The following is a 57,671-nucleotide window of genomic DNA, read 5'->3' as shown; positions in this document are numbered from 1 at the left end:
TCGCCGCCTCCCCGGGCATCGAGCTGAAAAACGCGCCGGAAGGCTACGTGAAGATCCACGAGAACCATCACCTGTGGAGCAAGTCGCGCATCGGTGAAGTGCAGCCAAACGGGCAGTTCAAGGTGATCTACGAGTCGGATCTGATCGAGCCGAATCCGTTCCCGAAAGGCTACCAATAAGCCTGGATCTGGCGCTGATCTAAAGGTGGGAGCGGGCTTGCTCGCGAAAGCGGAGTGTCATTCACAGATGTATTGACTGATGCACTGCATTCGCGAGCAAGCCCGCTCCCACATAAATCAAAAGCAGACCTTGGTTTTCATCATTACCTCCCGCTCAGGAGACCATCATCATGGAATGGCTATCGGAATTTGGAGCCATCGCGGCGATGCAGGGGTTCAACGGCTTGTCCGTGTTCTGCGTGCTGTTGCTGATGGCATTGGGACTGGCAATCATCTTCGGCCAGATGGGCGTGATCAACATGGCCCACGGTGAGTTCCTGACCATTGGCGCCTACACCACTTACGTCTGTTCCAGCCTCACCGCGCACTTCGCGCCGAGCTTTCAGCCGTATTACTTTTTCATTGCCATTGCCCTGTCTTTCCTCGTCGCCGGTGCCGTCGGCTGGCTGGTGGAATGGGCGATGATCAGCCGTTTGTACAAGCGCCCACTGGACACCTTGCTCGCCACCTGGGGTTTGTCCCTGGTCATGCAGCAAACCTTCCGCTCGGTGTTCGGCGCCCGTGAAGTCAGCGCCGAACCGCCGGCCTGGCTGATGGGTTCGGTGAACCTCACCGACGCTATCGAAATCCCGCGCAACGGCCTGTTCATGATGGGCCTGACCCTGCTGCTGACCGGGGCGATTTTCGTCATGCTCTACCGCTCGCGCTGGGGCCTGCAAGTGCGCGCCACCGTGCAAAACCGCTTGATGAGCCGCGCTGTAGGTATCAATACACGCAAGGTCGACCGCATGACCTTCGCCCTCGGTTGCGGCGTGGCGGGCGTGGCCGGTGCGGCCTTCACCACCATCGGTTCCACCGGGCCGACAGCCGGTTCGCAGTACATCGTCGACACCTTCCTGGTGGTCGTATTCGGCGGCGCGCAAAGCCTGTTCGGCACCATTGCCTCGGCATTCGTGATTGCCCAGACCCAATCGCTGTCGGAGTTTTTCCTCAGTGGCTCGATGGCCAAGGTGCTGACGTTGTCGTCGGTGATCCTGATCCTGATGCTGCGCCCGCAAGGGTTGTTCTCCATCAAAGTGCGCAAGTAGAGGCGAACCGATGAAGGCTCTAGACAAACTGCTGGCCGGCCAGCAAAACCTGATCGGCATCGTGCTGCTGGCGGTGTTGATCCTCGTGGTGTTTCCGCTGACCCTGGATGCGTTTCGCCTGAACATGGTCGGCAAGTACCTGACCTACGCGTTCGTCGCCGTGGGCCTGGTGCTGTGCTGGGGCTATGGCGGGATTCTCAGCCTCGGGCAGGGTGTGTTTTTCGGCGTCGGCGGCTACTGCATGGCGATGTTTCTGAAGCTTGAGGCCTCGGACCCGATCAGCACCAAGATCCAGTCGACGCCGGGCATCCCGGACTTTATGGACTGGAACCAGATCACCGAACTGCCGTGGCTGTGGCAGCCATTCCACAGCTTCACCTTCACCCTGTTCGCGGTGATTGCGGTGCCGGTGTTGCTGGCATTCATCATCGGCATGGCGCTGTTCAAGCGGCGGGTGGGCGATGTGTATTTCTCCATCGTCACCCAGGCGATTGCGCTGATTCTCACGGTGCTGATCGTCGGCCAGCAAGGCCTCACCGGTGGCGTCAACGGCATCACCGACCTCAAGACCCTGCTGGGCTGGGACCTGCGCGGTGACGGCGCGAAGATGATCCTGTATTTCATCAACGCCGGGCTGCTGTTTGGCTGCATCTTCATTGGCCGCTTCATCCTCGCCTCGAAGCTGGGCCGGTTGTTGATGGCCATGCGTGACAAGGAAGAGCGGGTGCGGTTTTCCGGGTATGACGTGGCCAGTTTCAAGATCTTCGTGTTCTGCGTGGCGGCCGCGTTCTCGGCGATTGGCGGGGCAATGTTTGCCTTGCAGGTGGGCTTTATGTCGCCGTCTTTCGTGGGGATCGTGCCTTCCATCGAAATGGTGATCTTCGCGGCGGTGGGCGGGCGCATGTCGCTGCTGGGCGCGGTATATGGCGCGTTGCTGGTGAACTACGGGAAGACCTACTTTTCCGAATCCTTCCCCGAGCTGTGGCTATACCTGATGGGCGGGTTGTTTATTGCGGTGGTCATGTACTTCCCCAACGGCTTGGCCGGGTTGTGGGACAGCCATGGTCGCCAGGCCCTGGCCCGACTGTTGCGGCGCAAGCCGGTGGTCAAGGCCGAACCCGCGAAGATCAAGCCCAAGGCTGAAGCCAAGATCCTGGAGACACAACCATGACCGCCGTCGGTTTTGAAATGAAAAAGCCCGTGTTGGCCATTGAAGGGCTGACCGTGTCATTCGACGGCTTCAAGGCGGTCGACAACCTCAACCTGTACATCGACCGCAATGAAGTGCGGGTGGTGATCGGCCCCAACGGTGCCGGCAAAACCACGGTGCTGGATTTGATCTGCGGCAAGACCCGCGCCACCAGCGGCAGCATCCAGTTCGACGGCCAGGAACTGACCAAAATGCGCGAATACAACATCGTGCGGGCCGGGGTAGGGCGCAAGTTCCAGAACCCGTCGATCTACGAAAACCTCACGGTGTTTGAAAACCTTGAAATGTCGTATCCGGCTGGGCGCAAGGTTTGGGGGGCGCTGTTTTTCAAGCGTAATGCCCAGGTGGTCGCGCGGGTCGAGGAAGTGGCGCGGGAGATCTTCCTCGGTGATTTGTTGCAGCAGCAGGCGGACCTGCTGTCCCACGGGCAAAAGCAGTGGCTGGAGATTGGCATGCTGCTGATGCAAGACCCTGAATTGTTGATGCTCGATGAGCCGGTGGCCGGGATGAGCGTCAACGAGCGGGCGCAAACTGCCGAGTTGCTCAAGCGCATCAGCCAGGGGCGCTCGGTGTTGGTGATCGAGCATGACATGGAGTTCGTCAAGAGCATCGCTCACAAGGTCACGGTTTTGCATCAGGGCAAGGTGCTGGCCGAGGGCAGCATGGAGTCGGTGCAGAGCAATCCGAAAGTCATTGAAGTGTATTTGGGCCACTGAGGAGTCGGGCATGTTCAAGATCGACAAACTGTCGTGTGGGTACGGGCAGAGCCAGATTCTTCACGACCTGGAACTGGATGTGGCGAAGCGTGAGATCGTCGCGGTGATGGGGCGTAACGGGATGGGCAAGACCACGCTGTTCAAGAGCCTGATGGGGATTCTGCCGCAGTGGCAGGGGCAGGTGAGTGTGGATGGGCATGATGTGTCTGGGCTTGAAACCCATGAGCGGGTGGAGCGGGGGATTGCCTATGTGCCGCAGGGGCGGATGATTTTTCCCAGCATGAGTGTATTGGAGAATATTCAGACCGGGTTGCCGGCGGCGGCACGGGGCAGGGTGCCGGAAGATTTGTATGCGCTGTTTCCGGTGTTGTATGACATGCGTTCGCGCAAGGGTGGGAATTTGTCTGGGGGGCAGCAACAGCAATTGGCGATTGCCCGGGCGTTGGCGACGAATCCTAAGGTGTTGTTGTTGGATGAGCCGACTGAGGGGATTCAGCCTTCGATCATCAAGGACATTGCTCGTACGCTTAAGGAGATTCGCAATTTGCGGGATTTGACTATTGTTGTTTCTGAGCAGGTGTTGTCGTTTACGCTGGAGATTGCTGATCGGTTTTTGGTGATTGAGAAGGGGAGGTTTGTGATTGAGGAAACCCGGGATCGGGTGGATGAGGCGACCATTAGTCGGTATTTGTCGGTGTGACTTGGTTGTGTACATATCCGTTATTTAGGTAACGGCGGCTTATGGTTCCGCTCTTACAGCGGGTCACTTTTGGCAAACGCCCGGAATGCCGGCCCAGCCAAAAGTAACCAAAAGGTCTTTGCCCCACCACTCGGTGCCTCGCCTAGGCTCGGCATGCCCGCACTCCGGCCCGATTCCGCGGGCCGCCGCGACGGGCCATTCATGGCCCGGCGCGGCTAAATCGGCTTCCCTGCCGATTTACCCGCTCCACCGTGCCTGCTTGCGGCCATCGTGGTTGACGGGGCCCGCAGATCAAGATCACAAGCAGATCAAAAGCGAGAGCACAGCGGCCTACCGGCCGGCTTGAGTGTGGTGAAGCAAAGGCAACAGCAAAATCAGAAGCTAAAGCGGGCACGGTCCAAATGTGGGAGCGGGCTTGCTCGCGAAGGTCGTTAACGATGACGCTGGCATTCTGGATGAACGCGGCGGTCTCAGGTTTTTCGCGAGCAAGCTCGCTCCTACATAAAACAGAAAAGCAGCTTTGCTTTCGCTCTTAACACTCAAGCCGGCCTGTAGGCCGCTGTGCCCTTGATCTGCTTTTGATCTTGATCTGCGGGCCCCGTTAAACCACGCTCCAAAGCCGGAGTGCGGGCACACCGAGCCCAAGCGAGGTGCCGAGTGGTGGGGCAAGAGCGTTTTGCTTACTTTTGCGCTGTTCAAAAGTGAGCCGCTGTAAGAGCGGAACCCATAGTCGCCGTTACCTAAATAACGGATATACACGCAACCCAGCTCAGCCCATACCCAGTCACAGCGCCAGCCGAACCTCGGCACACAATCCACCCCCATCCCGATTGCTCAAGGTCAACTCCCCACCAATCGCCACCGCCAGTTGCTGGGCAATCGCCAGCCCCAGCCCTGTACCACCGGTGCCGCGATTACGCGAACTCTCCACCCGATAAAACGGCTGCATCACCTGCACCAGCTCATCCGCCGCAATCCCCGGTCCCCGGTCCAGCACCTTGATCGAAAGCTCACCCGCCGCCGTCGACCCCACCTGCAACTGCGCCGCCCCGGCGAACTTCAGCGCATTGTCCACCAGGTTTACCAGCACCCGACGCAACGCATGGGGCCGCGTATCCAAAACCACCGCGCTTTTACCGGTCAGGCTCACCTGCTTGTTCATGTCCTGGTAATCAAACACCAGGCTGTCGAGAAACGCATCCAGGTCGATCCGGCAACTGGCCTCGGTGGACCCATGCACACTGCGGGCATAAGCCACACCCTCGCGTACCAGATGCTCCATTTCCCCCAGATCACTCCAGAGCTTTTCCCGGTCCACCGAGTCCTCCATGAACTCGGCGCGCAATTTCATGCGGGTGATCGGCGTCTGCAAATCATGGGAAATCGCCGCCAGAATCTGCATGCGCTCCTTGAGGTACTCGGCAATCCGCTTCTGCATCTCGTTGAACGCCGCCGCCGCATGCGCCACCTCGGTGGGGCCGGTTTCGTCCAGCGGTGTCGGGCGCGCATTCGGGTCGAGGGTTTCCACCGCCCGTGCCAGGCGTGTCAGCGGGCGGATGGCGATGCGTACGGCGACCCAGGTGCATATCAGCAACACCACCAGTTGCAGCACCAGCACCACCGGCAGCCAGAAGGCAAACGGGATGGGCTTGGGGTGTACATCAATGGTGATCGGGCTGCCATCGGCCAGGGTCAGGTGCGCCTGGAAATGTTTTTGCAGGCCCGGGATGTCGCGAAAGGTCAGCGGGTAATGCTCGCCCAGGGCATCGGCAATCGAAGTGGCGGCCATGGGCACGTCGTCGCTGGCCATCGGCTCGCCGGGTTCGCCGGCATTCAGCAGGTAGCGGTAGGCGTTGCGGTCGAGGCGCGGCAGCCAGCTGGCGCGCTCGGCGGCGGGCAGGCGGTCGAGGATTGCGATCGACGTCGACACGTCGTTCTCCAGGTTACCCAGCATCACGCTCCGGGCACTCACGTAGCGCTCATAGAACTGCGCGCTGAACGACAGGGCGTTGGCGCACAGCAGGCTGACGATGAAAATCACCGACAGTTGCGCCGCCAGGGTGCGCGGCCAGCGGAACGTTAGGGTCATGCCGAGTCCCCAAGGATTTCCACCGCCAGGGAGAACACATAGCCTTCGCTGCGCACGGTCTTGATGTAGGCCGGTTCGCGGGCGTCGTCCAGCAGGCGCTGGCGCAGGCGGCTGACCAGCAGGTCGATGGAACGGTCGAACAGGTCCGCGTCCCGGCCCTGGGTCAGGTTCAGCAACTGGTCACGGTTGAGCACCCGTTGCGGATGGTCGAGGAAGACACGTAACAGGCGGTATTCAGCGCCGCTCAGGGCCACCAGGGTGTTGTCTTCGTCCAGCAGATGGCGGGCGGTGGTGTCCAGGCGCCAGCGGCCAAAGCGGATCAGCCGGCCGCTTTCGGTCACCACCAGGTTCGGCGGCAGCATCCGGGTGCGGCGCAGCACGGCGTTGATGCGGGCCAGCAGCTCGCGGGCGGCGAAGGGCTTGACCAGGTAATCGTCGGCGCCCATTTCCAGGCCGATGATGCGGTCGGTTTCATCGTTGCGCGCGGTGAGCATCAGGATCGGCGTGGCCTTGTGTTTGCCCACCCGAAGTTCGCGGCACAGCTGCAAGCCGTCGTCGCCCGGCATCATGATGTCCAGCACGATCAGGTCCACGGGGGTGGTGTCGAGAAAGCTGCGCATCTGCCGGCCGTCAGCCACCACGGTGGTGCGCAGGCCATTCTTTTTCAGGTAGTTGCCCACCAGTTCGCGGATCTCCCGATCGTCATCGACAATCAGAATGTGATCGACGTGATCCATGCTGCCTTCCTCGTTGAATAGTCATTGATGCGCAGTCTAGCCACTGTCGGTGGGCTTGCCTTGTGCCCTTTGTATTGCAGTGTATCTGGCAGTGACCAGATACACATCGACGCAAAAATCCGGGCTTGGCCGACACAATCCGGATACCTCGCAAGGTTCAAATGAGCTCATCGAGGTAATCCGCCTCGGCCCACTTGAACCCCCGGGGAACCACCCATGACTATCAAAGCTACCTATGCCAGTTGCCTGTTTGCCTTACTCACTGGCCTGAGTGTTGCCGCCCATGCCGAAACCACCGCCAGCCAGCCGGATATCCACCAGGTGGTGTCGATCTCCGAAGAGTCCGGTGGCGCGCTGTGCGGCATCGTCAATTCGCACCTGACCTACCTCGATTCCCAAGGCCAGCGCCACGTCCTCGACTACCGCAAATTTTCCAGCAACTGCCTTGAAGGCAGCTGAGGAGACTGCCATGACCCGACTCAACAGCTTTCTCAGCGCCCTGGCATTTTCCATGGCGGGCGTGGCGGCGGATGTGAACGCCGCTACCGCGAAAAAACTCACCGGCAGTGAAACCTGCTTCCAGAACACGCCGTTGGCGCAAAACGGCGCGGGTCGCAAACGCGCCGAAACACCCCCGGCCACGAGGTGACACCCATGAATTTCATCCAATACCTGCGCCGCTCAAAAAGCCTGATGCTGTTGGCACTGGTGGTTGCCTTGGTCGGCGTGCCCAAGGCGGTGAACTACCTGATCAATAACGTCGATGCCGAAAGTTTCAACCAGTCCGATGAGCGCATGCCGTCCCTCGACGGCGCGGTGGCCTGGCTCAACTCGCCGCCGCTGACGGCCGAGGGCCTGAAGGGCAAGGTGGTACTGGTGGATTTCTGGACCTACGACTGCGTCAACTGCCAGCGCAGCCTGCCGTACGTCAATCAGTGGGCGAAGAAGTACGCCAAGGACGGGTTGGTGGTGATCGGAGTGCACACGCCGGAAAACGCCTACGAGAAAGTCCTGGATAACGTACGCAGCCAGGTCAAGAAGCTGGACATCCATTACCCGGTGGCCATCGACAATGACTATCGGATCTGGCGCGCCTTCGATAACCAGTACTGGCCGGGCCATTACTTCTTCGATGCCACCGGTAAAGTGCGCTACAGCCATTTTGGCGAGGGCCGCTACGACAATCAGGAAAAAGTCATCCAGGCCTTGCTGGAAGAAGCCCGGGCGGCTAACGCGCCAACCTAAGCTAATGCCAAAAAGGTATTTATTGCGAGGTTTTTAGATCGTTTAGCTTCACCACTCCACGTACCTGTTCATGGAGTGAGCACCCAATGTCGCACCCGCTGGCAATCAACACCTTGCCCCTGCTGGACCTGGCGCTGCTCGACGGCAGCCCGGCCCAGCGTGGGCAGTTTCTCGATGACCTGCGCCACGCTGCGCGGCATATCGGTTTTTTCTACCTCACCGGCCACGGCATCGACGCCGGGTTGCTCACCCAGGTGCAGCAGCAGGCGCGCCAGTTTTTCGCCTTGCCGGAGGCCGACAAACTTGCTGTCGGCATGATCAACTCCCCGCATTTTCGCGGCTATAACCGCACCGCGTCGGAGATCACCCGGGGGCAGCCGGACCTGCGTGAACAGTTCGACCTCGGCGCCGAGCGCGAGCCGTTGCAGCAAGGCCCGGATTCACCGGCCTGGTCGCGCCTGCAAGGTCCCAACCAGTGGCCTGCCGCGTTGCCTGAACTCAAGCCCTTGTTACTGGCCTGGCAGCAGGCGATGACTCAGATGTCCCTGCGCTTGTTGCGCGCCTTTGCCCAGGCCTTGTCGCTGCCGGAAAACGCTTTCGACCCGCTGTATGGCGACAAGCCCAACGAACACATCAAGCTGATCCGCTACCCCGGCCGCCACGCCCAGCAGAGTCGCCAGGGCGTCGGTGCCCACAAGGATTCCGGCTTTCTCAGCTTCCTCCTGCAAGACCAGCAGGCCGGCCTGCAAGTGGAAGTGGAGGAGGGCCGCTGGATCGACGCCTCGCCGCGCCCGGACACCCTGGTGGTGAACATCGGCGAGTTGCTGGAGCTGGCCACCAACGGCTACCTGCGTGCCACGGTGCACCGGGTCGAATCGCCGCCCCTGGGCAGCGAACGTTTGTCCCTGGCGTTTTTCCTCGGTGCGCAACTGGACGCGGTGGTGCCGGTGTATCAGTTGCCGCCCGAGTTGCTGCGCGATGCCCACGGCCCCACCAGTGACCCGCGTAACCCGCTGCTGCGGGACGTCGGCTGGAACTACCTCAAGGGTCGCCTGCGTTCCCATCCGGATGTCGCTCAACGCTTTTACGCCGACGCCACGATTCCCCAAGCCCTGTCCGCCTGATAAGGAACATCACCATGCTCAAGAAAACAGCCCTGGCCCTGGCCGTCCTGATTGCCTCCTTCGACGCCCAGGCCGCCGAGGCCCTGCGTGTGGCGGCGGACCCGATTCCCCACGCGCAAATCCTCGAATACGTGCAGAAGCTCGACCCGCAGCTGCAGCTGAAAATCATCGAAATTCCCAACGGCGTGAACTCCAATGAACTGCTGGCCCACGGTGATGTGGACGCCAACTACTTCCAGCACTTGCCGTACCTGCACTCCCAGGAACAGGCTCTCGGCCAGAAATTCACAGTGGCAGCCACAGTACATATCGAGCCGCTGGGTATCTATTCCCATCGCCACACCAGCTTTGCCCAGGTGCCGGATAAAGGCACCGTGGCCGTGCCCAACAACGTCACCAACCTGAGCCGTGCGCTGTACCTGCTGCAAGCCAACGGCCTGATCACGCTCAAGCCCGGTTTCAACGACCCGGCCAAGGACCAGGCAACGCCCAAGGACATTGCCGAGAATCCCAGGCACCTGAAGATCCTCGAGATCGAATCACCACAGATTCCTCGCGCCCTGGATGACGTCGACCTCGCTGTGATCAACGGCAACTACGCCCTCGAGGCCGGCCTGTCACCGGCCAAGGACGCCCTTGGGCTGGAAAAAGCCCAGGGCAATCCCTACGCGAATATCCTCGTGACCACCCCGAAATTGCAGGACGACCCACGGATCAAACAGCTGGCCAAGGACCTGAATTCGCCGGAGGTGGCCAAGTTCATCACCGAGAAATACTCAGGCTCGGTGATCCCGGTAGCTGTCGAATGATCGTCGTTGAGCAGGTCAGCAAAACCTACGCCGATGGCCAGCCGCCGGCGCTGGATAACGTGTCGTTGCAGATTGCAGACGGTTCGATCTTCGGGATCGTGGGGCGGAGCGGGGCGGGCAAGAGTACTTTGCTGCGTTGCCTGAACCTGCTGGAACGCCCGACTTCCGGGCGCATCCTCATGGACGGCCAGGACCTGACACTGCTCAGTGACAAGCAACTGCGCCAGCAACGCCAGCGCATCGGCATGATCTTCCAGGGTTTCAACCTGCTGCATTCACGCAACGTCGCCGACAATGTGGCGGTGCCCCTGGAAATCGCCGGCCAGCCGAAGGCCGAACGCGTTGCCCGGGTCGAGGAATTGCTGGAGCTGGTCGGCCTGAGTGACAAGGCACTGGCGTTTCCGTCGCAACTGTCCGGCGGCCAGAAGCAGCGCGTCGGCATCGCCCGGGCACTGGCGGCGCGCCCGGATTATTTGCTGTCGGACGAAGCCACCAGCGCCCTCGACCCGGAAACCACCGCGTCGATCCTGGAACTGCTGCGCAGTATCAATCGGCAACTGGGGGTGACCATCGTGTTGATCACCCACGAGCTGGATGTGGTCAAGGCTATCTGCGACAGCGCGGTGTCCCTGGCCAATGGGCGCGTGGTGGAAAGCGGCAGCCTGATTCAATTGCAGGCGGACCCCGCCTCAAGCCTGGGTCGGTCACTGGCACCCAACCTGTCAGCGGTGAGGGCGGTATGAAAACGGACTGGAACGACGTCCTGCAACTGCTGCTCACGGCCACCGGCGAAACTCTGTACATGGTGCTGCTGGCGGCGGTCTTTACCTTGCTGATCGGCCTACCCCTGGGGGTGCTGCTGTTTGTCAGCCGCCGCGGCGGGCTGTTCCCGCTGCCAAGGGTGAACCGTGTGCTGGGTGCGGTGATCAACCTGGGCCGCTCATTGCCCTTTGTGGTGATGCTGATTGCCTTGATTCCACTGACCCGGCTGATCGTCGGTACCACATTGGGCAGCACTGCCGCCGTGGTGCCGATCACCATTGGCGCCTTTCCGTTTTTTGCGCGGATTGTCGAGAACGCGCTGGACGAAGTGGACAAGGGTCGCATCGAAGCCATCGTCGCCATGGGCGGGGATATTCGGCATGTGATCTTCAAGGTGCTGCTGCCGGAGGCGCTGCCTGCGTTGCTTGCGGGGTTGACCCTGACCCTGGTGATGCTGATCGGCTTTTCGTCCATGGCCGGGGTGATTGGTGGTGGCGGCCTGGGCGACCTGGCGATTCGTTATGGGTATCAACGTTTCAACAATCAGATCATGGTGGTGACGGTGATCGTGTTGGTGGTGCTGGTTCAGGGCGTGCAAAGCCTGGGGGATCGTTGCGTGAGGTCGCTGGCGCGTCGTAGATAAACAGTTATGTACTAATGAATTTTTAATATTTCTAGTTATATACATGACTGAGTAAAGTTCTCCTTCGTACCTCCACCTCGTCGCCGGGAAATACTCTTCATGAACCGTCCCCACGGGCATCCCACGCCGATCCTGACTTTGCCCCAGGGCGAAAAAGACCCGTTGTCGATTCGCGCCAAGGCACTGGTCTTTGCCGACCCGCGTTCCCTGCAACTGCTCGAATATTTGCAGCGTGTCGGCCCCAGTGAAGCGCCGGTGTTGATCAATGGCGAGACCGGCACCGGCAAGGAGCTGGTGGCGCGCTATATCCACAGCGCCAGCGGCCGCACCGGTGCGTTTGTGCCGGTGAACTGTGGGGCCATCAGCGAGAACCTTGCGGAAAGCGAATTTTTTGGGCATGAGGCCGGCTCGTTTTCCGGGGCCTCGGGGCGGCGGATCGGCTGGTTTGAAGAGGCCGATGGCGGGACCCTGTTCCTCGATGAGATCGGTGATTTGCCGCTGCCGTTGCAGGTGAAGCTGCTGCGGGTATTGCAAGAGCAGGAAGTGGTGCGGGTGGGGTCTCGCAAGCCGATCAAGATCAATATCCGGCTGGTGACGGCCACCAACATCGACCTGGAGCAGGCGGTGGAGGCGGGCAACTTTCGGCTTGACCTGTTCTATCGCATCAACGTGGCGCAGGTGCAGGTGTTGCCGTTGCGTGAGCGGCCGCTGGATATCCTGCCGCTGGTTGAGCATTTTCGGCGGCTCTACAGTGCCAGGCTGAAAATCGCCGAGCCGATGTTGTCGGAGTCGGCGACCCAGGCGTTGCTGGATTATCCGTGGCCGGGGAATATTCGTGAGCTGGAGAATGTGGTGCACCTGGCGCTTTTGGTGGCTGGGGACAGGCCGATCATGCCGTCGCATTTGAAGTTTTCTGCGGGGCTGAGTGCGATGCATGCCAGCGTTAACAGCGGGGCGCCGAGGATTCCGCAGGAAGTGGTGCGGGAGCAGTTGCTGCGGTTGTTCGAGGTGCCGGGGGATTCGTTGTTGCACGATATCGAGGATTTGATCGTGCGGGAGGCGTTTGGGTTTTGTGGGTTTAATCAGTTGCGTACGGCGGAGTTGTTGGGGGTTACGCGCAATGCCATGCGGACGCTTTTGGTGAATCATGGGATGCTCAAGGGGCGGGTGAAGTCCTGATTTTTTGGTGTGTATATCCGTTATTCAGGTAACGGCCGCTTAGGGTTCCGCTCTTACAGCGGGTCACTTTTGAAAAGCGCAAAAGTAACCAAAACGCTCTGCCCCGCCTGTCGGCGCCTCGCTAGGGCTCGGCGTTCCCTCACTCCGGCATTGCTACGCGGGCCGCCGCGACGGGCCATCCATGGCCCGGCGCGGGTAAACCGGCGTCCTGCCGGTTTACCCGCTCCGCAATACCTGCGTTCGGCCTCGGGCTGAATGGGGCAGTCAGATCAAGATCAAAGGCAAGAGCACAGCGGCCTACAGGCCGGCTTGAGTGTTAAAAGCCAGATCAAAAGCCAGAGCGAATGCAGAGCTGCTTTTCTGTGGGAGCGGGCTTGCTCGCGAAAAACCAGAGGGCGCCGCGTTGAATCAGGATACCCACGTCATCGTTAACGACCTTCGCGAGCAAGCCCGCTCCCACATTTGGACTGTGCCCGCTCTTGATTTCGGTGTTGCTGTTGCTTCACCACACTCAAGCCGGCCGGGCTGGCCGGAGTGGGCACACCGAGCCCAAGCGAGGTGCCGAGTGGTGAGGCAAGAGCCTTTTGGTGGACTTTTGGCTGGGCCGGCATTCCGGGTCTTTTAAAAAGTGACCCGCTGTAAGAGCGGAACCATAAGCAGCCACTATTAAAATAACGGATATGCCCACCGCCCAGCTCAAGCCCGACCCACCTCAACAACCCTCCCCGAAGCCCCAATCCTGCGCAACAAAGGCAACACCTCCGCCCCCACATGAATCGACTCTTCCAGATGCGGAAACCCCGAGAGAATAAAGCTGTCCACCCCGAGCTGGTGATACTCCTCGATCCGCTCCGCCACCCGCTCATAACTCCCCACCAACGCCGTCCCGGCCCCGCCCCGTACCAGGCCCACACCGGCCCAGAGGTTGGCCGAGACCTCCAGCTCCCGCGCCCCACGCCCACGGCCTTTCATCAACTCGGTCTGGCGACTCTGACCCACCGATTCATACTTGGCCATCTGCCGCTGCGCCTGGTCAATGGCGTCCTTGGGTATCTCCTCCAACAGCCGCTCCACATGCGCCCAGGCCGCCTCGTCAGTGCGATCGGCAAAGATGTGCAAGCGCAACCCAAAGCGCAACGTCCGGCCCTGCATCGCGGCCAACTCACGCATCCGCACCACCCGCTCGGCAATCATTGCCGGCGGCTCACACCACATCAGGTACGTCTGCCCATGGGCAGCCCCCACCTGCTCGGCAGCCTCGGAGGCACCCCCAAAATAGATCGCCGGCACCTCGGCCCCAGGCGCCACCGGCGTGCTGATCCCACTGCGGTAGTAGCGTCCCGGATGCGCCGGCTGCTTGCCAGCCCACACCGCCTGGAACACCTGCAAAAACTCCGCAGTACGCGCATAACGCTCATCGTGTTCGAGAAAATCCCCCAACGAACGCTGCTCAAAACGGCTGGACCCCGTCACCACATGCAACGCCAGGCGATTCTCGCTCAGCAACTGCAAGGTCGCCGCACGGTGGGCGGTATAGGCTGGCAGCTCCATGCCTGGTCGCAACGTCAGGAGGAATTTAAGCCGTCGCACTTCCTGGGCCAGCACCGCGGTAATCAGCCACGGATCCTCGAAACCGCTGGCGGTGGGCACCATGATCCCGTCGAATCCGGCCTGTTCGGTAGCCCGCACAATCTGGCGCAGGTAATCGAGGGTGGGGGCACGTTCGCCTTGCTGGAACAGCCCGACCTTGGGCAGGCCACTGCTGGTGAGGTGGCGACCGTCGCCATTGGTGGGCAGGAACCAGTCGAGCTGGATCGGGGGGCGAACCTCAGTGTTCATGGTGCAGTCGCTCCTTGTGCAGGCCGTGTTGAAAAAGCAGCGGCAGGATCTGTTCACCAAAGCGCAGCACTTCGCCGACCGCCGGGCCGCCTTGCAGGATGATGTGGCCAAGGCCCAGGCCGTGCAGTTCCTGCAGGCGCGTGGCGATTTGGCGGGGCGTGCCCACCAGGATCAGCGGTTGGCCAGGGTGCAGTTGCAGCAGGTTCGGGTGGATCTCCCACTGGCGCAACGGGTGTCGGTCGCGGGGCACGGTGGCGATGCGGTGGTTGGGCAGGTCCTGGGTCGGCAGCCGGGCGGCGGCGGTTTCCCAGGCCAGGTCCTCGCTGTCGCCGATGACCAGGCCGAAGGTGCAGGCAAAGGCCAGGCCCGGCTGAAGCTGGCGCCAGCGTTGTATCTCCTGGGCCAGCCACTGCGGATGCCCAGGCCGCARCAGGCACACCTGGGCGTGGCCGGCCACCAGCGCGTGGCTTTGGCTGTCGTCCAGCACCAGTGGCGGCGCGGGCAGTTCGCGGCGGGCGACGCCGGCGTTTTCCAGTTGGAAATAGCGGCCTTGATAATCCAGGCCGCCGTCATTCGGTGCCAGCAGTTGTTGGAGAATCTCCAGGTATTCGCCGATGCGTTCGCTGCGCTGGTCGCGGTTCAGCCATTCGCCAAACGCACTGCGCAGGCTGCCTTGTTCGCCGTCGGGCAAGTGCAGGCGCACCCGGTGGCTGCTGATCGATTGCAGGCTTTGCAGGGTGGTGGCCAGTGCCGCCGGCAGCATGACTTCCGGCGGTACGCTCACCGACAATTGCACTCGTCGGGTGTGGGCGCACAACGCCGCCGCCACCCCGAGGCTGTCGGCACACAGCGCGCCGCCGGGGATCCACAGGCCGTCGATGCCGGCGTATTCCACCGCCTGGGCCAGCTGGATCCATTGCCCCGGCCGCGCCGCCCAGTCGGGGGTACAGAGGGGCATCAACCAACTGAATTCAAGGGGCATACACGGGCTCCATAGTTTGGCATCAGCATCACGCGTCGTCGTAGCAGCTGTCGAGCCCCGGCGAGGCTGCGTTCGCGGTGTATCTGACACACCGCTACGCAGCCTCGTTTCACTCGACAGCTGCTACGGGAGCTGACGCTTTCAGGGCGTTTGATCATCCTACTCTCGTCCTCGCCATCCGAGGGCCGGGGCGATGTCCCGGGCGATGATTTCCAGGCGCTTGAGGATCTGCGCCTGGGTCGAGCTTTCAGCCTGGACCACGGCGATCACGTAGTCAGCATAGGGCAGCAGGGATGGGTCCTGTTGCAGGCTGGCGATCACTTCGTCGGGATGGCCGTGGTGCACGTTCATCAGGCGCAGGTGCTCCTGCAGGTCCACGGCTTGATCAATCAGGCCCTCGCGTTGCAGGCGCGGGATGTGGCGCTCGATATCCACCGCCAGTTCCGCTTGGGCACTGGCGCGATCCGCTGCCGGGAAAATTGCGCGCACCACGCCGATTCTCGGTGGGCGATCGGTGCGGTTCCAGGCGTTCAGGTAAGCATCGGCCAGGGGTTTCTGCACCGTCAGCGGATCGTGGGTGGCGGTGCCCAGCAGCAGGCCGTTGCCCTGGCTGGCGGTGTATGCCGCGCCTTCGAGGCTGCCGTGGGAGTGCCACAAGCGGCTGCTCAAGCCGGTTGCTGGCGGTTGCAGGGTCAGCGGGCTATGGGGCGTCAACGGCTCGCCGTCGAGTAACTGCTGGGCCTGCTGCTGGTGGTCGCTGAAGTCGACCTGGCGTTGCACGGCATCACGGCCAAACGCGCTGAAATTGTCGAGGTTGGCGCCGCCGCTGCCCAGGCCCAGTTGCACCCGGCCGCCGCTCAGGGCATCGAGCACACTGGCGTCTTCCGCCAGGCGGATCGGGTCTTCGAAAGGCAGCACGATCACTCCGGTGCCCAGTTCGATATGCCGGGTTCGCTCGGCCACCGCCGCCAGCAATACCAGCGGCGACGGCAGCCGGCCAAAGCCATTGCTCAGGTGGTGCTGGGCAATCCAGCCACCGTCGAAACCCAGGGCCTCGGCGACTTCGAATTGTTCGATCAGGTCGCGGTAGACCTGCTGTGGATCGTCACCAAAGGCGTGGCTGAGAAAGCCCAGTTTGAAGCTCATGTCAGGGTTCCTTGGGGCAGTGTCGGTTGCCAGCCGAGGGCCGGGGCGATCTGTTCGCGGATGATTTCCAGGGCGCGGATCGCCTCCCGCAGCGGGGTGCTGGCGGTCTGTACTTGCAGCGCCAGGTGGTCGTTGGCCGTCAGGCTCGGGCCTTGCTGCAACTGCTCGATGATCTGCTCGACCGGACCGTGCAGGATGCCGAGGCGCCTGAGGGTGGTGTCGAAATCATCATCCACCGGCGCCTTGTACACGCCGATGCTCTGTTGGCGTTGCACGTAGGCCTGGATATCGTTGCGCGTGGCGGCGTCCGGGTTCGGGATCAGCGCCTGTACCCGGGTGACGCGGGGCGGGGTGCCGTTGTCACCGGTCCAGGCGTTGCGATAGCGGTTGACCAGTTCTACCCCGGCTTCAGGCGGCAGGTGCGGGTTGGGCGCCATGATCAGGCCGTGGCCGCGCTCGGCCACCAGTTCCACCCGTGAGGTGGCTTCCCAGATTCGCTGCCCAAGGCCGGCTGCCCGTGGCAACAGGCGCGAGCCGCTGTCGGTCAGTGGTGCGTTGCCCAAGGCATGGATTAACTGTTGCAGGTGCTGCTCATAGTCGCGGTGGCGCGCCTCAGGCTCACGGCCGAATGCCGTGAACGTGTCGGGATCAAAACCCGCACCCAGGCCCAGCTCCAGCCGGCCATTGCTCAACAGGTCCAGCACTGAGGCGTCTTCCGCCAGGCGCAGCGGCGCTTCCTGGGGCAGCACGATTATCCCGGTGCCCAGGCTGATCCTGCGGGTGCGCTGGGCGATGGCGGCGAGCAATACCAGGGGCGAGGGCAGGCGGCCGTTCTCGCTGGCGAAGTGGTGCTGCGCCACCCAGCCACTGTCAAAGCCCAGCTCTTCGGCGACCTTGAACAACTCCACGGTGTCGCGGTAGACCTTGGGCTCGAAGCCGGGGCTGTAGACCCGGCTGAGAAACCCCAGGGAAAAACTCGAACTCATGGCAGCACCTCGCGGGCCAGTTGTGTTTGCAGCGCGGGACCGGCATTGATCGACTCCGGCAGGCCGCTGAACGGGCTGATGGTCAGGTAACCCTTGTTGAGCCATACCGCCTCATCCTGCTTCTGCTGCTCGGCGGTGGCGGCGGGGCTGTACTGGAAGCCGATGCCCGGCTTGCCCCGCAGCTTGAATTGCTTGAGGTCGTCGGTGTACACCGCTTCAAAACCCACATAGCTGCCGATGCGGGTGAGTTTCACGCCCTTGATCTGTGGGGCTTTTGGCAGGTTGATATTCAGGCCCAGGCCCTTGGGCAAGAGCGCGCCGTCGGGCTGGCGATGCTGGTCCAGGGCATTGACCAGCTTCGCCACCAGCAGTGCCGCGCGTTGTGGGTCTGTCTCTTTCAAATCGGTGCTGACCGCCAACGCCGGAATGCCCGCCTGCACCGCGACACTGGCGACGTTGAAGGTGCCGGAAGCGCTGTTGATCGCCCCCAGGTTATTCCCGGGGTTAGGGCCGACGATCACCAGGTCGGGGTGGGGTATGACTTTTTTCAGGCCCATCAGCAAGGCCATCACCGGCGTGCCGCTGATTTCGATCTGCACGTCTTTGCCGGCGCATTCGGGGCTTTGGCACACGCCGTTTTCAGTGGTGCTGATGTAGTAACTGTCGGGGTAGGCCGGGTCGTCGTCATGGCCAACGGTGACTTCGCGACCAAAGAAAAACGCACCGCCCCGTGCGCTCTGGTCGGCCTGCGGTGCGGCAATCCGCACTGTATGCCCCTGGGCCTTGAGCTCGGTGTACAGGGCGCGAATATTGGGGTGCTGATAACCGTCGTCGTTGCTCAGCAAAATGTTCAGGGCAAAGGCCTTCGAGACGAACAGGCTGCCGACGGCCAGCATCCATGCGCTGTGCTTCATGGTGTGACTCCCTGGGTAAAGCGATTGGCCGGGCGCGGCAGGCCGAGGTTTTCCCGCAGGGTGGTGCCTTCGTATTCGGTGCGGAACAGCCCGCGTTGCTGCAGCAGTGGGATCACCTGCTCGACGAACAGGTCGATACCGCCCGGGAAGTACGGGAAGAACACATTAAACCCGTCACAGGCACGGGCTTCGAACCACTGCTCGAAGAAGTCGGCGATGTCTTCGGCGGTGCCGATCACCGGGTTGCCGGCGGTCAGGTGCAGGTACAACTGGCGGATGCTCAGGTTCTGGCTGCGGGCCAGTTCCAGTAGTTTGTCGCGACGGCTGCCGCGCTGGCCTACCGGGGTTTCCGGCAGCGGGCCGTCGAGGTCGTGGCCCGACAGGTCGATGTCATCGCCCAGGGTGTCGGCCAGGAAACGCAGGCCCAGCACCGGGTCCACCAGGGCCTGGAATTCTTCGAACAGCGCCTGGGCCTGTTCGCGGGTTTCGCCAATAAACGGGGTGACACCGGGCAGGATCTTGATGTGGTCGGGGTCACGGCCAAAGGCGGCGGCGCGTTGCTTGATGTCTTGATAGAAAGCCTGGGCGCCCGTGAGGTCATGGTTGACCGCAAAAATCAGCTCGGCGACGCGGGCGGCGAGGGCCTTGCCGGGTTCCGACGCACCGGCCTGTACCAACACCGGATGGCCCTGTGGGGGGCGCGCGACGTTGAGTGGGCCACGTACGGAAAAATGTTCGCCGCGATGATTCAGGGTGTGCAGTTTGGCCGGGTCGAAATACTCCCCGCTGGCCTTGTCGCGGGTGAAGGCGTCGTCGTCCCAACTGTCCCAGAGGCCCTTGACCACGTCGTGGAATTCTTCGGCGCGCTGGTAGCGGTCGCCATGGTCGATATGGGTTTCGCGGCCGAAGTTCCAGGCCTCATCCGAGACCACCGAGGTCACCAGGTTCCAGGCGGCGCGCCCCTTGGACAGGTGATCGAGGGAGGCGAACTTGCGGGCGATATGGTACGGCTCGTTGTAGCTGGTGGTGGCGGTGGCGATCAGGCCGATGTTGCTCGTGACGGCTGCCAAAGCGGCCATCAGGGTCAAGGGTTCGAAGTGTTCGGCACGGGCAGTGCGGCTGAGGGCGTCGTGATGATGGCCCCATAAGGCGACCACGTCGGCGACGAACAAGGCGTCGAATTTGCCGCGTTCGGCGGTTTGCGCGATGTGTTTGAAGTGCTCGAAATCCAGGCTGGCATCCGCCTGGGCCAGGGGGTGGCGCCAGGCCGATACATGGTGGCCGCTGTTGGCCAGGAAGGCCCCCAGCTTGAGTTGATCGGTACGTCGGGTCATGGACAGGCTCCCGCAAAAGGTCAGGCGCAGGGCCGGCGAACCGGCCCCGCGGGCTGGGTCAAAAGGCGTACGTCACGCCGGTGTACCAATAGCCACCGGTGGTGCCGTAAGGCGAAAAGGTACCGTACGGGAAGCCGCCGGAGCTGCTTACCAGGTCGGTGCGTTTCGGGTATTTGTTGAACAGATTGTTGGCCCCCGCATTCAGGGTCACGGCTTTGGTCAGGTGGTAGTCGATGTTCAGGTCGGTGATCCAGGTCGGCGCGAAGTTGCGGTCGTAGATCTCGGCGGTGCCGTACTCGGTGTACGAGCCGTAGCGGGTCAGGTTGAGGCTGGTTTCGACTTTGTCGTAGGTCCAGGTGGTGCCCAGCAGCAGCTTGGATTGCGGCAAGCCGTACTTGAGGTTGCCCTGGCGCTGGCGGCCATAACCACCGTCCGGGCCGAGGGCCTGTGTGGCCACGGTCGAGGCGTGGATCGAGTCAATCTGGGTGGTGTTCCAGTTGAAGCCGGCGCTATATTTCAGGCTGCCATAGGCACCGATGTCCTGGCGGTAGTCACCCACCAGGTCGACGCCACGGGTCGTGGTGTCGAGGGCGTTGGTGAAGTAGGTCACCGCCTGGTTCGGGTTGAGCCCGGCTGCGGCGAGGATCGCGCTGATCTGCGGCGTACCGCCCAGGTAACCGGTCTGGGCGATGCGGTCCTTGATCACGATCTGGTAGGCATCCAGGGTGATGTTGGTGTTGTCAGTGGGTTGCAGGGTCAGACCGATGCTGTAGTTGGTCGACTTTTCAGGCTTGAGGGTGGTCGCGCCCAAGGCCTTGGCCACATCGGAGTTCACCGCCACGTTGCGGTAGTCGAACAGTTGCCCGTTGACGCTGGTTTGCGAGGTGGAGCTGTAGATCTGCTGGGCCAGGGACGGTGCGCGGAACCCGGTGCTGACGGTGCCGCGCAAGGCCAGGATCGGGGTCAACTGGTAGCGGGTGGAGAACTTGCCGTTGGTGGTGGTGCCCGAGCCGTCGTTGTAGTGCTCGTAGCGCCCGGCCAGGTCCACATGCCATTTGTCGGTGAGGTCCTGGCCGATCTCGCCGTAGCCCGCGAGGCTGATGCGGCTTTTTTCGGCGGCGTCGGCCGGGGTGGTACCGGCACCGGAAATGGTCCCGGGTGGAATGATCGCGCCGTTGGCACCGGTGTCGAACGGCCCGCTGGCGTAGGAGGCGAGGTCTCCCTTGCCGATCTTGTAGTCTTCGTAGCGCTGTTCCAGGCCCCAGGAAATCTGCGTCGGCTTGTACAGGCCGAGGTCGAAGGCGCGAGTCAGGTCGAGGTTGTTGGTCCACTGGCTGAAAGTTTTTACGCCGGTGTCGACCGAGGTCGGTGAGTTCGGGCCGTAGCTCAGGTTGTAGGTGTCGGTGAGGGTGGCCCGGGCATGGTCCTGGCCGTAGGTGCTCGACAGGTCATAGTCCCAGCCGGCGGCCTGGCCCTTGCCGCCGAACGCCACCTGGAAGTCGTCTTCGATGAAGCGCAGGTTGTCTTCGATACCTTCCGGGTACGGGGTCTGGATGCCGTTGAACGACGGCGGCTGGTGGAACGCCAGGGGCTTTTCCGAGTTGCGGTGGGTGTAGGTCGAGAACGAGTACAGGGTCAGCGCGTCGGCGACCGGCAGCTCGGCGTTGTAGCCCAGGCTGAAGTTCTTCGCCTCGGGCAAGCCGGTGCCGTAGTAGGTGTGGCGTTGGCTGGTGTTGCCGGCACTATCGGTATATGGCGCCGCATCGGAACGGTCCGAGACGTCCTGTTTCTTCACGTCCAGGGCGAGGTTGATGAAACCGTCGTTGGGCAGGGCCAGGCCGACATTGCCGGTTTGACGCACGGTTTCGCCGTCGCCGTTTTCATAGTTCTGGCCGTAGGTGGTGGACAAGCTGCCGCCGTGGTCGGTTTGCTTGAGCACGATGTTGATCACGCCGCCGATGGCGTCCGACCCGTATTGCGCCGAGGCGCCGTCACGCAGGACTTCGATGTGATCCACCAGGGCGGTGGGGATCATGTCCAGGTCCACCGGTTGCGAGCCGGAGTTGAGGGAGGTGGCGTTGTTCAGCAGCGCACTGTTGTGGCGGCGCTTGCCGTTGACCAACACCAGCACCTGGTCGCCGTTCAAGCCGCGCAGGCTGATGGGGCGCACGATCGAGGTCGAACCGAAGCCCGACGAGGCCGGCTGGTTGAGGGACGGCAGCACCTTGCTCAAGGCACGGGTCAGGTCGCCCTGGCCGGTGGCGAGCAATTGCTTGGAAGAAATCACGTCCACCGGCGCCGGGCTGTCGGCCAGGGTGCGGGCCTGGCCACGGTTGCCAATTACCACGACGGTGTCCAGGGGGTTATCGCTGGCCGGGGCGTCGGCGGCGAGGGTCAGGCTGCTGTAGCTGACGGCCTCGCACAGGGCGAGGAACAAAAGGGTATGGGCGAAGGCCTTGCCGGGTTGGCGGCGGCCTGCGGCGCGGGATGGATTCATGATGTGCAACACTCCAGTGTGGTTAGGCAACGGGCCTTGTTCGAGGGCGGCTTGTTAAGTTCAAGCTCTGGTGGAGGCAGGAGAGCAAAGGCTGTGCCATCGCTGAAAAGTCTTGGATAACAAGGAGTTGTTGGAGGGTTTGCGGGGCGGGTGGTGTTTTTCTAACAGGCGGGAGGGCAGGGTGTTGGTTTTTGTGCAGGGGATTTTTTCGCGAAGCTGCTAGCGTACGCTGGGCCGGGGGAGCGCCTCCTTGGCACACCCCTTGCTCTCCCCACGCCATACCTAAACCCAAGGAAGCTTTTCTGTATGCCTAGACCTGGCCCGCGCAACGCCCTCACTGATATTCCCGGCCTGGAGGTTGGCCACGCCACAGACCTGTACGCCGACACCGGCGTCACGGTGATCCGCCCGGATGGTTTCTGGACTGCCAGTATCGACATTCGCGGTGGAGGCCCAGGTGGTCGCGAAACCGCGGCGCTGGAGCCGGAGAACATGGTGGGTCAGCTGCACGCCTTGGTGTTTGCCGGTGGCTCGGTGTTTGGCCTGGGGGCGGCGGATGCGGTGGCGGCGAAGTTGTCCCAGGACCAGGTGGGGTTGCATTTGAAGCCGGGTGCGCCAGCGATTCCTATCGTGCCGGCGGCGGTGTTGCATGATTTGGCGAATGGCGGGGACAAGGATTGGGGCCTGGAGCCACCTTACCGACGGCTGGGGTTTGAGGCGCTGGCCAATGCCGGTCCGGAGTTTGAGCTGGGCTCTGTCGGGGCCGGGCGTGGGGCGATGGCCGGGGTGTTGAAAGGTGGGCTGGGGACGGCGTCCCTGGATTTGGGGGATGGGTTGGTGGTTGCCGCGTTGGTGGTGGCTAACCCGATTGGTTCGGTCTACATGCCGGATGGGGAGACGTTCTGGGCGTGGCCCTGGGAGGTGGCGGGGGAGTTTGGTGGGGCGCGGCCGGTGACTGAGATGGATTGCAGTGATCCGATGCCGGAGTTGTCGCGGCTGGATTCCATGGGGCGCCTGCAAGCAGGAGCCAATACCACGCTGGTAGTGGTCGCGAGTACGGCGCGGTTGACGGTGGCGGAGTGCAAGCGGGTGGCGATCATGGCGCAGGACGGGATTGCCCGGGCGGTGCGGCCGGCGCATTTGCCGTTTGATGGGGATACGGTGTTTGCTCTGGCCTCTGGGGCGGTGGAGGTGGCGGATGGGCCTCGGCGGCAGGTGGATATTGGGCGGATTGGGTCGGCGGCGGCTGATTGTGTGGCTCGGTCGATTGCTCGCGGGGTGTTTGCTGCGCGGGCTTGAGGGCTGAGTACATATCCGTTATTTAGGTAACGGCCGCCTAGGGTTCCGCTCTTACAGCGGGTCACTTTTGAAAAGCGCAAAAGTAACCAAAACGCTCTGCCCCGCCTGTCGGCACCTCGCCTAGGCTCGGTGTTCCCTCACTCCGGTATTGCTCCGCGGGCCGCCGCGACGGGCCATCCTTGGCCCGGCGCGGCTAAACCGGCGTCCTGCCGGTTTACCCGCTCCGCAATACCTGCGTTCGGCCTCGGGCTGAATGGGGCAGTCAGATCAAAAGCAGATCAAAAGCACAGCGGCCTCCCGGCCGGCTTGAGTGTTAGAAGCAGAGGCAAGATCCAGAGCGAAAGCAGAGCTGCTTTTCTGTGGGAGCGGGCTTGCTCGCGAAAAACCTGAGAGCGCCGCGTTCATCCAGAATGCCAGCGTCATCGTTAACGACCTTCGCGAGCAAGCCCGCTCCCACATTTGGACCGTGCCCGCTTTAGCTTCTGATTTTGCTGTTGCTGTTGCTTCACCACACTCAAGCCGGCCTGTAGGCCTCTGTGCTCTTGATCTGCTTTTGATCTTGATCTTAGGCGCCCCGTTAAACCACGCTGGCCGAACGCAGGCTTTGGAGCGTGGGTAACCCGGCAGGACGCCGGGTTAGCCGCGCTGGGCCAAGGATGGCCCATCGCGGCGGCCCACGCTCCAAAGCCGGAGTGAGGGCACACCGAGCCCAAGCGAGGTGCCGAGTGGTGGGGCAAGAGCGTTTTGGTTACTTTTGCGCTTTTCAAAAGTGAGCCGCTGTAAGAGCGGAACCCTAGGCGGCCGTTACCTAAATAACGGATATACCCCCAATCCGCGCCCGCGCCCGCAGCGCCTGCTCAGGCAACCCCAGCGCCTCATACACCACCACCAAAGCCCGATTCGTCGGCACATCCAGCCCGTCATACCGCCGGCGTAATTCCAGCGCCTGCTGCGCCCCGAACCAATCCCCAACCCGCAACCGTGCATCCAGCTCCACCTGCGCAAACAAATCCCGCTGGGCGTGACTCCCGCCAATCTCATTTAGCCGCGGCAACGCAATTCCCAACTGCTCCAGGGCCCGCCCAGCATCGCCCCTGGCATGCGCCAACAACCCCTCGGCCAACGGCAAAGTGACTTCCCCCCACACCGGCCGCGCACCAAGGCTGTGCCTGCGCAAAGCCGCCAACAACTGATCCGCCTCAGGCTTGCCCGCCCGGGCCAACCCATACAGATACTGCACACTCAAAAACGGCTGAACCGCATCCCCAACCCGCCGCTGCAGGTAAGGCGCCAACGCCTGCCACCGCTCACCCACATCAATCCCGGCCAACTCCAGCCGCGCCAGCAACGACACCGCGCCCACCTGGTCCTGGGAGTACTCCGGCAAGATCCCCCACACATGCCGGTCATAAATATCCAGCACCCGCTGGTCCTCACCGCGTGCCAGATAAAACAACGCCAGGTGCCACCAGTTATGGGTGTACATAAACGAGTTCAAACCGTCCCAGTGATGCTTCACCCCCTCGAGAAACCCGATGCCTTCCTCGATACGCCCCTGAGTCAGCATCACATGGGCCAGCGCGTGATGAGCCCACGGCTCGGACGCTTGCAGGCGCAAGGCTTCCCGAGCACTGGCCTCGGCTTCCTCCAGCAAATGACACTGCTCATACGCAAACGCCAGTAACCCATGACTGTGGGCGATATCCGGCGCGCCGGCGGTGGCTTTCAAACCGATACGCAGCAGCGCCGGCCAGTTGCCCCGGTTGAATTCCAGATACTGGTTGAGCTTGGCCGCAAGCAGGTCCCGCGGATAAAGATCCAGTAGATGCTCACTGAGGCGCAGCACGTCATCCAGCTCGTCGTTGATCCAGGCTTGCAGTACTTGCAGATACACAAGCGCCCGGGGATGTCGAGAATTCACCGCCGCCGCCCGCTGGCGGTACTTCTCGGCCAGCACAGGGCCCTCGGGCGACTCGATAAACATCAGCAACAGCCCGGCAAATCCACTGGCCAGCGCTGAATCGGGGTCGGCATCGGCGACCGCGAGGATGCCCTCGGCACGGGGCTGGTAGCCGAGGAAGCCGCCGACGAAATCATCCAGGCCCTGACGGGTGGCGGGGTTGAGGGTGTCGATGGGGTTGCCCAGATAATCCAGTGACATGCGCTTCAAACTCATGGGTTCAGATAGCGGTTAGACGGGCAAACCTTGTGCCAGTGATGGGTCCCTCAAACTTCAAACCTTACCGTAGCAGCTGCCGAGCCTTGGCGAGGCAGCGTTGGCGGGTTACCTGACACACCGCAGACGCAGCCTCGCCAAGGCTCGGCAGCTGCTACGCACAACCATTTCTCAAGAGGGCGGGCTGTTGCTTTTTCCACACTCGTCCCGGCCACTGTGGTTTTTTCATCACTGCGGTGGCCCCTGACCGCCGCAAACCCAAGGCCATCGCCCCATGGCACAGCCCTTGCTAAATCCCTGACAAAACCTTAGTCAAGGAGTCTCCATGCGCCCTTTATCTTTTCGCCGTGTCCTTTCATACCTGGGACTTGGCGCCGTGCTGCTGGCCGGCACCGCTCAGGCGCAACCCCATGACGGCGGCGTGCTGAACCTGGTGGCCCAACCCGAACCGCCGTCGCTGATGCACGGCGTGGTCAGCCACGTGTCCACCCAGTACGTCAGCGGCAAGATCCTCCAGGGCCTGCTGACCTTCGACACCGACCTGAACCCCAAACCGGTATTGGCCAAGGCCTGGACCGTTTCCCCCGATGGCCTGACCTACACCTTCGATTTGCAGGACAACGTGCGCTGGCATGACGGCCACGCCTTCACCGCCGATGACGTGGTGTTCAGCTTCCAGGCCTTCTACCCCGAAGTGGACAAGCGCCTGGGCGGGGTCTTCACCGAGTACGTCGACAGCATCACCGCAAAAGGCCCGCTGCAGGTGGTGTTCCAGCTCAAGAAACCCTTCGCGCCGTTGCTCTCGGCCCTGGGCAGCGGGCTGCGGCCTGTGGTACCCAAGCACCTCTACGAGAACACTGACTTTCGCAACAACCCCTATAACCTCAAGCCTGTCGGCACCGGCCCGTTTGTGTTTGTGGAGTGGAAACGCGGCGCCTATATCAAGCTGGCAAAGAACCCCGACTACTGGAAAAAGGGCCTGCCACACCTGGATGCGATCATCTTCCACGTGATCCCGGACGGCTCGTCCCGCGCTGCGGCTTTCGAGCGCAACGACGTGCAGGTGCTGCGCAGCGGTGATGCCGACTATTCCGACCTCAAGCGCCTGACCGCCTTGCCAGATGTGCAGTCGTCGGAAAAAGGCTGGGAGCTGTATTCCGGCCTGGCCTTCCTGCAGATCAATACGCGCAAGCCACCGCTGAACAACCCCAAGGTGCGCCAGGCGATCCTGTATGCGCTGAACCGCCAGTTCATCGTCGATAACATCTTCTTCGGTTCGGGCAAGGTTGCCCCCGGCCAGTTCGTGTCCACCTCGCCGTACCATGACCCGCAATTGCCGCAGTACACCTATGACGTGAAAAAAGCCAAGGCGCTGATTGCCGAGTCCGGCGTGGACGTGGGTGCCGTGCGGATTCGCCTGCTCAACGGCGAGAAGGGCGGCGCCTGGGAGCGCTTGGCCGAATACACCAAGCAAGCCCTGCAACCGCTGGGCTTCAAGGTACAAGTGGTGACGTCCGACGCCGCCACCTGGTTCCAGCGAGTCAGCGATTGGGACTTCGACCTGACCTACAACTTCATCTTCCAGATCGGCGACCCGTACCTGACCAACGCCTACCTGTACCGCTCCGACTACATCCTCAAGACTTCGCCGTTTGCCAACGTCAGCGGCTACAACAGCCCCGAGGCCGATGCCCTGTGGACCCAGGTCGCCAACACCCCGGAAGGCCCGGAACGCACCAGGCTCTATAGCCAGTTGGAAAACGTGCTGAACACCGACCTGCCGATCGCGCCGATCTTCGAAATGCGCTACCCGACGTTGTTCCACAAAGAGGTGAAGAACCTGCTGCAAACCGCCACCAGCCTTAACGAAGACTACGAAAGCGTCTACCTCGACGCGCCTGCACCATGAACGGGTTGCTGTATTTCAGCGGTCGCCTGCTCAAGGCACTGTTGATGATTGTGGCGGTGCTGGTGCTGGGCTTTTTGCTGATCCGCCTGGCGCCGGGTGATCCGGCGCTGCTGTTGGCCGGCGAGGCAGGGGTGGACGATGTGCAGTTCATCGAACATCTGCGCCAGACCATGGGCCTGGACAAGCCGTTGCTCACGCAGTTGCTGATCTACCTGGGCAATATCGCCCATCTGGACCTGGGTTATTCCTACCGCAACCAGACCCCGGTGTGGTCGCTGATTGCCGAGCGTTTGCCGGCGACCTTGGCCCTGATGGGCTCGGCATTTTTGCTCTCGTCGGTGCTTGGCGTCACCCTGGGGACGTTGGCCGCCCGGGCCCGGCAGAAGCGTCACTGGCTGGATGGCGTGATCTCCCACGGCGCATTGCTGCTGTATGCGATGCCGCCATTCTGGCTGGCGATGCTGCTGATCCTGTTGTTCTCCGTCAGCCTCGATTGGTTGCCGGCGTTTGGCATGGAAACGGTGGCGCAGGACTTTTCCCTGCTCGACCGGCTCAAGCACCTGCTGCTGCCGTGCGTGTCGTTGAGCGTGCTGTTCCTCGCCTTGTATATCCACCTGACCCGCGCCGCCGTGCTCGACGCCCTTGGCCAGGAATACGTGCGCACCGCCCACGCCAAGGGCCTGCACCCGCGGCGGATTTTGTACGTGCATGTGTTGCGCAATGCGCTGTTGCCGGTGGTGACCTTTGCCGGTTTGCAACTGGGCCAGTTGGCCAGCGGCGCGTTGCTGGTGGAGGTGGTGTATTCCTGGCCGGGGATTGGTCGCTTGATGTACGACTCGCTGGCCCAGCGTGACTACGGCGTGTTGATGGGCGGTTTCCTGGTGATCTCGATTCTGGTGGTGGGCTTTAACGTGTTGACCGATGTGATCTGTCGTTTTCTCGACCCGCGTATCGGTGCAGGAGTGCAAGGCTGATGCTGGTTTTCCGACGTTTTGTGCGCCAGCCTGCGGCGTTGATCGGTGCGCTGTTTTTGCTGCTGCTGACGCTGTTGGCGATCGCCGCACCCTGGCTGACCAGCAGCTCGCCATGGGAGATGAACAGCCAGCCGATGCTCGCGCCATTCCACGACCCGGCCCATTGGCTGGGCAGTGACCTGCTCGGTCGCGACCTCGCCAGTGGCCTGCTGTACGGCGCGCGAGTGTCCCTGGCCGTGGGGGGGCTGGCCAGCCTGGCGACCCTGGTGGTGGGCCTGCTGGTCGGCGCGGTCGCCGGCTATTTCGGTGGCTGGCTCGACGGTGTGCTGATGCGCATTGCCGAGTTCTTCCAGATCATTCCGCAACTGGTACTGGCGGTAATCCTGGTGGCGATCCTTGAGCCGTCCCTGTTCTCCATCGTGCTGGCCATCGCACTTGTAGCGTGGCCGGCGGTGGCACGGTTGGTGCGCAGTGAGTTCCTGACCCTGCGCCAGCGCGAATTCGTGCAGGCCGCGCGGGTGCTGGGGCAGTCGCCGCTGGGGATCATCGTCCAGCAGATCCTGCCCAACGCCCTGGCGCCGTTGCTGGTGACCATGACCTTTGTCATGGCCACGGCGATCCTCACCGAAGCGGCCCTGGCGTTTCTCGGCTTGAGCGACCCGGAAGCCATGAGCTGGGGCTACATGATCAATGCCTCCCGTGGCTTGCTGCGGGACGCCTGGTGGATGAGCTTTCTGCCGGGGTTGGCGATTGTGCTGTGCGTGCTGGCGGTCAATCGAGTCGGCGAAGGTTTGCGTGTGGCCTTTGAGCCCGGGAGGTCGCTATGACGTTGTTGAGTGTTGAGCATTTGCGCATTGCCTTGCCGGCCGGTGCCGACCGCAGCCATGCGCTGTATGACCTGTCACTGCAACTGAACCGTGGCGAATGCTTGTGTGTGGTGGGTGAATCCGGTTCCGGCAAGTCAATGCTGGCCAGGGCTTTGCTGCGCCAGTTGCCGGACTCGCTGAAGGTAGAACGCGGGCGTCTGGTGTTTCGCGACGAAGACCTGGCCGACCGCAGCGAGGAGGCCATGCGTCAACTGCGCGGGCGGGATATCAGCATGGTATTCCAGGAGCCCATGAGCGCCCTCAACCCACTGTTGCGGGTGGGCGAACAGATCGATGAAACCCTGCGCGCCCATGGCGTGGCAGCGGCACGGGTGCGGCGTCAGCGGGTGGTGGATTTGCTCGGTTATGTCGGCTTGCCCGACCCTGAGCGCTTGCGACTGGCGTATCCGTTTGAACTGTCCGGCGGGCAGCGTCAGCGGGTGGTGATCGCCATGGCCCTGGCGTTTGATCCGGCGCTGTTGATTGCCGATGAGCCGACCTCGGCGCTGGACGTGACCACCCAGGCGCAGATTCTCGACCTGCTGCGCAAGATCCAGCAGGACAAGGGCATGGCGCTGTTGTTTATCACCCACGACTTTGCCGTGGTTGAGGCGATTGCCGACCGGGTATTGGTGCTGGAAAAGGGCCGGGTGGTGGAGCAGGGCACGGCCCCGACGGTGTTGCGGGTGCCCCGTGAAGACTACACCCGGCAATTGTTGGCGGCGGTGTCGGCGCAACCGCTGGTACCGCGTACACAGGTGGCCGGTCCGGTGGTGCTCAGGGCCGAAGCGCTGGGTAAGGTATTCAGCAGTCGTAGCGGTTGGTGGGGGCGGCGTACGACTCAGGCGTTGGACGCGGTTCAGCTGCAATTGCGTGAAGGCGAAACGTTGGGGATTGTGGGGGAGTCGGGGTCGGGCAAGTCGACCCTGGGCCGGTGCCTGGTGCGTCTGTTGCGCGCTGACAGCGGGCGGATTGAGTGGTTGGGGCGGGATGTCGCGGGGCTGTCTGAAGGGCGGCTGCGAGCGTTGCGCAGTGATGTGCAGATGATTTTCCAGGATCCGTTTGCGTCGCTCAATCCACGGCAGACAGTGGGGCAGATTGTTATGACTGGGCCTTTGGTGCAGGGGGTTTCCAAGGCGGATGCCGAGCGGCGGGCCCGTGAGTTGCTGGGGTTGGTGGGGTTGCCGGCAGCGGCGTTTGAGCGGTTTCCCCATGAGTTTTCTGGTGGGCAGCGGCAGCGCATAGGCATCGCCCGGGCGTTGGCGGTGGAGCCTAAGGTGTTGATCGCTGACGAGTGTGTGTCGGCGCTTGATGCATTGATCCAGGTGCAGATTCTGGAACTGCTGGAGTCGCTGCAGCGGCGGTTGAAGTTGAGCATTGTGTTTATTACTCATGACTTGCGGGTGGCTGCGCGGTTGTGTGATCGGATTGCGGTGATGCGTCAGGGGCGGGTGGTGGAGCAGGGGGAGACGGCGGCGCTGTTTGCTGATGCGCGGCATCCGTATACGCGGGAGTTGTTGATGGCTGAGGCGATCTGACTTGGGTTGTTGGGGTTGGGGGCATATCCGTTATTCAGGTAACGGCCACCTATGGTTTCGCTCTTACAGCGAGTCACGTTGCAAAAGCGGCAGAGGCGACCTGAGTGTTAGAGCAAAAGCAGAGCCGCTTTATGTGGGAGCGGGCTTGCTCGCGAAGAACCTGAGAGCGCCGCGTTGAATCAGGATGTTCGCGTTATCGTTAACGACTTTCGCGAGCAAGCCCGCTCCCACATTTGGATCGTGTCCGCCTTTGATTTTGCTGTTGCTTCACCACACTCAAGCCTGGGCGAGGTGCTGAGTGGTGGGGCAAGAGCGTTTTGCTTACGTTTGACTGGGCTGGCATTCCGGCTGTTCAAAAGTGAGCCGCTGTAAGAGCGGAACCGATACAAGCCATCACCTGAATAACGGATATGTACCCAACCCTTTCACTTATTGAGAAACCTCCATGCCGACCTCTTTCACCGAACTGCCAGTGATCCAGGGCCAACAACTGGAAATCCGCCCCAACCGTCACCTGAGCATCACCCATCACGCGGGCACCACCCAACCCGACACGGTAGTGTTCTTCTGCCACGGCGCCGGCGGCAACAAAGACCAGTGGCGCCACCTATGGCAAGCCCTGAAAAACGAGGGCTACAGCCTGGTCGCCTGGGACCTCCTGGGCCACGGCGCCAGCGCAAAACCCTATAACCCAGAGGCCTATGCCTGGCCCGAACTGGTCGCCGACTACCTGGAAATCCTCAAACGCTACAGCGGCCCCCGCAACCTCATCGTCGCCCACTCCTTCGGCACCGGCCTGAGCCTGAGCGCCTTGCTGGCCAACCCCGCGATCCCCATCGAAGCCGCATTACTGCTGGGCACCCAACTGAACCGCCCCGGCAAAAGCGGCGGCCTGATGCGCCTGCCCGCATGGATGTTGGAATGGCTGCGCCCAACGCTGGCCAAAGGTTTCCGCCAGGCCGCATGGAATGCCAAGGCCGACCCCGCACTGGTCGCCTACGAAGAAAAACTCACCGAGCGCAACCCGCTGTACATGTTCAAGGCCCTGATGAAAAACGTCCAATGGCCAGACGCCAATGCACTGCTCACCCTGACCTTGCCCGTGAGTGTGCTGGCCGGCGACAGCGACGGCCTGACCCCAGCCAGCGGCGGCGAAGCACTCGCCCGGCATTTGCCCAATGCCGAGTATCAGTTGCTGCCCGAATGCGGCCACCAACTCATGCTGGAAAAACCCGATGAGGTATTGGCCGCGTTTCACCGTCTGCAGTCAGCTCAACGTGACGGCAGTTTCCAGCGCTCACGGTAGAGGTCGTACTGCGCCGCCGGCAGTTGCACCAGCACCGGGTTTTCTCGCGGGTCCAGCCAGGCAAACAATGCCTGGATATTCACCGGCTCCATCGCCGTACAGCCCAATGTCCCCGCACTGACGCTGCGCCAGATATGCAGGAAAATACACGAACCGCCGTTGGCTGAAGCCGGGGTGTTGTGCTCGACAAAAATCCCCTGGCGGTACAGCTGATCCTTGCGCAGCATCCGCTCGGAGCTGGTCCAGTCCTTGTTCACCACCGAGCGGTCGACCAGGGTGTTGTAATGGCTGGACTGGCTGTCATCCACGCATTCGCGGGTGGCGGTGCTGGCGGTGTAAGGCAACCGGGTATCGGCGGTGGGGGCGTAGCCGAAGGCGCTGCCGAGCTTGAAGATGCCGGCCGGGGCCTTGCCATCGCCTTCATGCTTGAGAGGCTGCTGGTCGGGGGTTGGCGTGGTAAGGCCGGTGCCCCAGGCCATGCCGTTTTTGCCCACCACGATGGCAAACGGTTCGCCGACTTTCTGAAAGCCTTGCCCATGCCGCTCATAACGTTGTGCGGTGCCCTGAAGGGCGTTCCAGTCCGGGGTGGTGACCACGATCAGTTGCCGGCTGTCGTCGGGGATTTGCGCGAGCGCCACGTTTGAAAGCAGCGTCAGCAGCGCCGCGCAGGTTTTGATGAGCGTGTTCAACGTCGTTCAGTCCTTGAAAAGAGGGAAACCTCAAACGCTAGTTTTCGCCCCGGGCTTTATCAAGCTGAAGCTGTGTTTTGATGTTACCGCAGCGGTTCGATAGGGAAGTCCATCGGCTCGGCCCGCACCGGGTTTCGGCTATAGGTGAAGTGCCACCATTCGCCGGCATAACCGGCAAAGCCTTCCTTGGCCATCGCAGCGCTCAGCCGTTGGCGATTCTGCCGTGCCGCCTGACTGATGTTGGGGCTGTTGGTATGGGCCATTTCGTCGAAGCAATCAAAACCGGTGCCCATGTCCAGGCCGCCATCCGGCAGGCGTCGTCCGTACCCGGCCGCGCAATCCACCGCCGCGGTGTCGGCGCTCCAGGCCTGGGCTGGCCGTGCATCGGGGCCGGTCAGGGTCACGTCGACTGCCGCGCCCCGGGAATGGTTGGAAACCTTCGCCACATAGCCCAGGCGCCAGAAATCCTGCTTGTTCACCCGGGGATAGAACTCGGCCTTGGCCGGATCGCCCGGCAGGCTGGCGAAGCGGCCCATGTTCGCCACGGCACGGCTGGGGCGATAGCAGTCGAATACCTTCAAGCCGTAACCCTGCCTGGCCAACTCGGCCTGGACCCGCACCAGGGCCTTTGCCGCGTCGGCAGACAGCACGCATTCGGCGGCGTTGTAGCCGTCCAGCGGTGCTCCGGTGAAGTTGTGGGGGCTGGCGTAGCGAATGTCCTGGGCGATGCTCGGGTCGAGGCTTCGCAGGTAAACCATGTTGGCTGGCATTGGCGTGTCTGCCGCTGCCGGCGCGGCGAGCACCAGGAGGCTCAGGACGGCAACTGCGGGGAAAGAGTAGGGCATGGGCGGCCGGGCTCGGGCGGTGGCTTAAGCGCGCCACACTAGCAATGCCCGGCCCTTGCCGCCAGTGCTAGGGCGCGGTGCCGGGCACAAACGCCACACTGCCGCCGTCACGTTTGTGGAACAACCGTTCGCCATTGTCCGGCTGGGTCGTGATGACCTGATGATCGTTGCCCAGATAGGCCAGCGGCGTCGGGTCATCCTTGGTGTACTGCGTGACAATAATCGTGCGCTTGGGATCAAAGGTGCGGCCGCTGGTTTTTTCCAGCCAGGCCATGAACGCCGCACTGTCGCCCTGGCGCGGAAAATCCTGGGTTTCGGCCACGTAGTAGAACGGCGCCCCGTGATTTTGCAGGTACATCGGCACCTTGTTATCGACTTCCACCATTACCATCTGCCACTGATTCCACGGTGCGCTTTTCTCCGCCTGTACTTGCACGTCGGCAGCGAAACGGGTCACGCCGCCGTTGCCATTGGTCCACGGATACACCACCCCGAGCACCAGCAGCATCACCCCGGCGGCGATGCCGAACCCCCGGTACCAGCCGCGCCCGACCGTGCCGTTGCGGGCGATACGCTCACTGACCCACCACGCCGCCAGCAGCTGCGCGAACGGCACCAGTGGCAGCACGTAGTAACTGCGCCGGCTGCCGCTGGCGGTAAAGAACACAAACAGCAGGCCCAGGCCCCACACCAGCCAGCGGGTGTTGGGCGGGGTGTCGCGCCAATGCCGCACGGCGAGCCACAGGCCGAGGATCCAGCACGGGGCCCAGGGCAAGGTGTAGGCCGGGAGGTAGATCAGGTAGGTGTAGATCGGTCCCATATGGTCAAACGGGTCGAAGAAGCGCACCACGTTTTCCCGGAACACCAGTTCCAGGCCGCTTTCACCGTAGGTCGGTGCGCCGTAGAGATGGGACAGTACAAACGGAATCGCATAGAACGCCCCGGCGATAACCACGGCCAACACCAGCCGCAGGTTGAGATGACGCTTGTAGCGCTGTTCGCTGAGCAGGTGCGGCAACAGCACCAGGCCCGGCAGTACAAAGCCGATCAGCCCCTTGAACAGCGACGTCGCGGCCAACAACAGGAAGAACACTGTGTAGCGCCCCAGGCGCGTGTCGTCCGGCCCGCGCCAATACCACCAAACCGCCGCCAGCACCCCGCACACGGTCAGCACGTCCGCCGTGGCCACTCGGGCCCAGAAGATGAAGTAGAAGGTGGTCGCGAGCATCCAGCCGGCAATCAGGCCGGTGCCTTTGCGAAATAGCCGCTCGCCGATCAGGTAGACCAACCAGATGCTCAGCCACGCCGAGATGACCGAAGACAGGCGCAACGACCACGGCCCCAGGCCGCCCATCAGGTTGGCAAAACCGGTGATCAGCCAATACGACGGCAGGGGTTTGTCGTAGTACGGGGTGCCCTTGAGGTACGGGTCAAAGTAGTCGCCGCTTTGCAGCATCTGCAGGGTGATGTTCGCCCAGCGGGTTTCCGGGCCCCACAGGTCGCGGGCGCCCAGGCCCAGCAGCAGGATTACGGCGGACACGCCAAGGAGCAACAGCAGGGCGCCGCGGTCGGTTTTCCAAAAATTCATGGAGCAGTTCCGATGTGGGATGAGCGTTGAATGGGTCACCCCACATTAATGCGGCTGTGTTACGGCAATGGCGGGTAAATGATGATCTCCAGATCGCCCTTGTAATAACGCTTGCCCCCCAGCGGCAGCTGGCCGGCTTCGCGCATTTCGCTGGTGCTCCTGACCCGCATCATCACGCCCACCGGGCCCTGCTGGCGCGCCTGCTTGAGCCAGGCTTGAACGCTGTCCAGATCCACCTTGCGGTGCATCGAGTCAGCGTATTGCAGGCCATAGCGCAGTTCGCCTTCAGTGTTGTAGAGCGTCACTTCGGGCCGGCGCAGGCGCCATGCCAAGGCAGACGCCGACTCCAGTTCGTTGCTCAGCAGCGCATGGGTCTGTTGCAGCTCCTCCAGGTGCTGGAGCACGAACTGGTCAGGCATCTGGTTATCTTCGATCACCGCCGGCATGCCGGCGGGCAACAGCGCCACCAGCAGGCCAATGCCCAAGGCCGGCATCGCCCACAGCACCAGCGGGCGGAACGCTTGCAGCAGGTTGGCGAGCATCCAGCCCATCAGCACGATGAACGTCAGGGACAGGTTGAACATCTCGCTGTGGCTGTTGCCGTACAACGGCCGGTCGATTTGCAGGTAGATCAGCGTCACCATCGCCGCGAGGCCGATGCCCAGGTTGAGCAGGCCATTGACGCGCAGCGTGCGGGTGCGGGCGTTGGCCAGCAGGTCGATCAACGCATGGCCCATCAGCAGCGCCAGCGGCAGCAGGCACGGCATGATGTAGGTCGGCAACTTGCCGTTGCTCAGGCTGAAAAAGCCCAGGGGCAGCAGCATCCACAGCGCGAGGAAGACGATGGCGGGTTGGCCTTTGTCCTTCCAGGCCTTGCATAGCGTTGCTGGCAGCAGCGCCGCCCACGGCAGGCAGGACACCACCATCAGCGGCAGGTAGAACCACCACGGCCGCGCATGTTGGGCGTTGTCGGAGGCAAACCGGCGAATGTGTTCGTGCCAGAAAAAGAAGCGCCAGAAGTCCGGCTCCTGCAGGTGGACCGTCAGCGCCCAGGGCAGGCACACCACGACCGCCGTCAGAATCGCCAGCGGGCCGTAGCGCAGCAGCTCGCCCAGGCGGCGCTGCCAGAGCATGTAAGGCAGGGCGATCAGTACCGGCAGCAGCCACGCAAGGAAGCCCTTGGTCATGAAGCCCATGCCGCAGGCCACACCCAATAAAGTCCAACTGGCGAGGCGGGTACGTGGGTTGGCACTGTCGAGGGCAAACCACAGGGCCACGAGGCTCAGGTTGACCCAGAAGGTGAATTGCGGATCCAGGTTGGAGTAACCCGCTTGCCCGGCCACCAGGCCGAAGCTCATATACAGCAGCGCGCAGGCAAAACTCTTGCGCGGGTCGCTCCACAGCCGGCGGGCGATCAGATAGGCGAGCATCACGCTCAAGCCGGTGGTCAGCGCGGAGGCGATGCGTACGCCGAACAGGTTGTCACCGAATATCGCCTGGCCCAACGCGATCAACCAGTAACCGGCGGCGGGTTTTTCGAAGTAGCGCACGCCCATGAAGTGCGGTGATACCCAGTTGCCGCTCATGATCATTTCCTGGCTGATCTGGGCGTAGCGGGTTTCGTCGGGAATCCACAGGCCGTGCAGGCCCAGCGGCAACAAATAGAACATCACGAATGCCAGTAGCAATACGGGCAATGGTTTAAGGCGGGTCATGAATATTGCACTCTCAAGCGGTATTGACGGCGGATCAGCGCGAGCACTGGAACAGCCATGCGCGAGGGGTGAAGCGTGGTCGTGGTCGGGTAAACATCCGGCACAGAACGTTATTCCTTAAACAGTCTGTTAGTGGGCGCGAAACGGAGTGTCCATGCGCCCTGGTTAAGTTCGTTAAACGTGTGGCGTCCAATGAGGCATCGAACATCATCGTCATGGTGTTAACGTGTGAAAAGTTAGCGAGCTAAGAGTTTTCTGGAAAAAACGCCTATTAAAAATAGGTAGAAGATGCCATGGCATGGCTGTCTTTTTGCTGAACGAACTTGAGTGATTAAATGTAAAGAAGTGTTCTAAAGTTGTTTAAGTGCGGCCGCCCAGTCCTTGCTGTTCATAATGCCCAGCGCCTTGAACTTGCCATTGGGCAGAAGCTTTACAAACAATGCACTGCCGTATTCGGCATGTACAGCATGTTCGAAGCCCAGCGCCTCCTCGAAGTCGCTGATGCAGGCGCTATGAGTGACAAGCAGCAAGTTGCGATCAGGCTGTTTATGGGGGCGCAGTTCTTCGCCGATGGCAGGGCCGCAGATGGCCAGCGGGCCAGGTGACAATTCGGTCTTGCCAAACATGAACAGCGAGGTCTGCGCGGTGCGGGTCGTGGGGCTGCTCAGGACGTCAGTGTTTTCCATGCCCAGGGTCTGAAACGCCTTGCCCACAGCGCTGGCGGACAACGTGCCGAGGGTGGTCAGGCCGTCCGCCGGGCCGAGGCAGGGGTTGTTGGAGCGGTCACAGCGCTCTTCATGGCGCACCAGTATTACCAGGTCTCCGTTGCGCCAGGCTTCCAGCACGCCGGAAGTGAGCAGGCGATGGCCCACGCCCAGGTCAAGCGGCGATCTTGGCCACCAGATAAATGCTGTTAGCGCGAGGCTGACCATCACGATACCCGCCACGCCAAGCCATAGCTTGTTCAACTGTTTTAAAAACGCCCAGCGCGAGCGAGACTTGCTTAGAGTCAGGTCAACCACACTATTCACCATTGGTAACTTCCAGGCGTAATCCGGTAACTGCCAGCAGCAAGTTAGGCAGGGCGCCAAGTGAAGAGCGCTTAGGCAGGAATGTGCAAAAGCGTGTCACAGGGGCGCTGTCTTTTTGCTGAACATACCGATATAAAAATTTGTTCACTTGCACTGCAAGGCTTGAAAATAATCAGCCTGTTATCTGTTCGTGGGCGGCAATTTAAAGTGCGGCAGGTGGCCGCCGGGTGAAATCAATGTGAAAAATTTGCAGGGGGTCATGGGTCGCTCCTTTTGCCCATGGTTGTGACATAAAAATGTGACAACCGTTATTCTCCGGCTTAAGTCCAGAAGCGTATGGGGAAGGGTGATGCTGCAGGTACAAGGGGTATTCAAGCGTTACGGCACGCCGCAGGGGCCGCTGGCTGTACTGGCGGGTGTCGACCTTTACCTGGGGGAGCGCAGCAGCCTGGCGTTGATGGGGGAATCCGGCAGTGGCAAAAGCACGCTGCTGCATCTGGTGGCCGGGCTCGACCAGGTCGACCGTGGCAGCATCCAGGTCGGCGATCAGCGCCTGGACCAAATGAGCGAAGCGCAGTTGGCCCACTGGCGCCGCACCGAGATCGGCCTGGTGTTCCAGCAGTTCAACCTGATCGGCAGCCTGCGAGTCGAAGACAACCTGGCATTCCAGGCGCGCCTGGCCGGGCGCCTCGATCCGGCATGGCAAGCACAGCTTGTGGAACGCCTGGGCCTGGGAGACTTGCTCAAGCGTTACCCCGAACAACTGTCCGGCGGCCAGCAGCAACGGGTGGCGGTGGGGCGAGCCCTGGCGTCGCGGCCCGGCTTGTTGCTGGCGGACGAACCCACCGGCAACCTCGACGAAGCCACCAGCGATGAAGTGCTGCAACTGCTGCTGGACCTGCTGCGGGACAGCCCTACCAGCTTGTTGATGGTGACTCACAGCCCGCGTATCGCCGCGCGCCTGGACCAGCAGGTGGTGTTGCACCGCGGCCAGGTACTTGCCGCGGACGCCCGCTGAAATGCGTGTCTTCTATTGGACGCTGCGCGCGTTGCTCAGCCATTGGCGTCGCCACCCGGTGCAGTTTTTCAGCGTGCTCACCGGTTTGTGGCTGGCCACCGCGCTGTTGACCGGCGTGCAAGCCCTCAACAGCCAGGCGCGGGACAGCTACGCCCGCGCCAGCCAACTGATCGGTGGCGAACCCCAGGCCAGCCTCGGTGCGCCGGACGGTGCCAGTTTCCCCCAGGCGCTGTTCGCCGACCTGCGCCGCGCCGGGTGGCCGGTGTCGCCGGTGGTGCAGGGCCGCGTGACGCTCAAGGGGCATGAAGACCAGCGCTTGCAAGTGATGGGCATCGACCCGGTGTCGTTGCCTGGCGGTGGCGCGGTGGCCGGGCAGACCCTGGACCGGGCGCAGATGGTCGCGTTCTTCAACCCGCCGGGACGTACCTGGATTGCACCGCAAACCTTGCAGGCGCTGGGCCTGAAAGAAGGTGATCAGCCGCTGACGGCGGCCGGGCTGGCACTGCCGCCCCTGCATGTACAACCGGACATGGCTCCCGGACTGTTACTGACTGACATTGGCTTCGCCCAACCCCTGCTGGACATGCCTCAACGTTTGTCGCGGCTGTTGCTGGACAAGGCCTTTGCTGCGGCTCATCCCGCCTTGCCGCCCGAATTGGGCGCGCAACTGCAACTCAAGCAGGCCGAAGAAAACAACCTCGCACGCCTCACTGAAAGCTTCCACCTGAACCTCGATGCACTGGGCTTTTTGTCCTTCGTCGTGGGGCTGTTTATCGTGCACGCCGCCATCGGCCTGGCCCTGGAACAACGGCGCGGCCTGCTGCGAACCTTGCGTGCGTGCGGGGTCAGCGCGCGGATGCTGATCCTCAGCCTGGCGGTCGAACTCGGTGGCATGGCCATGCTCGGCGGCCTGGTGGGCGTGGCCAGCGGGTACTTGCTCGCCAGCCTGTTGCTGCCGGACGTGGCCGCCAGTTTGCGCGGCTTGTACGGAGCCGAGGTGCCCGGCCAACTGAGCCTTAGCCCGCTGTGGTGGCTCAGTGGCCTGGGCCTGGGTTTGCTCGGCGCATTGCTCGCCGGGGCCAGCAGTTTATGGCGCGCGGCGCGTTTGCCATTGTTGGCGTTGGCCAATGCCCAGGCCTGGCATCAGGCGCATGGGCGCTGGCTTCGGCGTCAGGGCTGGGTGGCAGGCGCTGCCTTATTGATCGCGCTGCTGGCGCTGGTGTTTGGTGACAGCCTGGCCAGTGGGTTTGTCTTGATGGCGGCCTTGTTGCTGGGCGCGGCGTTGGGCTTACCGGTGGTGCTCAATGGCGTACTCAAGACGGTGTTGGGGCGCAGCCGTTCGGTGTTGGGGCAATGGTTTCTCGCCGATTGCCGCCAGCAGTTGCCGGCCCTGAGCCTGGCGCTGATGGCCTTGCTGCTGGCGTTGGCCGCCAACATCGGTGCGGGTTCGATGACATCGGGCTTTCGCCACACCTTCAACAACTGGCTGGAACAACGCCTGACCGCCGAGCTGTACCTCAACCCGCAAAACCCGGCCCAGGCCGACGCGCTGCAAATCTGGCTGGTGCAGCAGCCACTGGTGCAGGCGGTACTGCCCACCTGGCAGGTCGCGGTGCAGTTGCAAGGTTGGCCGGCGGAGCTGTTCGGCGTGGTCGACGACCCTACTTATCGCGAGCATTGGCCGTTGCTGGAAGCGGCGACGGACCCATGGGGCCAGTTGCTGCAGGACGACACCCTGATGCTCAGCGAGCAAATGGCACGCAGGCTCAAGGTGCGGCTGGGCGATGTCATCAACATTCCCACGCCTGAAGGTCCATGGTCGCCCAAGGTGGTGGGGATTTACGCCGATTACGGCAACCCCAAAGGCCATCTGCTGGTGAACTCGCGGCACCTGTTGCAGCACTGGCCGGGATTATCACCGGCACGTTTCAACCTGCGGGTACTGCCCGGCAATGTACCGCTACTGGTGCGTGAAGTGCAGAACCGGTTCGCCCTGGAAGACAGCCGCATCGTCGATCAGCAGCAGCTCAAGGGTTGGTCGAGCCAGGTCTTCGAACGGACTTTTGCCGCCACCGCCGCCCTCAACAGCCTGACCCTGGGAGTAGCCGGCGTGGCGTTGTTCATCAGCCTGCTGACCCAAAGTCAAAGCCGCCTCGGCCAGTTGGCGCCGTTGTGGGCGCTGGGCGTGACGCGCCGCCAATTGATGCTGCTCAACCTCGGCCAAACCTGGCTGCTGGCGGTGCTGACTCTAATACTGGCATTGCCGTTGGGCTTGCTGCTGGCGTGGTGCCTGGATGTAGTGATCAACGTCCAGGCCTTCGGCTGGCGCCTGCCGTTGCAGGTATTTCCGTGGCAACTGGCGCAACTGCTGGGGCTGGCGATGTTGGCCACCTTGCTGGCGTCGGCCTGGCCGCTGTGGCAGTTGTACCGCAGTCGCCCGGCGGATTTGTTGAGGACCTTTGCCAATGAAGATTAAGTGCCTGCTTTGGGCGACCTTCCTGCTGCTCGGCGCCTGCGACAAACCGCCAGCGCCTGAAGCAAGCTTCGCCGGGCTGGGCAGCCAGGCGGCGGACTTTGCCCAAGTGGTGCCCGGCAAAGTCTTCAGCTTTCCCGAGGACCACGGCCCCCATGACGGCTATCGCATCGAATGGTGGTACCTCACCGCCAATCTCAAGGATGCCGAGGGCAATGCCTATGGCGTGCAATGGACGCTGTTTCGCAACGCACTCAAGGCCGGGCCGACGCAACCGGGCTGGCACGACTCGACGATCTGGCTCGGCCACGCCGCCGTCACCTCGGCCACCCGCCATTACGCCGCCGAACGCTATGCCCGTGGCGGCGTGGGGCAGGCGGGCGCCCAGGCGGTGCCATTCACTGCCTGGATCGATGACTGGAATTTCGCCACCCGCCCCGGTGCTGCCAGCCCCCTGGCGGACATGCAGTTGAAGGCCGCCGGCGAGCATTTCAACTACGACCTGCACCTGACCTCCAGCCGCCCATTGGTGCTCCAGGGCGATAACGGCTACAGCCGCAAGTCCGACCAGGGCCAGGCGTCGTACTACTACAGCCAGCCGTTTTTCCAGGCGGATGGCCGCGTGACCATCGATGGAAAACCTTATCAAGTCACCGGCACCGCCTGGCTCGACCGCGAATGGAGCAGCCAGCCCCTGACCGCCAGCCAGACCGGCTGGGACTGGTTCTCCCTGCACCTGGACAGCGGCGAGCAGCTGATGCTGTTTCGGGTGCGGCAGACAGACGGACCGTCGTACCTGACTGGCACCTGGATCGACAAGGATGGCCACACACAGACCCTGCACAACCAGGATATTCAACTGACGCTACTGGGCACGACCGCGATCGATGGGCGCAGCATTCCCACCCAGTGGTCATTGAAAATTCCGGGCAAACATCTGGATATCACCACGGAAGCGGTCAACCCAAAGGCCTGGATGAACCTGAGCATTCCCTACTGGGAAGGGCCGGTGAAATTTCAGGGCGGAGTGGGGTACCTGGAGATGACTGGGTATTAATTGTAAGAATCGGCTTACAAAATACTGGACATATATACAGTAATTAATTAGATTCCATCCCAGGTGACCGGATGTCACCGGTTACCTGAGCTTCAATTTTTTAACTATGGATGGATAAAAAATGAAATCTAAAAAAGCCTTTGTATTGGGCGCGGCCATGATGGCTGCCAGCTTCGTTTCGGCCTTTGCCCTGGCCGAGCAATACCCGTCGCAGAGCAGCGTGCATCTGAGCGAAAAAAGCTTGAGTGCAGCGGTCAAGGGGGCCCTGAAATCCGGTGGCAAGGTGCAGGCCTCCGCGTCTTCGGCGCAGGTACTGGACAAGCTCAAGGCTGCACAAAAAACCAAGACCCTCGGTGTGCCCAAGAAGGCTGCCAGCGTCGCGAAGCCTTCTGAAAGTGTGCAGGTCTCGCTGGCCACCCGGCTGGTAAAACCGGCCAAGGCGCCTGCGGCCCAGGCCGCGTTTATACCGCTGTGCGACAGCCTCGATATTAACGTCGGTTACAGCTATGACGGCTTGCAGAGCGGTGAATCAAAGTGCTTCCACTTTAATGTGCCCGCCAAGGCCAAGGTGCAGATCTACCTCGCCGGCCAGCAGCCGGGGACCGAAATGGCCCTGACGCTGTTCCAGGACGACGGGCAGAACAACCTGACGGCACTGATCACTTCTGATAACCCGGGCAACAGCGACGAAGTCATCAGCGGCATGCTTGAAGCCGGGGACTACTACTGGTTCCTGGAGGCCAAGGTTGCCGACGGTTCGGCCTTCGACTTCGGCGCGATCGTCAACACGGCAATTGACGCCTACGAGCCCAACGACACTGCGGAAACTGCCTTCGCCTTGCCGGACCGCTTGAATTATCTGGCGGGCAACCTCGACAGCCCGGATGACGTTGACTACTTCGATTTCGCCGCCGTACGCGGGCAGGGTGTCAGCCTGTTCCTCGGTGATGACGACAAGGGCGTGCGCAATCAGTGGATCTTCGAGTACTTCAACGGCAGCGCCTGGGTCAACATTCCGGGTGGCTCGACGGCGACCTTTCCGAGCCGGGCGCCAGGCTTTGTCTACAAGGCGCGCGTGCGGGCCAACCCCGCTGAGGCGTGGGATGCCACGTCCGAGTACAAGCTGACGTTCGGTTCGAGTCCGCGCCTGACGGACTCCGATGCGAGGGGCGGAACGGTGACCCGAATCCCGGTGGGCATCGCACCTCTGGCGACCCAGGTTGGTCGTCTCATGACCTGGAGAACCGAATGGAAAGACAGCACTGGCGTACCGTTGGTGGGGGTCACTTCACAGCTCAAGGTCGACAAGCGTTTTGTTCCGGGTCCGGACTTTAACTGGACGGTATTCTCGGACGTCACCGACAGCGCCGGCAAAACATCGGGAAGCGCGGAGTTGGGCGGTTGTGTGGGGGATTACCGTGCCCAGTACTACGACAGCAGCACGGGCGTGAAGTACCTCTGGGACACCTGGTACAACGTCGGCGGCTGGCGCATCGACCTCAAGGAACTGCCGAATGTCGGCGTCGGTGGCGATAACGTTGCCTATGTGAGCCTGGGGCATATCTGCAGCCAGGACATCATTGGCCGATAACGGTCGCACAAGAGCCCTCTGAACTGTAAACGCTCCACTTAGGTGGGGCGTTTTTTATTGGTCTTTTTTTGATTCACGCGCTGGTGGTTCCCAATGCAGGGTGCCGAACAGGTAGTCCATCAGCGGCAGGACGATATTGAAGTTGCGCCCTTGCATCAGTTCACGACGGTGATGGAGGGCGTGCAGGTGATGCATCTGGCGGATCCACGGCAGGCGGGCCAAGGGGTGGTCGGGGTGCAGGTGTTCGCAGGCGTGGAAGAATTCATAGAGCAGATAGCCGAGGATCATGCAGCCGGCGAACAGGCCGGCGACGTTGGGGTTGAGGTGTTTGAGCAGCCACCAGGCGGGGAGGGTAACGGCCAGGCTGTGGAGCAGGATGAGCCAGGCGGGGAACAGGATGACGCGCCAGTCTCGCGGGCTGTCGTAGGTCATGTGGCCAGGGGTGAAGAAGCTGTGGTGGTCGCCGGTGTGGCGGGCGTAGAACAGGCGGGCGAGGGTGTGTTTGTGGTGGCCCAGGTGGCGGTGGACGAGGTAGATGCACAGGTTGAAGAAGATCAGGGTGAGGGGGATGGTCAGCCATTCCAGGGGGTGGATTTGTTGGGTGGTGGACCAGTACAGGGTGATGCAGAGCAGGCCGTAGCCGAGGACGAAACCGGCGTGGAGCCATGGGTTGTAGTGGGGGGTGATGCTTGCGCGGTAGCTGGCGCGGAAGGCCTCGGTGGGGTGGGTCATTGGGGGGCGCTCGGTGTTGTTTTTGTTGGGCGGTGAGCTTAGTTGGGATTGTGGGGGATTGCTTGGCTTCGCGGGGGGGATTCCTGTGTACATATCCATTTCTTCGGTAACGGCGGCTTATGGTTCCGCTCTTACAGCGGGTCACTTTTGGCAAACGCCCCAAAAGTAACCAAAAGGTCTTTGCCCCACCACTCGGTGCCTCGCTTGGGCTCGGCATGCCCGCACTCCGGCCCGATTCCGCGGGCCGCCGCGACGGGCCATCCATGGCCCGGCGCGGCTAAATCGGCTTCCCTGCCGATTTACCCGCTCCACCGTGCCTACTTGCGGCCATCGTGGTTGACGGGGCCCGCAGATCAAGATCACAAGCAGATCAAAAGCAGAGCACAGCGGCCTACCGGCCGGCTTGAGTGTTAAAAGCAAAAACAAAGCTGCTTTTCTGTAGGAGCGAGCTTGCTCGCGAAAAACCTGAGACCGCCGCGTTGAATCAGGATGCCCGTGTCATCGTTAACGACCTTCGCGAGCAAGCCCGCTCCCACATTTGGACCGTGCCCGCTTTAGCTTCTGATTCTGCTGTTGCTGTTGCTGTTGCTTCACCACACTCAAGCCGGCCTGTAGGCCGCTGTGCTGTTGATCTGCTTTTGATCTTGATCTTAGGCGCCCCGTTAAACCACGCTGGCCGAACGTAGGCAGTACGGAGCGGGTAAACCGGCAGGACGCCGGTTTAGCCGCGACGGGGCAGGGACGCCCCGTCGCGGCGGCCCGCGGAGTAATGCCGGAGCTGAGGGCACACCGAGCCCAAGCGAGGTGCCGAGTGGTGGGGCAAGAGCGTTTTGCTTACTTTTGCGCTGTTCAAAAGTGAGCCGCTGTAAGAGCGGAACCCATATCAGCCATCACCCAAATAACGGATATACACCCCAAACCCCGCCTACACCTGCGACAGCAACAAGCCCTCAAACTCAACCTGAACCCGCGCCTGATCACAATGCGCGACATTAAACCGCATAAAATCCCGCAACCCCGGCTCATACCCAAACAACGCCCCCGGCGCCAACACCATCCCGCGTTTCAACCCGGCTTCAGCCAGCCGCTCACCATTAACCCCCGCCGGCAACCGGGCCCAGATAAACATCCCCCCCTCAAACCCCATCGGCAACTCACACCCACAACGCCGCAGCCACTGCTCAACCCGCCCCCCAGCCTCCAGCAGCCGCTGAACCATGCGCTTGCGATGCCTGGCATACCCACCCTCACTCAACAGCCGATACACAATCTGCTCAAACAACTCCGACGTAATCCCACCGCTCATCAACTTCATATTGGTCAGATTCGCCGCCAACTGCGGCGCCGCCACCACATAACTCACCCGCGCATTCGCCGTCAGCACCTTCGAAAACCCCGACAGATACGTCACCTGCTCCAACCCCGCCAACGTCGCCAAACGCGGCGGCGGGTTAGGGTGCAGATCCCCGTAAAGATCATCCTCAACGATATGGCAGCGATACTCCCGGGCCAGCTGCAACAGCCGAAACGCCTGGCTCGGACTAAACGAATGCCCGGTCGGGTTATGCAACACACTGGTGGTCAGGTACAAACTGGGACGATGCTCCGCGAGCAACTGCTCAAGCGCGACAAAATCAAACCCGTCGGGCCGGCGCGCTATCGTCACCACCTTGACCCCATGCAATGCCAGGTTCGCGTGGAAGTTGAAATAACACGGCGCGTCCAGCAACACCGTGTCCCCGGGCCGCGCCAGCAGGCGCATGAGCATGTCCAGGCCTTGCACGGTGTTGGGCGTGGTGATGATCTGCTCCACCTGCACCGACAACCCTTCACCGTGCAGTTTCTGCTGCAACGCCTGGCGCAACGGCAGCAGGCCTGCCGGGGTGCCCAGCCCGGCGATGCGCAACGTGGGAGCACGCACAGCACTGCGCATGGCTTGGCGCAGCACGTCGGAATCCAGCCAGTCTTCCGGCAGGTGGCCGCCGCCGGGGCGCAGGTCGCCTTGGGCCATGGCCAGGGGGCGGCGCAGTACGCTGAGCAGGTCCTGAGGCAGCAAGTCGACCCAGGTGCTGGACGACGGTTGCGCCAGGCTGCTGGCGACAAAGTGCCCGCGACCCTGGCTGGAGGTCAGCAGGTGGCGCCCGCGCAGGCGGTCCAGCGCTTCATTTACGGTGAATTTTCCGACGCCCAGCAAGGTCCCCAGCTCGCGCACCGACGGCAGTTTGCTGCCGGCCGCCAGCTCGCCTTGCTCAATCGCATGGGCCAGGGCATCGACGATCTGCTGCACCTTCGGCGCTCGGTCATGAAAGTGAATCGCAGGAATGGGCATCGCACTGTCCTTAAGTTTGCCGCCAACTTTACCGGTAAAGTCTGCGCCTATTTTCGCAGAGTTTACCTGCCTGTGGCACGACGTGCGCCCTAGACTGCAAACCTTCTTTCCTGCTGTGAACCCCACGCCATGGCCACTGCGCTGACGCTGTCTTCGTTTTTGTATTTTCTGCTGTTGTGCACCACCCTGGCGTTCAGCCCCGGCCCCATGACCTTGTTGTTGCTCAGCCTCGGCTTGAAAGACGGCCTGCGCCGCTCTTTGCCGGCACAGTTCGGTGCGAGTGTTTCCTATCTGGTCTCGATCCTGATCTTTGCCGTGGGCTTTTCCGAACTGATCAAGGACTACCCGCTGATCACCCGGATCATCCAGGTGGTGGGTGTCGCCTACATCCTTTACCTGGCCTACAAGCAATGGACCAGCAGCGGGGTGACGATCACTGCCCACGACGCAACCCCGGGAAATGCCCGCAGCCTGTTCGGCAAAGGCCTGCTGACCGGGCTGTCGAATCCCAAGGCGATCATCCTGTTCAGCGCCGTATTCCCTCAGTTCGCCGCCATTGGCCAGGGCAGTGCGGCCGCTGACATCGCCATACTCGGCCTGACTTTCCTGCTGCTGCAATTCGCCAGCGGCTGCCTGTATTGCTACTTCGGCCAGCGCATCAAGCACGTACTGGAGAACCCCAAGCGCCGGGTGCTGTTGCAACGGGCTACGGCGGTGCTGCTGCTGGGTGTGGCGTTGATGTTGGCCCGGGGCTTTTCCAACTGATGGCCAGCTTATGAGCGGTAGTGGCGATCTGCCGTTGCCCTGATAGACTTCGGGCATTCATCCAGGATCAAGCCAGACCATGCCAGCCGCAGGAGGAAAGGGGCTTTCGCTCGCTTCACGTCTGTACAAGTCGCGCGCCCTGGGATTGACCCTCGGGTTTGTCTGCGTGGCCGCCGCCATCTACCCGCTGGACAAACCCGCTTGGGTCTGGGGGGTGATGATCGCCAACGCGTTCATCTGGCCACATGTGGCGTACCAATGGTCGCGGCACTCGAAAAACTCCCTGCGCGCGGAACACCGCAACTTGTTGCTCGACTCGTTCTGCGGCGGGTTCTGGGTCGGCGCCATGCAGTTCAACCCGCTGCCCAGCGTGACCACCTTGTCGATGATGACCATGAACAATGTCGCCATTGGCGGCCCGCGCTTCATGCTCGCCGGGTGGGTGGCCCAGGCGCTGGGTATCGGCGCCTCGCTGCTGGTGTTCACCCCGGCAGTGACGGCCCTGACCAGCGAAGTGCAGCTCTACGCCTGCCTGCCGATCCTGATGCTCTATCCCCTGGCCCTGGGTTGGATCTGCTACCGGCAAGCGATTACCCTGGCCCGGCACAAACGCGAGTTGTTGGCCTTGAGCCGCACCGACAGCCTGTCGGGCCTGCTCAACCACGGCGCCTGGAAAGATCACCTGGAAATCGAGTTCCAGCGCTGTCGCCGTGATCAGCAGGGCGCGGCCATCGCGCTGATCGACATCGATCACTTCAAGACCATCAACGACACCTACGGCCATGTCACCGGCGATATCGTGCTGCGCCAATTGAGCAAAGTGCTGCGCCAGAATCTGCGGGCCACTGACCTGGCCGGGCGTTATGGCGGCGATGAGTTCTGCGTGATCCTGCCGGACATGCCGCTGAACCGTGCCACCGAAGTGATGGATGCCCTGCGCGACCGCTTCAACTCCCTGGCCTACGCACAGGACCCGACCTTGCGCGCCAGCCTGAGCATCGGCCTGGCGCCGTATCGACCGGCCCACGGCGACGCCACCAGTTGGCTGAACGACGCCGACCAGGCGCTGTACGAAGCCAAAAGCAGCGGGCGCAACCGGGTCAGTTCGGTGCAGGGAAGTTGGCTGAGGTCGATCTGAGGATCAACAAATTGTTTTTTGTCAGGTAGGGTGGAGGGCTACCTCCCAACAAAAAACAAGGATCGGTTCATGCTCTTCAACTTCCCGCGTACCTTGCTGGCAGCCACCCTGGCGCTGTCGTTCGCCATGCCGGCCTTCAGCGCCGAGCCCCACAAACAGATCGAGGCCGATTCCGAGCAGTACAAGGCCGATGCCTTGAAACTGCTGGAGCGTCTGGTGAATATTGATTCAGGCTCCGGCTACGAGCCGGGCCTGACCCAAGTGCGTGACATCGCTGTCGACGAGCTCAAACAACTGGGTTTCAGCATCCAGCTGGTGCCGGATGCTGCGGCCCATAACAGCCATGTCATCGCCACCCTCAAAGGCACCGGCAAGGCCAAGATCCTGCTGATGGCCCACATGGACACGGTGTTTAAGGAAGGTTCGGCGGCCGCGCGGCCGTTCCACATCAAGGACGGTCGTGCCTATGGCCCGGGCGTAATGGATGACAAAGGGGGCATTGTCGCCGGCATCTACGCCTTGAAAGTCCTGAAAAACCAGGGCTTCAAGGACTACGCGCAAATCACTTTCCTGCTGGACGCCAGCGAAGAAACCGGCACCGATGGCGCTTCCGAGCTGATCCGCAACACCGCCAAGGGCCACGACGTGACCCTCAACCTGGAACCGGGTCGCCCGGCGGATGGCCTGGTGGTGTGGCGCAAAGGCAGCGCCACTGCGGTGGTCGAGGTCAAGGGCAAGGCCGCCCACGCCGGCGTCGCTCCGGAACTGGGCCGCAATGCCGCGATGGAAGCGGCGCACCAGATCTTGCAACTGGGCAAGCTGGGGGATGCCGAGAAGAAAACCACCATCAACTTCACCGTGATCAACTCCGGCGACCGGGTCAATGTGATCCCGGACCAGGCCACCGCCAAGGCGGACGTGCGGGCGGCGTTGCCGGAAGAGTTTGATCGGATCGAGAAGGACCTGGCGCGAGTCTCGGCCAACAAGCTGATCCCCGAGACTGAAGTGACCACCAGCCTGAAACGTGGCCTGCCACCAATGCCGCAGACGCCGGAGTCGGACAAGCTGGTGGCAATCGCCCAGGGGATTTATGGCGAACTGGGACGCAAGCTGACCATTGAAGGCAGCGGCGGGGCCGCGGATGCCAGCTTGTCGGCTGGCGTGGGTACGCCGACCCTGGACGGGTTCGGGATTGTTGGGGGCAATATTCATACGCCGGAGGAATATGCCGAGGTGGAGAGTGTGGCGCCGCGGATTTATTTGCTGAGCCGGATGATTATGGAGCTTTCCAAGCGCTGACTTAAAAACGCCACACCTCTAAATGTGGGAGCGGGCTTGCTCGCGAATGCGGTCTATCAGTCGACATCTGCTTGTCTGGTACACCGCTTTCGCGAGCAAGCCCGCTCCCACACAAGCCCGCTCCCACATGGGTTCTGTGGTGTTAGTGAGGTCAGGTTGCGATCACCGCCTCCCGCGTCTTCTCCCGCCCCAACACCAAACTGCACAGCGCCGGCAAGAACAGCAACGTCAACACCGTCCCCACCAACACCCCGCCAATCAGCACATACGCCAGCGACGACCAGAACACCGACAACGTCAGCGGAATAAACGCCAACGCCGCCGCCAGCGCTGTCAGGATCACCGGCCGTGCCCGGCGCACCGTGGCCTCGATGATCGCTTCACGAATCACCATGCCCTGGTCCTGGTTCTGCCGAATCTGGTCGGTGAAGATCAGCGTATTGCGCATCAAGATCCCGCCAATCCCGATCAGCCCCAATATCGCGTTGAACCCGAACGGCTGGTTGAACAGCAGCAACGTCGGCACCGCCCCGATCAGCCCCAGTGGCGCGGTGGCGAACACCATGAACATCACCCCGAACGAACGCACCTGGAACATGATCACGGTCAACGTCAGCAGGATCATGATCGGGAACAGCGCCGCCAGGGCGACGTTGGCCTTAGCGCTTTCTTCCACCGGGCCGCCGATGACGATTTGATAACCGGCCGGCAGCTTGGCGATCAAGGGCTGCAGATCCTTGTACACCGCCATTTCCACATCCGGCGGCTGGGTGCCGTCGACGATGTCGGCGCGCACTTCCACGGTCAGCGCACGGTTGCGGCGCTTGAGGATCGGTTCTTCCATCACCGCCTGGAAATGCCCGACCTGGGCCAATGGCACCGACACGCCGGCGCTGTTGGTCAGGGTCATGTTGTCCAGGTTGCCGAGGTCTTCGCGCTGGCTGCCCTGGGAGCGGGCGACCACTGAAACGGTGCGGTTGCCTTCGCGTACTTCGGTGATCGGGTTGCCGCTGAGCAACGCATTGAGTTGGGATTTCACCCCGTCGGGGGTAAAGCCCAGCAGGCGCAGGCGGTCCTGATCCAGCACCAGGCGATAGCTGCTGGCGCGCTCGCCCCAGTCGAGGAAGCTGTCGCGGGTGAGGGTGTTGGCGGCGACCACTTGGCGCACGTCTTCAGACAGGCTGCGCAGCACATTCAGGTCGGGACCGGACACGCGAAACACCACCGGGAACGGCACCGGCGGGCCGAACACCAACTGGGTGACCCGCACCCGCGCCGATGGAAATTCGCCTGCCGCGATGCGTTGATCCATGCGTTTTTTCAGGGCGTCCCGGGCGTGGGCGTCGGCGGTCTGCACGATCAGCTTGGCGAAGGCCGGGTCTGGCAACTCGGGGTTCAGCGACAGGAAAAACCGCGGCGCACCACCGCCGACGTAGGTGTCGACCATCACGGTTTGCGGCTCCTCCATCAGCGCTTTTTCCACCTGCGCCGCTACCGCTTCGGTGCTTTTGAAGGCGCTGCCCGGCGGCATGTACACCTCAAGAATCAGCTCGGAACGGTCGGAGTTGGGAAAGAACTGCTTCTTCACCACGCCCATGCCAAGGCCACACAGCACAAAGGCGGCCACCACCAGCCCGGTCACCAGCCAGCGTCTGCGCACGCAAGCGTCCACCAGGCGGCGCAGTTTCTGGTAATAACGCCCGGCATAAATCGCATCGTGGCCGCCGGCAACCGGCTGGATGTGCGGCAGCAGCTTGACCCCCAGGTACGGCGTGAACACCACCGCCACCAGCCACGAAGCGATCAGCGCAAAGCCGACGATCCAGAAGATATTCCCGGCATATTCCCCGGCGCCCGAGCGGGCGAAACCCACCGGCAGGAAGCCGATAATCGTCACCAGCGTGCCCGTGAGCATCGGCGCGGCGGTGGAGCTCCAGGCAAACGTGGCCGCATGAATCCGGTCAAAACCTTCTTCGAGTTTGACCACCATCATCTCAATCGCAATGATCGCGTCGTCCACCAGCAGGCCGAGGGAAATGATCAGCGCGCCCAGGGTCACCCGGTCGAATTCACGGCCGGTCATCAGCATGATTACAAATACGATCGACAGGGTCAGCGGCACGGCGGCCGCCACCACCAGCCCGACCCGGAACCCCAACGCCAGCAGGCTGATGATCATCACCACTGCCAGGGCAACGAAGAACTTCAGCATGAACTCGTTGACCGCCAGGCTGATGTTTTTCGCCTGGTCGGAGACCTTGGCAAAGTTGACCCCCAGGGGCAGGTCGGCCTGGATTTTCGCTTCCTGGGCCTTGAGGGCCTTGTCCAGTTCCAGGCCGTTCCAGTGCTTCTCCATGATCACGCCAAGCATCAGCGACGGGTCGCCCTGATGGCGGATGCGGTAGCTGGGCGGGTCTTCATAGCCCCGGCTGACGGTGGCCACATCGGCGATGCGCAGCAGCTTGCCGTTGGCTTCCAGCGGGACGTTTTCGATCAGCGCCAGGCTGTCGAAGGCGCCATCGATACGGATATAGGCACGTGCCCCGGCAGTCTCGACAAAGCCTGAAGGCGCCACGGCGTTCTGGGCGGCGAGGGCGGCGAAGATCTGTTCGGGCTTGATGCCCAACGTGGCCAGGCGCTCATAGGAAAACTCGACAAAGATCCGCTGCGCCTGCTCGCCAAGAATATTGACCTTCTTCACCCCCGGCAGGTTGAGCAGGCCTTGGCGCATGTCCTCGGCCATCTGTACCAATTGCCGGTGTGGCAGGTGTTCGGCCTCCAGCGCGTACAGGGAAAAGTACACGTCGGAGTATTCATCGTTGAAGAACGGCCCGATCACGCCCTTGGGCAACTTCGCGGCTTCGTCGCTGAGCTTTTTGCGGGTCTGGTAGAACAGGTCCTGGATCTCGCTGGGGCGCGTGGACTCCAGGTACGTCATGCGCATCGAGACAAAACCCGGCTGGGCGATGGTTTCGACGCGGTCGTAGTAGTCCAGCTCCTGCAGGCGTTTTTCCAGGCGGTCGGCCACTTGTTCCTGCATTTCCTGGGCGGTAGCGCCGGGCCAGGCGGCGGTGATGGTCATGACCTTGACGGTGAACGAAGGGTCTTCGGCGCGCCCCAGTTTGCCAAAGGCAAAGACCCCGGCGGCGAGGATCGCGATGATCAGGAACAGCGTGACCGCGCGATGTTTGACCGCCAGTTCGGAGAGGTTGATCCCGCGCATTATCAGTGTTCCTGCTGACGGTTGAGGGCCAATACCTGGGCCGGCAACAGGCGTACCGCGTCACCGCTGTGCAGCAGGTGCGCGCCAAGGGCGACGACTACTTGGCCAGGGCTCACGCCGCTGTCCAGCAACGCGTCTTCCTGGCCGAGGCTGGCGACTTTGACCGGGGTGAAGCTGACCTTGTCGTCGGCGCCGATCACCCACACACCGGTACCTTTGCCGGCATCCTGCAGTGCGCCAATGGGCACGCGAGTCTGTTGGGCCTGGCCGTCGCCTTGCAGGCGCACGGTGATGGTCGAGCCGAGGGCGAAGCGGTCGACGGGGCCATGCAATACATAGCGCGCACGGTAGGTGCGGGTGGTCGGGTCGGCACTGGCGGACAGCTCGCGCAAGGTGGCTGTCACCGCCTGTTCGGGGGCACCGAAGGGGAAGGCCAGGGCTTTTTGCGAAGCCTGGTCGCGCTGGTTTTCCGGCAGGTTGACGATGGCTTCCCGGGCACCGTCGTGGGCCAGGCGCGCAACCACTTGCCCCTCGGCCACCACTTGGCCGCGGTCCACCCGCACGTCGGTGATGATGCCGTCGCTATCGGCCTTCAGCACCGAGTAGGTGCGGCGATTTTCGATCTGGCTGGCGTCGGATTGCGCGGAGGCCAGTTCGGCTTCGGCCACCCGCAGGTTGGTGGCGGACTGGTCGAAAATCTGCCGCGACACGGCGCCGGTATTCGCCAGGCGCTGGTAGCGGGATTCGTCATCCCGCCGTTGACGCAGTTGCGCCTGGGCCGCATTGACGCGGTTTTTGGCCGAGCGCAGGGCCAGTTCGAAGTCGCCGATATCCAGCACCAGCAAGGTGTCGCCACGGCTGACGTGCTGGCCGGGATCCACCTTGCGCTCGATCACCTTGCCGCTGACGCGGAACCCCAGGTCACTTTCCGTACGTGCAGCCACTACGCCGGTGTAGGCGCTTTGCTGGCTGCCGGCGGCTTCGACCTTGGCGGCGAGCACCGGGCGGGGCAGGGGCGCTTCGGCGACGGGGTCGGCCTTGTTGTTACAGCCGCTGAGTACCGCTAACAGGGCCAGGGGCGTGAGAAGACGCAGGGGAAGAGGGTTCATATCGGGCTCCGTGGGGCGGGTGAGCGTGTTGGGTGATAAAAAATTACACACGTAATATTTAGCGCCATATTATGGCCGAAATATAAATTAATCCAGCCCTCGAACTTCCGTTCCATAGGTAGGACGATCCAGGCCGATTTTGCCGTCTAGCGCCGAATTGGTATCGGACTTAAGGTGTATCCATTACTGGAGACACATATGAAAAAGATCATCGGCCTCTACACCAGCCCGCGCGCCCATTGGGTCGGCGACGGCTTTCCGGTTCGCACCCTGTTTTCCTACGACACCATGGGCAAGCAGATCAGCCCGTTCCTGTTGCTGGATCACGCCGGTCCTGCGGCGTTCACCCCGACCGAGCAACGACGCGGCGTGGGCCAGCATCCCCATCGCGGTTTTGAAACCGTGACCATCGTCTACAAGGGCGAAGTCGAGCACCGCGATTCCACCGGCGCCGGCGGCACCATTGGCCCGGGCGATGTGCAATGGATGACCGCAGCCAAGGGCATCATTCACGAGGAGTTTCACTCCGAAGCGTTCGCCCGCAGTGGTGGCGCCCTGGAAATGGTCCAGTTGTGGGTCAACCTGCCGGCCAAGGACAAAATGACCGATGCCGGTTACCAGACCATCCTCGATGGCGATATCCCGACGCTGCCCCTGGCCGACAACGCCGGCAGCCTGCGCTTGATCGCGGGCGAGTTCGACGGGGTCAAGGGCCCGGCCCGAACCTTCACGCCGATCGACGTGTGGGACATGCGCCTCAACGCCGGCCGTTCGGTGACGCTGGACCTGCACGCCGGGCGCAATACGGCGCTGGTGGTATTGCGCGGCACGGTGCGGATCAACGCGACAGACGTGGCGCGGGAAGGGCAGTTGGCACTGTTTGAGCGCGACGGCACGCAACTGCGGCTTGAGTCCAGCGACGATGCCATGGTGTTGTTGCTCAGCGGCGAACCGATCGACGAGCCCATCGTCGGCCACGGCCCGTTTGTGATGAACACCGAGCAGGAAATCCACCAGGCGTTTGCTGACTATCAGTCCGGGCAATTCGGGCAGATGCAGCGCTAGGGCGCTATACCCTCCAAAGGCATTTCATGCGATCTTCATGGCATTCGCCCTGGAGTCGCCTGGATGCCCTCATTTATCTCCGATCACCCGATGTTTTGTGCGTTGGCGCTGGTGCTGATCGACATTGCCGTATGGCGCCTGATCTCTGCCGATTTCGCCAATTGGAAGCTGGCGGCGCGGCTGGTGATCTTTGCGGTGTTCAGCGCCGTGCTGTTCAACGAAGGCATGAACCCGATGCAGGTCGCGCCGTTTGGCGACAACGTGGCGCTGCACCTGGCGGCGACGGCGTTCCAGATCGGCTGGTGGTTGTTCGCGGCACGCACCCTCACGGTATTGCTCGGCGCGGTGATGATGCAGCGGGTCGGCCACACCGGGCGGCTGTTGCAGGACCTGGTGGGCGCGGTGATCTTCCTGATCGCGATCATAGCAGCCATGGCCTACGTGCTCGACCTGCCGGTCAAGGGCGTGCTGGCCACTTCCGGCGCGGTGGCGATCATCGTCGGCCTGGCGTTGCAAAGCACCTTGAGCGACGTGTTTTCCGGCATCGTCCTCAACACCACCAAGCCCTACCAACTGGATGACTGGATCTCCATCGACGGCATCGAAGGCCGGGTGATCGACATCGACTGGCGTGCCACTCAACTGCAAACCTCCCAGGGCAGCCTGGCGGTGGTGCCCAATTCGTTGGCGGCCAAGGCCAAGATCATCAACTTCTCGCGCCCGGCGGATATGTTTGGCTTGTCGGTCAGCCTGCAGGTCAGCCCCCATGCGCGGCCGCAAACCGTGCTGGATGCGTTGGAGCGGGCGATGCAGGGGTGTCGGCCATTGTTGGCCAAGCCAGCGCCGAGTGTGGCGTTCAAGACGTCGGCCAGTGGTGGGGTGGAGTATGAGATCAGTGGGTTTGTGCCGGCGATGACGCTCAAGCGTGAGGTGCGTAACCAGCTTTATGATTTGGCGTTTCGGCATTTGCAGGCGGCGGGGGTGAGTTTGTTGTCGGCGGCCGAGGGTAATGCGCCGGTGGCGGTTTCCCGGGCTCGGGCGTTGTTGGAGAGTTCGTCTATTTTCTCGACGTTGAGGCAGGAGGAGAAGGAGACGTTCAGCCAGAACATGACGCTGCAGACCTTCCGCGCCGGGGAGATGATTTTGCCGGCCGGGGAGGTGAGTGATCACCTGTTTATCATTGAGTCCGGGGTGATTTCGGTGATGTTGACCAAGGCTGGGCACAAATTTGAAGCCGGGCGGATGGGGCCTGGCGAGGTGATCGGCGAGGCCGGGATTTTGTCGGAGCAGGGTGTGCCTGCGGACTTTTCGGCGAAGACGTTTTGTACGTTGTATCGGATTGAGAAGGAGTATCTGAAGCCTTGTCTGGATGCTCGGCATGACATTAGTGAGGCGATGAAGAGTTTGTTGGATTTCAGGTTGCATGCGGCTCAGAGTTTGACGCAGGAGGCGCCTGTGGTGCCGGTTAAGAAGGGGTTTATGCAGTGGCTGCGGAGTCGGGCCTGAAGGTGTACATATCCGTTGCTGCGGTAACGGCGGCTTATGGTTCCGCTCTTACAGCGGGTCACTTTTGGCAAACGCGGTACGTGTCAATGTATCTGTCGCCTTACTACTGTTTTAGCAAGCCATTGCGGCCCTAGCATCCGGTCGCTCCGGGTTCAGATAAACAGCTTCTGCAAGCTGCCAGTTACGTGTGTTCCCGCTCCAGCGGCTGGGATTAGCCGCTTTAGCGGACTCGTACAGATCCTTGCGGGCTA

General features: G+C 62.2%; 46 protein-coding genes and 1 pseudogene (1 of these 47 running past the window's edge). 28 read left to right on the top strand and 19 right to left on the bottom strand.

Annotated features, from left to right (window positions below):
• The 5 genes from urtA to urtE all read left to right on the top strand — a co-directional run.
• Nucleotides 1-179, top strand: partial view of an urea ABC transporter substrate-binding protein gene (urtA, locus tag AU074_RS17230; RefSeq protein WP_017475234.1) — the end only. 1,030 nt of this gene lie to the left of the window's left edge; only the last 179 of its 1,209 coding nucleotides appear in the window; the start codon falls outside the window, past its left edge; the stop codon is at nt 177-179.
• A gap of 170 nt (nt 180-349) precedes the next feature.
• On the top strand, nt 350-1,267 hold the full coding sequence (gene urtB / locus AU074_RS17225) for an urea ABC transporter permease subunit UrtB (RefSeq protein ID WP_063028859.1): 918 nt from the start codon (nt 350-352) through the stop codon (nt 1,265-1,267).
• Nucleotides 1,268-1,277: 10 nt separating this feature from the next.
• Nucleotides 1,278-2,438, top strand: coding sequence for an urea ABC transporter permease subunit UrtC (urtC, locus tag AU074_RS17220; RefSeq protein WP_076015742.1), 1,161 nt, complete (start codon nt 1,278-1,280; stop codon nt 2,436-2,438).
• Nucleotides 2,435-3,193, top strand: coding sequence for an urea ABC transporter ATP-binding protein UrtD (urtD, locus tag AU074_RS17215; protein WP_017475231.1), 759 nt, complete (start codon nt 2,435-2,437; stop codon nt 3,191-3,193). Before urtC ends, urtD begins: the two co-directional genes overlap by 4 nt.
• 10 nt (nt 3,194-3,203) lie before the next feature.
• On the top strand, nt 3,204-3,893 hold the full coding sequence (urtE, locus tag AU074_RS17210; RefSeq protein ID WP_076015741.1) for an urea ABC transporter ATP-binding subunit UrtE: 690 nt from the start codon (nt 3,204-3,206) through the stop codon (nt 3,891-3,893).
• A 784-nt stretch (nt 3,894-4,677) separates the two neighbouring features.
• Here the strand turns inward: urtE and AU074_RS17200 are convergent.
• Nucleotides 4,678-5,982 (bottom strand): ATP-binding protein, encoded by a 1,305-nt coding sequence (locus AU074_RS17200; RefSeq protein ID WP_076015739.1) that lies wholly within the window; start codon nt 5,980-5,982, stop codon nt 4,678-4,680.
• On the bottom strand, nt 5,979-6,719 hold the full coding sequence (locus AU074_RS17195; RefSeq protein WP_063028866.1) for a response regulator: 741 nt from the start codon (nt 6,717-6,719) through the stop codon (nt 5,979-5,981). The genes AU074_RS17200 and AU074_RS17195 overlap by 4 nt, the downstream gene beginning before the upstream one ends.
• Nucleotides 6,720-6,935: 216 nt before the next feature.
• Between AU074_RS17195 and AU074_RS17190 the strand changes: the two genes are divergently transcribed.
• The 8 genes and pseudogenes from AU074_RS17190 to AU074_RS17155 all read left to right on the top strand — a co-directional run bounded on the left by AU074_RS17190 (nt 6,936) and on the right by AU074_RS17155 (nt 12,481).
• Nucleotides 6,936-7,178 (top strand): DUF2790 domain-containing protein, encoded by a 243-nt coding sequence (locus AU074_RS17190; RefSeq protein ID WP_076015738.1) that lies wholly within the window; start codon nt 6,936-6,938, stop codon nt 7,176-7,178.
• A 10-nt stretch (nt 7,179-7,188) separates the two neighbouring features.
• Nucleotides 7,189-7,368, top strand: coding sequence for a hypothetical protein (locus AU074_RS17185; RefSeq protein WP_076015737.1), 180 nt, complete (start codon nt 7,189-7,191; stop codon nt 7,366-7,368).
• A gap of 77 nt (nt 7,369-7,445) precedes the next feature.
• A pseudogene (locus AU074_RS17180) lies at nt 7,446-7,964 on the top strand (thioredoxin family protein); the annotation flags it as partial.
• 86 nt (nt 7,965-8,050) lie between these two features.
• Nucleotides 8,051-9,088 (top strand): isopenicillin N synthase family oxygenase, encoded by a 1,038-nt coding sequence (locus AU074_RS17175; RefSeq protein ID WP_076015735.1) that lies wholly within the window; start codon nt 8,051-8,053, stop codon nt 9,086-9,088.
• A gap of 14 nt (nt 9,089-9,102) precedes the next feature.
• Nucleotides 9,103-9,897 (top strand): MetQ/NlpA family ABC transporter substrate-binding protein, encoded by a 795-nt coding sequence (locus AU074_RS17170; protein ID WP_076015734.1) that lies wholly within the window; start codon nt 9,103-9,105, stop codon nt 9,895-9,897.
• Entirely contained in the window at nt 9,894-10,640 is a 747-nt protein-coding gene (locus AU074_RS17165) for a methionine ABC transporter ATP-binding protein (protein WP_076015733.1), read from the top strand. Before AU074_RS17170 ends, AU074_RS17165 begins: the two co-directional genes overlap by 4 nt.
• On the top strand, nt 10,637-11,302 hold the full coding sequence (locus AU074_RS17160) for a methionine ABC transporter permease (protein ID WP_076015732.1): 666 nt from the start codon (nt 10,637-10,639) through the stop codon (nt 11,300-11,302). The genes AU074_RS17165 and AU074_RS17160 overlap by 4 nt, the downstream gene beginning before the upstream one ends.
• A gap of 99 nt (nt 11,303-11,401) precedes the next feature.
• The gene (locus AU074_RS17155) at nt 11,402-12,481 is read left to right on the top strand and encodes a sigma-54-dependent Fis family transcriptional regulator (protein ID WP_076015731.1); all 1,080 of its coding nucleotides are present in this window, start codon (nt 11,402-11,404) and stop codon (nt 12,479-12,481) included.
• A 696-nt stretch (nt 12,482-13,177) separates the two neighbouring features.
• Here the strand turns inward: AU074_RS17155 and AU074_RS17150 are convergent.
• The 7 genes from AU074_RS17150 to AU074_RS17120 all read right to left on the bottom strand — a co-directional run bounded on the left by AU074_RS17150 (nt 13,178) and on the right by AU074_RS17120 (nt 22,179).
• Nucleotides 13,178-14,320, bottom strand: coding sequence for an LLM class flavin-dependent oxidoreductase (locus AU074_RS17150; RefSeq protein ID WP_076015730.1), 1,143 nt, complete (start codon nt 14,318-14,320; stop codon nt 13,178-13,180).
• Nucleotides 14,310-15,302: an LLM class flavin-dependent oxidoreductase gene (locus AU074_RS17145; protein WP_076015729.1), complete on the bottom strand. Its 993-nt coding sequence runs from the start codon at nt 15,300-15,302 to the stop codon at nt 14,310-14,312. Before AU074_RS17145 ends, AU074_RS17150 begins: the two co-directional genes overlap by 11 nt.
• Nucleotides 15,303-15,461: 159 nt before the next feature.
• The gene (locus AU074_RS17140; RefSeq protein ID WP_076015728.1) at nt 15,462-16,448 is read right to left on the bottom strand and encodes an LLM class flavin-dependent oxidoreductase; all 987 of its coding nucleotides are present in this window, start codon (nt 16,446-16,448) and stop codon (nt 15,462-15,464) included.
• Nucleotides 16,445-17,434 (bottom strand): LLM class flavin-dependent oxidoreductase, encoded by a 990-nt coding sequence (locus tag AU074_RS17135; protein WP_076015727.1) that lies wholly within the window; start codon nt 17,432-17,434, stop codon nt 16,445-16,447. Before AU074_RS17135 ends, AU074_RS17140 begins: the two co-directional genes overlap by 4 nt.
• Entirely contained in the window at nt 17,431-18,348 is a 918-nt protein-coding gene (locus tag AU074_RS17130; protein ID WP_076015726.1) for a 5'/3'-nucleotidase SurE, read from the bottom strand. The genes AU074_RS17135 and AU074_RS17130 overlap by 4 nt, the downstream gene beginning before the upstream one ends.
• Nucleotides 18,345-19,682, bottom strand: coding sequence for an LLM class flavin-dependent oxidoreductase (locus tag AU074_RS17125; RefSeq protein ID WP_076015725.1), 1,338 nt, complete (start codon nt 19,680-19,682; stop codon nt 18,345-18,347). Before AU074_RS17125 ends, AU074_RS17130 begins: the two co-directional genes overlap by 4 nt.
• A gap of 58 nt (nt 19,683-19,740) precedes the next feature.
• Nucleotides 19,741-22,179, bottom strand: coding sequence for a TonB-dependent siderophore receptor (locus AU074_RS17120; protein ID WP_076015724.1), 2,439 nt, complete (start codon nt 22,177-22,179; stop codon nt 19,741-19,743).
• 306 nt (nt 22,180-22,485) lie between these two features.
• Between AU074_RS17120 and AU074_RS17115 the strand changes: the two genes are divergently transcribed.
• Nucleotides 22,486-23,478: a P1 family peptidase gene (locus tag AU074_RS17115; protein WP_076015723.1), complete on the top strand. Its 993-nt coding sequence runs from the start codon at nt 22,486-22,488 to the stop codon at nt 23,476-23,478.
• An 808-nt stretch (nt 23,479-24,286) separates the two neighbouring features.
• Here AU074_RS17115 and AU074_RS17105 read toward each other — a convergent pair.
• Nucleotides 24,287-25,639 (bottom strand): tetratricopeptide repeat protein, encoded by a 1,353-nt coding sequence (locus AU074_RS17105; RefSeq protein WP_076015722.1) that lies wholly within the window; start codon nt 25,637-25,639, stop codon nt 24,287-24,289.
• Between the two features lie 340 nt (nt 25,640-25,979).
• On the opposite strand from AU074_RS17105, the gene AU074_RS17100 reads away from it, so the two are divergent.
• The 5 genes from AU074_RS17100 (at nt 25,980) to AU074_RS17080 (ending at nt 32,247) form a co-directional block, all read left to right on the top strand.
• Nucleotides 25,980-27,563: an ABC transporter substrate-binding protein gene (locus AU074_RS17100; RefSeq protein WP_076015721.1), complete on the top strand. Its 1,584-nt coding sequence runs from the start codon at nt 25,980-25,982 to the stop codon at nt 27,561-27,563.
• Nucleotides 27,560-28,537: an ABC transporter permease gene (locus tag AU074_RS17095; protein WP_076015720.1), complete on the top strand. Its 978-nt coding sequence runs from the start codon at nt 27,560-27,562 to the stop codon at nt 28,535-28,537. Before AU074_RS17100 ends, AU074_RS17095 begins: the two co-directional genes overlap by 4 nt.
• Nucleotides 28,537-29,364 carry an ABC transporter permease gene (locus AU074_RS17090; protein ID WP_076015719.1) on the top strand — a complete coding sequence of 276 codons (828 nt, stop codon included), beginning with the start codon at nt 28,537-28,539 and terminating at the stop codon, nt 29,362-29,364. Before AU074_RS17095 ends, AU074_RS17090 begins: the two co-directional genes overlap by 1 nt.
• Entirely contained in the window at nt 29,361-30,941 is a 1,581-nt protein-coding gene (locus AU074_RS17085) for an ABC transporter ATP-binding protein (RefSeq protein WP_076015718.1), read from the top strand. Before AU074_RS17090 ends, AU074_RS17085 begins: the two co-directional genes overlap by 4 nt.
• Before the next feature lie 445 nt (nt 30,942-31,386).
• On the top strand, nt 31,387-32,247 hold the full coding sequence (locus AU074_RS17080) for an alpha/beta fold hydrolase (protein ID WP_076015717.1): 861 nt from the start codon (nt 31,387-31,389) through the stop codon (nt 32,245-32,247).
• On the opposite strand, the gene AU074_RS17075 is transcribed toward AU074_RS17080, so the two are convergent.
• From AU074_RS17075 to AU074_RS17055, 5 genes are all read right to left on the bottom strand, one after another.
• On the bottom strand, nt 32,214-32,936 hold the full coding sequence (locus AU074_RS17075; protein WP_076015716.1) for a L,D-transpeptidase: 723 nt from the start codon (nt 32,934-32,936) through the stop codon (nt 32,214-32,216). The genes AU074_RS17080 and AU074_RS17075 overlap by 34 nt on opposite strands.
• Before the next feature lie 83 nt (nt 32,937-33,019).
• Nucleotides 33,020-33,706, bottom strand: a complete 687-nt coding sequence (locus AU074_RS17070) for a M15 family metallopeptidase (RefSeq protein ID WP_083676691.1) — start codon at nt 33,704-33,706, stop codon at nt 33,020-33,022.
• A 142-nt stretch (nt 33,707-33,848) separates the two neighbouring features.
• Nucleotides 33,849-35,369, bottom strand: a complete 1,521-nt coding sequence (locus AU074_RS17065; RefSeq protein WP_076015714.1) for a glycosyltransferase family 39 protein — start codon at nt 35,367-35,369, stop codon at nt 33,849-33,851.
• Between the two features lie 59 nt (nt 35,370-35,428).
• Entirely contained in the window at nt 35,429-37,084 is a 1,656-nt protein-coding gene (gene arnT, locus AU074_RS17060) for a lipid IV(A) 4-amino-4-deoxy-L-arabinosyltransferase (protein WP_076015713.1), read from the bottom strand.
• A gap of 350 nt (nt 37,085-37,434) precedes the next feature.
• Nucleotides 37,435-38,118, bottom strand: coding sequence for a histidine phosphatase family protein (locus AU074_RS17055; RefSeq protein ID WP_076015712.1), 684 nt, complete (start codon nt 38,116-38,118; stop codon nt 37,435-37,437).
• Between the two features lie 346 nt (nt 38,119-38,464).
• On the opposite strand from AU074_RS17055, the gene AU074_RS17050 reads away from it, so the two are divergent.
• The 4 genes from AU074_RS17050 (at nt 38,465) to AU074_RS17035 (ending at nt 44,254) form a co-directional block, all read left to right on the top strand.
• The gene (locus AU074_RS17050) at nt 38,465-39,133 is read left to right on the top strand and encodes an ABC transporter ATP-binding protein (RefSeq protein WP_076015711.1); all 669 of its coding nucleotides are present in this window, start codon (nt 38,465-38,467) and stop codon (nt 39,131-39,133) included.
• Nucleotide 39,134: 1 nt separating this feature from the next.
• On the top strand, nt 39,135-41,609 hold the full coding sequence (locus AU074_RS17045; protein WP_076015710.1) for an FtsX-like permease family protein: 2,475 nt from the start codon (nt 39,135-39,137) through the stop codon (nt 41,607-41,609).
• Entirely contained in the window at nt 41,599-42,663 is a 1,065-nt protein-coding gene (locus AU074_RS17040) for a lipocalin-like domain-containing protein (RefSeq protein ID WP_076015709.1), read from the top strand. Before AU074_RS17045 ends, AU074_RS17040 begins: the two co-directional genes overlap by 11 nt.
• 121 nt (nt 42,664-42,784) lie before the next feature.
• Nucleotides 42,785-44,254: a PPC domain-containing protein gene (locus AU074_RS17035; RefSeq protein WP_076015708.1), complete on the top strand. Its 1,470-nt coding sequence runs from the start codon at nt 42,785-42,787 to the stop codon at nt 44,252-44,254.
• Nucleotides 44,255-44,308: 54 nt separating this feature from the next.
• Here AU074_RS17035 and AU074_RS17030 read toward each other — a convergent pair whose 3' ends face one another.
• On the bottom strand, nt 44,309-44,986 hold the full coding sequence (locus AU074_RS17030; RefSeq protein ID WP_076015707.1) for a sterol desaturase family protein: 678 nt from the start codon (nt 44,984-44,986) through the stop codon (nt 44,309-44,311).
• A 925-nt stretch (nt 44,987-45,911) separates the two neighbouring features.
• On the bottom strand, nt 45,912-47,315 hold the full coding sequence (locus AU074_RS17020) for a PLP-dependent aminotransferase family protein (RefSeq protein ID WP_076015705.1): 1,404 nt from the start codon (nt 47,313-47,315) through the stop codon (nt 45,912-45,914).
• Between the two features lie 129 nt (nt 47,316-47,444).
• On the opposite strand from AU074_RS17020, the gene AU074_RS17015 reads away from it, so the two are divergent.
• The 3 genes from AU074_RS17015 to AU074_RS17005 all read left to right on the top strand — a co-directional run bounded on the left by AU074_RS17015 (nt 47,445) and on the right by AU074_RS17005 (nt 50,517).
• A complete protein-coding gene (locus AU074_RS17015) occupies nt 47,445-48,080 on the top strand; it encodes a LysE family translocator (protein WP_076015704.1) in 636 nt (211 codons plus the stop codon).
• A gap of 79 nt (nt 48,081-48,159) precedes the next feature.
• Nucleotides 48,160-49,218 (top strand): diguanylate cyclase, encoded by a 1,059-nt coding sequence (locus AU074_RS17010; protein WP_076015703.1) that lies wholly within the window; start codon nt 48,160-48,162, stop codon nt 49,216-49,218.
• Between the two features lie 69 nt (nt 49,219-49,287).
• On the top strand, nt 49,288-50,517 hold the full coding sequence (locus AU074_RS17005) for a M20/M25/M40 family metallo-hydrolase (protein WP_076015702.1): 1,230 nt from the start codon (nt 49,288-49,290) through the stop codon (nt 50,515-50,517).
• Between the two features lie 151 nt (nt 50,518-50,668).
• Here the strand turns inward: AU074_RS17005 and AU074_RS17000 are convergent, their stop codons facing one another.
• Both AU074_RS17000 and AU074_RS16995 read right to left on the bottom strand, forming a co-directional pair.
• Nucleotides 50,669-53,740, bottom strand: a complete 3,072-nt coding sequence (locus tag AU074_RS17000; RefSeq protein WP_076015701.1) for an efflux RND transporter permease subunit — start codon at nt 53,738-53,740, stop codon at nt 50,669-50,671.
• 2 nt (nt 53,741-53,742) lie between these two features.
• Nucleotides 53,743-54,849: an efflux RND transporter periplasmic adaptor subunit gene (locus AU074_RS16995; protein WP_076015700.1), complete on the bottom strand. Its 1,107-nt coding sequence runs from the start codon at nt 54,847-54,849 to the stop codon at nt 53,743-53,745.
• 198 nt (nt 54,850-55,047) lie between these two features.
• Between AU074_RS16995 and AU074_RS16990 the strand changes: the two genes are divergently transcribed.
• Both AU074_RS16990 and AU074_RS16985 read left to right on the top strand, forming a co-directional pair.
• Complete coding sequence (locus tag AU074_RS16990; protein WP_076015699.1) at nt 55,048-55,914, top strand: pirin family protein; 867 nt, start codon at nt 55,048-55,050, stop codon at nt 55,912-55,914.
• A 63-nt stretch (nt 55,915-55,977) separates the two neighbouring features.
• Nucleotides 55,978-57,420 carry a mechanosensitive ion channel domain-containing protein gene (locus tag AU074_RS16985; RefSeq protein ID WP_076015698.1) on the top strand — a complete coding sequence of 481 codons (1,443 nt, stop codon included), beginning with the start codon at nt 55,978-55,980 and terminating at the stop codon, nt 57,418-57,420.
• Nucleotides 57,421-57,671: the final 251 nt, after the last annotated feature.

Source organism: Pseudomonas sp. ATCC PTA-122608, assembly GCF_001952855.1.
GTDB lineage: Bacteria > Pseudomonadota > Gammaproteobacteria > Pseudomonadales > Pseudomonadaceae > Aquipseudomonas.
The sequence above is the reverse complement of the archived record's forward strand: the minus strand, read 5'-3'. Positions and strand labels throughout refer to the sequence as shown.

What these genes read in the sequence shown, in the direction of transcription:
- urtB (WP_063028859.1), top strand. Translation starts at nt 350, where the DNA reads ATGGAATGGCTATCGGAATTTGGAGCCATCGCGGCGATGCAGGGGTTC.
- urtC (WP_076015742.1), top strand. Translation starts at nt 1,278, where the DNA reads ATGAAGGCTCTAGACAAACTGCTGGCCGGCCAGCAAAACCTGATCGGC.
- urtD (WP_017475231.1), top strand. Translation starts at nt 2,435, where the DNA reads ATGACCGCCGTCGGTTTTGAAATGAAAAAGCCCGTGTTGGCCATTGAA.
- urtE (WP_076015741.1), top strand. Translation starts at nt 3,204, where the DNA reads ATGTTCAAGATCGACAAACTGTCGTGTGGGTACGGGCAGAGCCAGATT.
- AU074_RS17200 (WP_076015739.1), bottom strand. Translation starts at nt 5,982, where the DNA reads ATGACCCTAACGTTCCGCTGGCCGCGCACCCTGGCGGCGCAACTGTCG.
- AU074_RS17195 (WP_063028866.1), bottom strand. Translation starts at nt 6,719, where the DNA reads ATGGATCACGTCGATCACATTCTGATTGTCGATGACGATCGGGAGATC.
- AU074_RS17190 (WP_076015738.1), top strand. Translation starts at nt 6,936, where the DNA reads ATGACTATCAAAGCTACCTATGCCAGTTGCCTGTTTGCCTTACTCACT.
- AU074_RS17185 (WP_076015737.1), top strand. Translation starts at nt 7,189, where the DNA reads ATGACCCGACTCAACAGCTTTCTCAGCGCCCTGGCATTTTCCATGGCG.
- AU074_RS17175 (WP_076015735.1), top strand. Translation starts at nt 8,051, where the DNA reads ATGTCGCACCCGCTGGCAATCAACACCTTGCCCCTGCTGGACCTGGCG.
- AU074_RS17170 (WP_076015734.1), top strand. Translation starts at nt 9,103, where the DNA reads ATGCTCAAGAAAACAGCCCTGGCCCTGGCCGTCCTGATTGCCTCCTTC.
- AU074_RS17165 (WP_076015733.1), top strand. Translation starts at nt 9,894, where the DNA reads ATGATCGTCGTTGAGCAGGTCAGCAAAACCTACGCCGATGGCCAGCCG.
- AU074_RS17160 (WP_076015732.1), top strand. Translation starts at nt 10,637, where the DNA reads ATGAAAACGGACTGGAACGACGTCCTGCAACTGCTGCTCACGGCCACC.
- AU074_RS17155 (WP_076015731.1), top strand. Translation starts at nt 11,402, where the DNA reads ATGAACCGTCCCCACGGGCATCCCACGCCGATCCTGACTTTGCCCCAG.
- AU074_RS17150 (WP_076015730.1), bottom strand. Translation starts at nt 14,320, where the DNA reads ATGAACACTGAGGTTCGCCCCCCGATCCAGCTCGACTGGTTCCTGCCC.
- AU074_RS17140 (WP_076015728.1), bottom strand. Translation starts at nt 16,448, where the DNA reads ATGAGCTTCAAACTGGGCTTTCTCAGCCACGCCTTTGGTGACGATCCA.
- AU074_RS17135 (WP_076015727.1), bottom strand. Translation starts at nt 17,434, where the DNA reads ATGAGTTCGAGTTTTTCCCTGGGGTTTCTCAGCCGGGTCTACAGCCCC.
- AU074_RS17130 (WP_076015726.1), bottom strand. Translation starts at nt 18,348, where the DNA reads ATGAAGCACAGCGCATGGATGCTGGCCGTCGGCAGCCTGTTCGTCTCG.
- AU074_RS17125 (WP_076015725.1), bottom strand. Translation starts at nt 19,682, where the DNA reads ATGACCCGACGTACCGATCAACTCAAGCTGGGGGCCTTCCTGGCCAAC.
- AU074_RS17120 (WP_076015724.1), bottom strand. Translation starts at nt 22,179, where the DNA reads ATGAATCCATCCCGCGCCGCAGGCCGCCGCCAACCCGGCAAGGCCTTC.
- AU074_RS17115 (WP_076015723.1), top strand. Translation starts at nt 22,486, where the DNA reads ATGCCTAGACCTGGCCCGCGCAACGCCCTCACTGATATTCCCGGCCTG.
- AU074_RS17105 (WP_076015722.1), bottom strand. Translation starts at nt 25,639, where the DNA reads ATGTCACTGGATTATCTGGGCAACCCCATCGACACCCTCAACCCCGCC.
- AU074_RS17100 (WP_076015721.1), top strand. Translation starts at nt 25,980, where the DNA reads ATGCGCCCTTTATCTTTTCGCCGTGTCCTTTCATACCTGGGACTTGGC.
- AU074_RS17095 (WP_076015720.1), top strand. Translation starts at nt 27,560, where the DNA reads ATGAACGGGTTGCTGTATTTCAGCGGTCGCCTGCTCAAGGCACTGTTG.
- AU074_RS17090 (WP_076015719.1), top strand. Translation starts at nt 28,537, where the DNA reads ATGCTGGTTTTCCGACGTTTTGTGCGCCAGCCTGCGGCGTTGATCGGT.
- AU074_RS17085 (WP_076015718.1), top strand. Translation starts at nt 29,361, where the DNA reads ATGACGTTGTTGAGTGTTGAGCATTTGCGCATTGCCTTGCCGGCCGGT.
- AU074_RS17080 (WP_076015717.1), top strand. Translation starts at nt 31,387, where the DNA reads ATGCCGACCTCTTTCACCGAACTGCCAGTGATCCAGGGCCAACAACTG.
- AU074_RS17070 (WP_083676691.1), bottom strand. Translation starts at nt 33,706, where the DNA reads ATGCCAGCCAACATGGTTTACCTGCGAAGCCTCGACCCGAGCATCGCC.
- AU074_RS17065 (WP_076015714.1), bottom strand. Translation starts at nt 35,369, where the DNA reads ATGAATTTTTGGAAAACCGACCGCGGCGCCCTGCTGTTGCTCCTTGGC.
- arnT (WP_076015713.1), bottom strand. Translation starts at nt 37,084, where the DNA reads ATGACCCGCCTTAAACCATTGCCCGTATTGCTACTGGCATTCGTGATG.
- AU074_RS17055 (WP_076015712.1), bottom strand. Translation starts at nt 38,118, where the DNA reads ATGGTGAATAGTGTGGTTGACCTGACTCTAAGCAAGTCTCGCTCGCGC.
- AU074_RS17050 (WP_076015711.1), top strand. Translation starts at nt 38,465, where the DNA reads ATGCTGCAGGTACAAGGGGTATTCAAGCGTTACGGCACGCCGCAGGGG.
- AU074_RS17045 (WP_076015710.1), top strand. Translation starts at nt 39,135, where the DNA reads ATGCGTGTCTTCTATTGGACGCTGCGCGCGTTGCTCAGCCATTGGCGT.
- AU074_RS17040 (WP_076015709.1), top strand. Translation starts at nt 41,599, where the DNA reads ATGAAGATTAAGTGCCTGCTTTGGGCGACCTTCCTGCTGCTCGGCGCC.
- AU074_RS17035 (WP_076015708.1), top strand. Translation starts at nt 42,785, where the DNA reads ATGAAATCTAAAAAAGCCTTTGTATTGGGCGCGGCCATGATGGCTGCC.
- AU074_RS17030 (WP_076015707.1), bottom strand. Translation starts at nt 44,986, where the DNA reads ATGACCCACCCCACCGAGGCCTTCCGCGCCAGCTACCGCGCAAGCATC.
- AU074_RS17020 (WP_076015705.1), bottom strand. Translation starts at nt 47,315, where the DNA reads ATGCCCATTCCTGCGATTCACTTTCATGACCGAGCGCCGAAGGTGCAG.
- AU074_RS17015 (WP_076015704.1), top strand. Translation starts at nt 47,445, where the DNA reads ATGGCCACTGCGCTGACGCTGTCTTCGTTTTTGTATTTTCTGCTGTTG.
- AU074_RS17010 (WP_076015703.1), top strand. Translation starts at nt 48,160, where the DNA reads ATGCCAGCCGCAGGAGGAAAGGGGCTTTCGCTCGCTTCACGTCTGTAC.
- AU074_RS17005 (WP_076015702.1), top strand. Translation starts at nt 49,288, where the DNA reads ATGCTCTTCAACTTCCCGCGTACCTTGCTGGCAGCCACCCTGGCGCTG.
- AU074_RS17000 (WP_076015701.1), bottom strand. Translation starts at nt 53,740, where the DNA reads ATGCGCGGGATCAACCTCTCCGAACTGGCGGTCAAACATCGCGCGGTC.
- AU074_RS16995 (WP_076015700.1), bottom strand. Translation starts at nt 54,849, where the DNA reads ATGAACCCTCTTCCCCTGCGTCTTCTCACGCCCCTGGCCCTGTTAGCG.
- AU074_RS16990 (WP_076015699.1), top strand. Translation starts at nt 55,048, where the DNA reads ATGAAAAAGATCATCGGCCTCTACACCAGCCCGCGCGCCCATTGGGTC.
- AU074_RS16985 (WP_076015698.1), top strand. Translation starts at nt 55,978, where the DNA reads ATGCCCTCATTTATCTCCGATCACCCGATGTTTTGTGCGTTGGCGCTG.